The organism is Streptomyces sp. SA15, from assembly GCF_002291145.1.
Taxonomy (GTDB): Bacteria; Actinomycetota; Actinomycetes; order Streptomycetales; family Streptomycetaceae; genus Streptomyces.
In genome coordinates this window covers 57341-109550 of record NZ_NTGE01000094.1, presented here as the reverse complement: position 1 = coordinate 109550, position 52210 = coordinate 57341, and the positions used below count along the sequence as shown (strand labels likewise).

General features: G+C 70.1%; 50 protein-coding genes, 1 tRNA gene and 2 pseudogenes (1 of these 53 only partly in view). 26 read left to right on the top strand and 27 right to left on the bottom strand.

Going from position 1 to position 52210, the window contains the following annotated elements; genetic code table 11:
• From CLM62_RS18555 to rsmI, 4 genes and pseudogenes are all read right to left on the bottom strand, one after another.
• Positions 1-284 (bottom strand): annotated as a pseudogene (locus tag CLM62_RS18555) (hypothetical protein); the annotation flags it as partial.
• A gap of 161 nt (positions 285-445) precedes the next feature.
• A complete protein-coding gene (locus tag CLM62_RS18550) occupies positions 446-1375 on the bottom strand; it encodes a TatD family hydrolase (RefSeq protein WP_095750989.1) in 930 nt (309 codons plus the stop codon).
• Between the two features lie 47 nt (positions 1376-1422).
• Positions 1423-1794: a hypothetical protein gene (locus CLM62_RS18545; protein ID WP_095750988.1), complete on the bottom strand. Its 372-nt coding sequence runs from the start codon at positions 1792-1794 to the stop codon at positions 1423-1425.
• A 215-nt stretch (positions 1795-2009) separates the two neighbouring features.
• Positions 2010-2912 (bottom strand): 16S rRNA (cytidine(1402)-2'-O)-methyltransferase, encoded by a 903-nt coding sequence (gene rsmI / locus CLM62_RS18540; RefSeq protein WP_095750987.1) that lies wholly within the window; start codon positions 2910-2912, stop codon positions 2010-2012.
• 166 nt (positions 2913-3078) lie between these two features.
• Here rsmI and CLM62_RS18535 point away from each other — a divergent pair, with 166 nt between their 5' ends.
• The 3 genes from CLM62_RS18535 (at position 3079) to CLM62_RS18525 (ending at position 8324) form a co-directional block, all read left to right on the top strand.
• Positions 3079-4821, top strand: a complete 1743-nt coding sequence (locus tag CLM62_RS18535) for a phospholipid carrier-dependent glycosyltransferase (RefSeq protein WP_179382140.1) — start codon at positions 3079-3081, stop codon at positions 4819-4821.
• A gap of 65 nt (positions 4822-4886) precedes the next feature.
• Positions 4887-6527: a penicillin-binding transpeptidase domain-containing protein gene (locus tag CLM62_RS18530; RefSeq protein ID WP_095750985.1), complete on the top strand. Its 1641-nt coding sequence runs from the start codon at positions 4887-4889 to the stop codon at positions 6525-6527.
• 96 nt (positions 6528-6623) lie between these two features.
• Complete coding sequence (locus CLM62_RS18525) at positions 6624-8324, top strand: penicillin-binding transpeptidase domain-containing protein (RefSeq protein WP_095750984.1); 1701 nt, start codon at positions 6624-6626, stop codon at positions 8322-8324.
• A gap of 42 nt (positions 8325-8366) precedes the next feature.
• Here CLM62_RS18525 and CLM62_RS18520 read toward each other — a convergent pair whose 3' ends face one another.
• On the bottom strand, positions 8367-8720 hold the full coding sequence (locus CLM62_RS18520; RefSeq protein WP_095751004.1) for an SsgA family sporulation/cell division regulator: 354 nt from the start codon (positions 8718-8720) through the stop codon (positions 8367-8369).
• A gap of 191 nt (positions 8721-8911) precedes the next feature.
• On the opposite strand from CLM62_RS18520, the gene CLM62_RS18515 reads away from it, so the two are divergent.
• From CLM62_RS18515 to CLM62_RS18490, 6 genes are all read left to right on the top strand, one after another.
• Complete coding sequence (locus CLM62_RS18515; RefSeq protein ID WP_095750983.1) at positions 8912-9997, top strand: energy-coupling factor ABC transporter permease; 1086 nt, start codon at positions 8912-8914, stop codon at positions 9995-9997.
• A gap of 1 nt (position 9998) precedes the next feature.
• Positions 9999-10760: a cobalt ECF transporter T component CbiQ gene (gene cbiQ, locus CLM62_RS18510; RefSeq protein WP_095750982.1), complete on the top strand. Its 762-nt coding sequence runs from the start codon at positions 9999-10001 to the stop codon at positions 10758-10760.
• A complete protein-coding gene (locus CLM62_RS18505; RefSeq protein WP_095750981.1) occupies positions 10748-11515 on the top strand; it encodes an energy-coupling factor ABC transporter ATP-binding protein in 768 nt (255 codons plus the stop codon). Before cbiQ ends, CLM62_RS18505 begins: the two co-directional genes overlap by 13 nt.
• Before the next feature lie 10 nt (positions 11516-11525).
• A complete protein-coding gene (locus tag CLM62_RS18500) occupies positions 11526-11987 on the top strand; it encodes a MarR family winged helix-turn-helix transcriptional regulator (RefSeq protein WP_095750980.1) in 462 nt (153 codons plus the stop codon).
• 120 nt (positions 11988-12107) lie between these two features.
• A complete protein-coding gene (locus CLM62_RS18495) occupies positions 12108-12602 on the top strand; it encodes an organic hydroperoxide resistance protein (protein WP_257003908.1) in 495 nt (164 codons plus the stop codon).
• A gap of 51 nt (positions 12603-12653) precedes the next feature.
• Positions 12654-13829 (top strand): serine hydrolase domain-containing protein, encoded by a 1176-nt coding sequence (locus CLM62_RS18490; RefSeq protein ID WP_095750979.1) that lies wholly within the window; start codon positions 12654-12656, stop codon positions 13827-13829.
• Between the two features lie 18 nt (positions 13830-13847).
• Here the strand turns inward: CLM62_RS18490 and CLM62_RS18485 are convergent, their stop codons facing one another.
• Together CLM62_RS18485 and CLM62_RS50085 are read right to left on the bottom strand one after the other, a co-directional pair.
• Positions 13848-14123 carry a DUF1876 domain-containing protein gene (locus CLM62_RS18485; RefSeq protein ID WP_095751002.1) on the bottom strand — a complete coding sequence of 92 codons (276 nt, stop codon included), beginning with the start codon at positions 14121-14123 and terminating at the stop codon, positions 13848-13850.
• A 220-nt stretch (positions 14124-14343) separates the two neighbouring features.
• Positions 14344-14514: a hypothetical protein gene (locus CLM62_RS50085; RefSeq protein WP_179382139.1), complete on the bottom strand. Its 171-nt coding sequence runs from the start codon at positions 14512-14514 to the stop codon at positions 14344-14346.
• A gap of 222 nt (positions 14515-14736) precedes the next feature.
• Between CLM62_RS50085 and CLM62_RS50080 the strand changes: the two genes are divergently transcribed.
• On the top strand, positions 14737-14910 hold the full coding sequence (locus tag CLM62_RS50080; protein ID WP_179382132.1) for a hypothetical protein: 174 nt from the start codon (positions 14737-14739) through the stop codon (positions 14908-14910).
• A 63-nt stretch (positions 14911-14973) separates the two neighbouring features.
• On the top strand, positions 14974-15660 hold the full coding sequence (locus tag CLM62_RS18480) for a maleylpyruvate isomerase family mycothiol-dependent enzyme (protein ID WP_095750978.1): 687 nt from the start codon (positions 14974-14976) through the stop codon (positions 15658-15660).
• A gap of 251 nt (positions 15661-15911) precedes the next feature.
• On the opposite strand, the gene CLM62_RS18475 is transcribed toward CLM62_RS18480, so the two are convergent.
• From CLM62_RS18475 to CLM62_RS18455, 5 genes and pseudogenes are all read right to left on the bottom strand, one after another.
• Positions 15912-18755, bottom strand: a complete 2844-nt coding sequence (locus CLM62_RS18475; RefSeq protein WP_095750977.1) for a PKD domain-containing protein — start codon at positions 18753-18755, stop codon at positions 15912-15914.
• Positions 18756-18945: 190 nt separating this feature from the next.
• Positions 18946-19161: pseudogene (locus CLM62_RS18470) on the bottom strand (EamA family transporter); the annotation flags it as partial.
• Entirely contained in the window at positions 19158-19664 is a 507-nt protein-coding gene (locus CLM62_RS18465; RefSeq protein WP_095750976.1) for a YbaK/EbsC family protein, read from the bottom strand. The gene CLM62_RS18465 and the pseudogene CLM62_RS18470, both read right to left, overlap by 4 nt.
• Before the next feature lie 45 nt (positions 19665-19709).
• Positions 19710-19898 carry a DUF397 domain-containing protein gene (locus CLM62_RS18460; RefSeq protein WP_095750975.1) on the bottom strand — a complete coding sequence of 63 codons (189 nt, stop codon included), beginning with the start codon at positions 19896-19898 and terminating at the stop codon, positions 19710-19712.
• The gene (locus CLM62_RS18455) at positions 19895-20740 is read right to left on the bottom strand and encodes a helix-turn-helix transcriptional regulator (RefSeq protein ID WP_095751001.1); all 846 of its coding nucleotides are present in this window, start codon (positions 20738-20740) and stop codon (positions 19895-19897) included. The genes CLM62_RS18460 and CLM62_RS18455 overlap by 4 nt, the downstream gene beginning before the upstream one ends.
• 136 nt (positions 20741-20876) lie before the next feature.
• On the opposite strand from CLM62_RS18455, the gene CLM62_RS18450 reads away from it, so the two are divergent.
• Together CLM62_RS18450 and CLM62_RS18445 are read left to right on the top strand one after the other, a co-directional pair.
• Positions 20877-21290, top strand: coding sequence for an ATP-binding protein (locus CLM62_RS18450; RefSeq protein WP_095750974.1), 414 nt, complete (start codon positions 20877-20879; stop codon positions 21288-21290).
• 42 nt (positions 21291-21332) lie between these two features.
• Positions 21333-22013 carry an N-acetyltransferase gene (locus CLM62_RS18445; RefSeq protein WP_095750973.1) on the top strand — a complete coding sequence of 227 codons (681 nt, stop codon included), beginning with the start codon at positions 21333-21335 and terminating at the stop codon, positions 22011-22013.
• Positions 22014-22067: 54 nt separating this feature from the next.
• On the opposite strand, the gene CLM62_RS18440 is transcribed toward CLM62_RS18445, so the two are convergent.
• Entirely contained in the window at positions 22068-24356 is a 2289-nt protein-coding gene (locus CLM62_RS18440; RefSeq protein WP_095750972.1) for an MMPL family transporter, read from the bottom strand.
• Positions 24357-24475: 119 nt separating this feature from the next.
• Positions 24476-25075 (bottom strand): TetR/AcrR family transcriptional regulator, encoded by a 600-nt coding sequence (locus CLM62_RS18435; protein WP_095750971.1) that lies wholly within the window; start codon positions 25073-25075, stop codon positions 24476-24478.
• A 201-nt stretch (positions 25076-25276) separates the two neighbouring features.
• Here CLM62_RS18435 and CLM62_RS18430 point away from each other — a divergent pair, with 201 nt between their 5' ends.
• Positions 25277-28504 (top strand): S41 family peptidase, encoded by a 3228-nt coding sequence (locus tag CLM62_RS18430; RefSeq protein ID WP_095751000.1) that lies wholly within the window; start codon positions 25277-25279, stop codon positions 28502-28504.
• A gap of 64 nt (positions 28505-28568) precedes the next feature.
• Here the strand turns inward: CLM62_RS18430 and CLM62_RS18425 are convergent, their stop codons facing one another.
• The 3 genes from CLM62_RS18425 to CLM62_RS18415 all read right to left on the bottom strand — a co-directional run bounded on the left by CLM62_RS18425 (position 28569) and on the right by CLM62_RS18415 (position 31254).
• The gene (locus tag CLM62_RS18425) at positions 28569-28781 is read right to left on the bottom strand and encodes a hypothetical protein (protein WP_095750970.1); all 213 of its coding nucleotides are present in this window, start codon (positions 28779-28781) and stop codon (positions 28569-28571) included.
• An 89-nt stretch (positions 28782-28870) separates the two neighbouring features.
• On the bottom strand, positions 28871-29755 hold the full coding sequence (locus tag CLM62_RS18420; RefSeq protein ID WP_095750969.1) for an SDR family oxidoreductase: 885 nt from the start codon (positions 29753-29755) through the stop codon (positions 28871-28873).
• Positions 29752-31254 (bottom strand): NAD(P)/FAD-dependent oxidoreductase, encoded by a 1503-nt coding sequence (locus CLM62_RS18415; protein WP_095750968.1) that lies wholly within the window; start codon positions 31252-31254, stop codon positions 29752-29754. Before CLM62_RS18415 ends, CLM62_RS18420 begins: the two co-directional genes overlap by 4 nt.
• Positions 31255-31395: 141 nt before the next feature.
• Here CLM62_RS18415 and CLM62_RS18410 point away from each other — a divergent pair, with 141 nt between their 5' ends.
• On the top strand, positions 31396-32049 hold the full coding sequence (locus CLM62_RS18410) for a MerR family transcriptional regulator (RefSeq protein ID WP_095750967.1): 654 nt from the start codon (positions 31396-31398) through the stop codon (positions 32047-32049).
• On the opposite strand, the gene CLM62_RS18405 is transcribed toward CLM62_RS18410, so the two are convergent.
• Complete coding sequence (locus CLM62_RS18405) at positions 32037-32840, bottom strand: exodeoxyribonuclease III (RefSeq protein ID WP_179382137.1); 804 nt, start codon at positions 32838-32840, stop codon at positions 32037-32039. The genes CLM62_RS18410 and CLM62_RS18405 overlap by 13 nt on opposite strands.
• Positions 32841-32907: 67 nt before the next feature.
• Here CLM62_RS18405 and CLM62_RS18400 point away from each other — a divergent pair, with 67 nt between their 5' ends.
• Positions 32908-33384, top strand: a complete 477-nt coding sequence (locus CLM62_RS18400; protein WP_095750965.1) for a GNAT family N-acetyltransferase — start codon at positions 32908-32910, stop codon at positions 33382-33384.
• Between the two features lie 97 nt (positions 33385-33481).
• Positions 33482-34624, top strand: a complete 1143-nt coding sequence (locus CLM62_RS18395; RefSeq protein ID WP_095750964.1) for a hypothetical protein — start codon at positions 33482-33484, stop codon at positions 34622-34624.
• A 91-nt stretch (positions 34625-34715) separates the two neighbouring features.
• Here CLM62_RS18395 and CLM62_RS18390 read toward each other — a convergent pair.
• From CLM62_RS18390 to galU, 7 genes are all read right to left on the bottom strand, one after another.
• Positions 34716-34789: transfer RNA gene (locus tag CLM62_RS18390), tRNA-Ala, on the bottom strand.
• A gap of 91 nt (positions 34790-34880) precedes the next feature.
• Positions 34881-36173, bottom strand: a complete 1293-nt coding sequence (glpR, locus tag CLM62_RS18385; protein ID WP_095750963.1) for a gephyrin-like molybdotransferase receptor GlpR — start codon at positions 36171-36173, stop codon at positions 34881-34883.
• Between the two features lie 173 nt (positions 36174-36346).
• On the bottom strand, positions 36347-37015 hold the full coding sequence (locus tag CLM62_RS18380; protein ID WP_095750962.1) for a GNAT family N-acetyltransferase: 669 nt from the start codon (positions 37013-37015) through the stop codon (positions 36347-36349).
• On the bottom strand, positions 37012-37518 hold the full coding sequence (locus tag CLM62_RS18375; RefSeq protein ID WP_095750961.1) for a molybdenum cofactor biosynthesis protein B: 507 nt from the start codon (positions 37516-37518) through the stop codon (positions 37012-37014). Before CLM62_RS18375 ends, CLM62_RS18380 begins: the two co-directional genes overlap by 4 nt.
• Positions 37515-37994, bottom strand: a complete 480-nt coding sequence (gene moaC, locus CLM62_RS18370; protein ID WP_095750960.1) for a cyclic pyranopterin monophosphate synthase MoaC — start codon at positions 37992-37994, stop codon at positions 37515-37517. Before moaC ends, CLM62_RS18375 begins: the two co-directional genes overlap by 4 nt.
• Before the next feature lie 61 nt (positions 37995-38055).
• Positions 38056-39378, bottom strand: coding sequence for a gephyrin-like molybdotransferase Glp (gene glp, locus CLM62_RS18365; RefSeq protein ID WP_095750959.1), 1323 nt, complete (start codon positions 39376-39378; stop codon positions 38056-38058).
• A 4-nt stretch (positions 39379-39382) separates the two neighbouring features.
• Positions 39383-40285, bottom strand: coding sequence for a UTP--glucose-1-phosphate uridylyltransferase GalU (gene galU / locus CLM62_RS18360; RefSeq protein ID WP_095750958.1), 903 nt, complete (start codon positions 40283-40285; stop codon positions 39383-39385).
• A 92-nt stretch (positions 40286-40377) separates the two neighbouring features.
• Between galU and CLM62_RS18355 the strand changes: the two genes are divergently transcribed.
• Positions 40378-40998: a 5-formyltetrahydrofolate cyclo-ligase gene (locus CLM62_RS18355; protein WP_095750957.1), complete on the top strand. Its 621-nt coding sequence runs from the start codon at positions 40378-40380 to the stop codon at positions 40996-40998.
• A gap of 16 nt (positions 40999-41014) precedes the next feature.
• On the opposite strand, the gene CLM62_RS18350 is transcribed toward CLM62_RS18355, so the two are convergent.
• Positions 41015-43852: a penicillin acylase family protein gene (locus tag CLM62_RS18350; RefSeq protein WP_095750956.1), complete on the bottom strand. Its 2838-nt coding sequence runs from the start codon at positions 43850-43852 to the stop codon at positions 41015-41017.
• Between the two features lie 241 nt (positions 43853-44093).
• Between CLM62_RS18350 and CLM62_RS18345 the strand changes: the two genes are divergently transcribed.
• From CLM62_RS18345 to mscL, 6 genes are all read left to right on the top strand, one after another.
• Positions 44094-45629, top strand: a complete 1536-nt coding sequence (locus CLM62_RS18345; protein WP_095750999.1) for a potassium/proton antiporter — start codon at positions 44094-44096, stop codon at positions 45627-45629.
• 271 nt (positions 45630-45900) lie between these two features.
• A complete protein-coding gene (locus CLM62_RS18340; protein WP_095750955.1) occupies positions 45901-47169 on the top strand; it encodes an MFS transporter in 1269 nt (422 codons plus the stop codon).
• 68 nt (positions 47170-47237) lie between these two features.
• Positions 47238-47582 carry an FmdB family zinc ribbon protein gene (locus CLM62_RS18335; RefSeq protein WP_095750954.1) on the top strand — a complete coding sequence of 115 codons (345 nt, stop codon included), beginning with the start codon at positions 47238-47240 and terminating at the stop codon, positions 47580-47582.
• A gap of 75 nt (positions 47583-47657) precedes the next feature.
• On the top strand, positions 47658-48491 hold the full coding sequence (locus CLM62_RS18330) for an S-methyl-5'-thioadenosine phosphorylase (RefSeq protein WP_095750998.1): 834 nt from the start codon (positions 47658-47660) through the stop codon (positions 48489-48491).
• A 132-nt stretch (positions 48492-48623) separates the two neighbouring features.
• A complete protein-coding gene (locus CLM62_RS18325; protein ID WP_095750997.1) occupies positions 48624-49208 on the top strand; it encodes a hypothetical protein in 585 nt (194 codons plus the stop codon).
• Between the two features lie 90 nt (positions 49209-49298).
• Positions 49299-49769, top strand: a complete 471-nt coding sequence (gene mscL / locus CLM62_RS18320; protein ID WP_095750953.1) for a large conductance mechanosensitive channel protein MscL — start codon at positions 49299-49301, stop codon at positions 49767-49769.
• A 19-nt stretch (positions 49770-49788) separates the two neighbouring features.
• On the opposite strand, the gene CLM62_RS18315 is transcribed toward mscL, so the two are convergent.
• A complete protein-coding gene (locus CLM62_RS18315; RefSeq protein ID WP_095750952.1) occupies positions 49789-49992 on the bottom strand; it encodes a hypothetical protein in 204 nt (67 codons plus the stop codon).
• Positions 49993-50028: 36 nt separating this feature from the next.
• On the opposite strand from CLM62_RS18315, the gene CLM62_RS18310 reads away from it, so the two are divergent.
• Both CLM62_RS18310 and CLM62_RS18305 read left to right on the top strand, forming a co-directional pair.
• On the top strand, positions 50029-51057 hold the full coding sequence (locus tag CLM62_RS18310) for a P1 family peptidase (RefSeq protein ID WP_095750951.1): 1029 nt from the start codon (positions 50029-50031) through the stop codon (positions 51055-51057).
• Positions 51058-51315: 258 nt separating this feature from the next.
• Positions 51316-52210, top strand: partial view of an Ig-like domain-containing protein gene (locus tag CLM62_RS18305; RefSeq protein WP_095750950.1) — the 5' portion only. The gene runs 323 nt beyond the window's last position; 895 of the gene's 1218 nt are visible here — the first part of the coding sequence; it begins with the start codon at positions 51316-51318; its stop codon lies off the right edge, out of view.

Below are 52210 nucleotides of genomic sequence, written 5' to 3'. Positions count from 1 at the left end.
ACGACGGGCGCGTCGGGCACGTGGGGCGCGTCGGGTGTGCTCTGCCGCGGCAGCTCGGACCCGGGCGACTCCGGCGCCTCGTAGGCGGGCCGGTAGGTGTCCTCGTAGGGCGCCGGCGCCGTGTACGTGCCGTAGGCCGGCGTCTGTGCGCTGTGCGCATCGGAGTGCACATCGGAGTGCGGGTCGGTGGGCGGGTCGTACACCGGCGGCTCGTGGGCGGGATCCGCGCCGTACGGATCGCTCGGGCCGTACGTCTCGAACGTCTGGTACTGCGAGTTGCTCACGCCGACACGCTCCAGGGGCCGGAGGGGGTCCAGAGGGGTCCGGATCGGGCCCCCAGAACCTAGCGGAGCGATCGTCACTCTCCAAAGCGACGCGACTACCCAGCGTTGCGTTCGAGCGGATCAGCGAAGGGTCGATAACGGGCTAATGGGGCGATAACGGGTCAGTATCCGAACGCGCGTGCCGTGTTCGCCGCGAGTGCCGACGCCAGCGCGTCCTCGTCGATGCCGCGTACGGCGGCCATGGCCCGCACCGTGACCGGAACGAGATACGGGGCGTTGGGCCGTCCGCGGTACGGCACCGGTGTCAGGAAGGGCGCGTCCGTCTCCACCAGGATCAGCTCCAGCGGGGCCACGGCGAGGGCGTCGCGCAGGTTCTGGGCGTTCTTGAAGGTGACGTTGCCGGCGAAGGACATGAAGTATCCGGCGCGGGCGCAGATCTCGGCCATGTCCGCGTCGCCGGAGTAGCAGTGGAACACCGTCCGCTCGGGGGCGCCCTCCTCCTTGAGGACGCGCAGGACGTCCGCGTGGGCGTCACGGTCGTGGATGACCAGGGCCTTGCCGTGCCGCTTGGCGATCTCGATGTGGGCGCGGAAGGACCTCTCCTGGGCCGCCTTGCCCTCGGGGCCGGTGCGGAAGTGGTCGAGGCCCGTCTCGCCGACGCCCTTGACCTGCCCCAGCGCGGCCAGCCGGTCGATCTCGGCGAGCGCCTCGTCGAGCCCGGCGTCCCCGCCCGGCTCGCGCGCACCCTGCCGGGACCAGCCATCCGGATCGCCGTGGACGATGCGGGGGGCTTCGTTGGGATGCAGGGCGACGGTCGCGTGGACGGCGTCGTACGCCGCGGCGGTCTCGGCGGCCCACTGCGAGCCGCGCACATCACACCCCACCTGCACGACCGTCGTCACGCCGACCGACGCGGCCTTCGCCAGCCCCTCCTCCACCGTGCCGGACTGCATGTCCAGGTGGGTGTGGGAGTCGGCGACCGGCACCCGGAGGGGCTCCGGGAGCGGCGGCGCGGCGTTCTTGTCGGACGACGGGGCGTTCTCGTCGGACGACGGGGCGTTCTTGTCGGACGACGGGGCGTTCGAAGGCATGCCCCGATCCTACGAAAGGGGCATGCCGTCTCCGATCCCGGAGGGCGTCAGCTCGCCTTGCGCTGAAAGGCGTGCAGGAGATCGGACAGGTGCCAGTGGTGGTGCTCCTTCTGGCCCTCCGCCCCGGCCGTCGGTGCCTCGACCGGCCCGGCGGGCGGCGTGTGGTGCTGCCGGTGCGCCGCGTCCCGGGCCGACGCGACCCGGCCCGGCCGCATGATCCGTACGACGTGGTTGTCGCAGTTCTGGCACGTGGGCCTGCTGAGCGGGGACGGCACGACCTGGCCGTCCACCACGTACTGCACGAACTCCCGGCCATCGGCGTCCACGTGATGCTCTATCTCGTACGACTGCTCCCACCCGTGCCCGCAGCGCATGCAGGCGAAGGAATACGACTCGTGGACGACGGCGATCTCACTCATGCCAGCTCCTGGTGTCCGCTGGACGACAAGGACGGGTACGTCCTCTTCGACTCAGTGGACTCCTCCGCGAGCCCGGAGGCAGCACACCTGCCGAGTGTTGGCGGTGATTTGGGTCTTCCTTGCCATACCGCCCGGTTGACCCCGCCCGGGCTTTGCCTTCCACGAGGACTCTTTACGCAGCCATGGGGCGCGCGCTCAGCGGAGATACGCCCTGCTCAGGCGCCGTGTGCGCCCCCTTGTGCGCCCCTCTTGGACGACGTTCCGGACGCGGCGTTCTTCGACGCCACCACCGCGTCGAACACCTCCCGCTTCGGCACCCCCGCCTCCACGGCCACCGCGGCGATCGCCTCCTTGCGCCGCTCCCCCGCCTCCTCGCGCACCCGCACCCGCCGCACGAGCTCCTCGGCGTCGAGTTCCTCGGGCCCCTTCTCCGGCGCGCCCTCCACGACGACCGTGATCTCCCCGCGGACGCCTTCCGCCGCCCACGCGGCCAGCTCGCCCAGCCCGCCGCGCCTGACCTCCTCGTACGTCTTGGTCAGCTCCCGGCAGACGGCGGCCCGCCGGTCGGCGCCGAACACCTCGGCCATGGCGGCGAGGGTGTCGTCGAGCCGGTGCGGGGCCTCGAAGTAGACGAGCGTGCGCCGCTCGTCCGCGACCTCCCGCAGCCGGGACAGCCGTTCCCCGGCCTTCCTCGGCAGGAACCCCTCGAAGCAGAACCGGTCCACGGGCAGCCCGGACAGCGCGAGCGCGGTGAGTACCGCGGACGGTCCCGGTACGGCGGTGACGCGGATGTCCTTCTCGACGGCCGCCGCGACCAACCGATACCCCGGGTCGGAGACGGACGGCATCCCGGCGTCCGTGACGAGCAGCACACGCGCGCCGTTCAGGAGCTCCTCGACGAGCTCGGGCGTACGGGCGGACTCGTTGCCCTCGAAGTACGACACGACCCGCCCCTTGGGCGTCACGCCCAGCGCCTGCGTGAGCCGCCGCAGCCGCCGGGTGTCCTCGGCGGCGACGACGTCGGCGCCGGCCAGCTCCTCGGCGAGCCGGGGCGGGGCGTCGGCGATGGCGCCGATGGGAGTGCCTGCGAGGACGAGGGTTCCGGGCGTAACTGTCACGTCCCCATCCTCCCAGGGGCCCGGGGATGCGGACGCCTCCCCTCCAGGGCCGTCGGATCCGGACGCATCCGGACGTCTCCCCTCCATGGCCGTCGGATCCGGACGCATCCTGACCTCTACCGCCCATGCGCGGGACTCACACAGCACCGTTCCCTACGATGGCGCGGTGACCAGTACCGCGTCCTCCACGGACACCCGGCAGGAGCAGGCCCATCAGGACCAGCGGCCGTCGTGGCAACAGCGGCTGCGCCGTTTCGGATACACGGCGGGGCCCAGAGCCGATGTCCGCGACCGGCTCGTGCCGCCGTACGTCCAGCCGAGCCCCCGGCTGTGGCAGGTCCTCGGCGTGTCCAGGACGCTCGCCGAGCGGATCACCCGCTGGTCCGGCTGGGGCGGTCCGCTCCTGGTGACGCTGTTCGCGGGTGTGCTGCGGTTCTGGAACCTGGGCAGCCCGAGGGCGGTGATATTCGACGAGACGTACTACGCCAAGGACGCGTGGGCGCTGGTCCACCGCGGGTTCGAGGTCAACTGGGACAAGAACGTCAACGACGTCATCCTGTCCAACAACGGGAACGTCCCGATCCCGACGGACGCGGCGTACGTCGTGCACCCGCCGGTCGGCAAGTACGTCATCGGGCTCGGCGAGCTGATCTTCGGGTTCAACCCGTTCGGCTGGCGGTTCATGACCGCCCTGCTCGGCACCCTGGCGATCCTGATGCTGTGCCGGATCGGCCGCCGTATCTTCCGCTCCACCTTCCTCGGCTGCCTGGCCGGCGCGCTGATGGCGGTGGACGGCCTGGCGTTCGTGATGGCGCGCACCTCGCTGCTCGACGGCGTGCTGATGTTCTTCGTCCTTGCCGCGTTCGGCTGCCTGGTGATCGACCGCGACCGGGCCCGCGAGAAACTCGCCGCCGCGCTGCCGGTGGACGCCGACGGCCGGGTCCGCCCCGACGCACACGTCGCCGAGACCCTCCGCCTCGGCCCGCGCCCGTGGCGCTGGCTGGCGGGCCTGATGATGGGCCTGGCCATCGGCACCAAGTGGAACGGCCTCTACGTCCTCGTCTTCTTCTGCGTGCTGGCCGTGCTGTGGGACGTCGGCTCCCGCAAGGTCGCGGGCGCGGGCCGCCCGTACGTGGCGGTGCTCAAGCACGACCTGGGACTGGCCTTCGTCGCCACCGTCCCGGTCGCGATCGCGACATACATCGCCTCGTGGACGGGCTGGATCCTCTCCCCCGCGGACGGCACCGGCGGCTACTACCGCAACTGGGCGACCACGGACGGCAAGGGCAGCAGCTGGTCGTGGCTCTTCCCGGACTGGTGGCGCAGCCTGTGGCACTACGAGCACGAGGTCTACGAGTTCAACGTCAACCTCTCCTCGCCGCACACCTACCAGTCCAACCCATGGAGCTGGCTCGTCACGGGCCGCCCGGTCTCGTACTTCTACGAGTCCCCCACCCCCGGCAAGCAGGGCTGTCCCGCCGACGCGGGCGAGAAGTGCGCCCGCGAGGTGCTGGCACTCGGCACACCGCTGCTGTGGTGGGTGGCCTGCCTGGCGATCCTGTACGTCCTGTGGCGCTGGTTCTTCCGCCGCGACTGGCGGGCGGGCGCGATCGCCTGCGGCATCGCCGCCGGATACCTCCCCTGGTTCCTCTACCAGGACCGCACGATCTTCTTCTTCTACACGATCGTCTTCGTCCCGTTCCTGTGCCTGGCGGTCGCCATGCTCCTCGGCGCGATCATCGGCCGCCCCGGCTCCACCGACACGCGCCGCGTGGTGGGCGCGACGGGGGCGGGCGTCCTGGTCCTGCTGATCGCGTGGAACTTCATCTACTTCTGGCCGCTGTACACCGGCACGGCGATCCCCATAGACGAGTGGCGGTCACGTATGTGGCTGGATACCTGGGTCTGACCCCAGGTGTCACACCTGCCCCGTACAGTTCGAAACACGAACGGGGTAACGGGAGGGGACACCCAATGGCCAGGGGGGTAAAGGCTGCCGTCGTCGGCAGTGTGTTCGCCGTGATGGTCGGTGGGGCCGGGTACGGCGCCTACAACATCATGTCCGCGCTGAACGGCGACGGGGGGAGCGGGCCCGGTGCGGCCGGGCCCGCGCCGGTGAAGAGCGGGCCGCCGAGTGCGGACGAGGTCAAGGACACGACGGCGAAGTTCTTCGCGGCCTGGGAGAAGGGGGACGCGGCGACCGCGGCGTCGTACACGAACAACGACACGGCGGCCGAGCCGCTGCTGACGGCGTACGGCCAGGGCGCCCACATCGGCGACGTGAAGATCACGCCGGGTACGGCGTCCGGTGCCACCGTGCCGTACACGGTGAAGGCGAAGGTGGCGTACGAGGGCAGGTCCAAGCCGCTGACGTACAAGAGCGAGCTGACCGTCGTGCGCGGGGTGTCCACCGGGCGGGCGCTGGTCGACTGGCAGCCCTCCGTGATCCATCCGGAGTTGCAGCGGGACGACACCCTGGTCACCGGAGAGTCGGCGAACGCGCCGATCGAGGCCGTGGACCGGAACGGGACCGTGCTGACGGAGGAGAAGTACCCCTCCCTCGGTCCGGTCCTGGACGCCCTGCGCGGCAAGTACGGCGACAAGGCCGGCGGCACGCCCGGTATCGAACTGGTGATCAGGCACGCCGACGAGGCCGCCGCCGACACCCCGCTGCTGACCCTCGCCGAGGGCAAGCCGGGCAGGCTGGAGACCACGATCAGCGCGAGCGCGCAGGCGGCGGCCGAGAAGGCGGTGAAGCAGTACGACCAGTCGTCCGTGGTGGCCGTCAAGCCCAGCACGGGTGAGGTGCTGGCCGTCGCGAACCACCGCGAGGACGCCTTCAACGCGGCCTTCGAGGGGCGGGTCGCCCCCGGCTCCACGATGAAGATCATCACGGCGGCGATGCTCATCGACAACGGCGTGACCTCGATGAACGGCCCGGCGCCCTGTGAGGACACCGCCGTCTGGCAGAGCCAGACCTTCAAGAACATCACCGGCATGAAGGCCAACCCGAACGCCACGCTCGCCAACAGCTTCATGCTGTCCTGCAACACCGCCTTCATCAAGCTGATCGACGAGAAGCCGCTCACCGACGAGTCGCTGACCACCGAGGCCCAGACCCGGTTCGGGCTCGGCCGGGACGACTGGAAGACCGGCATCGTCTCCTTCGACGGCAGTGTCCCGGCGGTGAGCGGCCCGGACCGCGCCGCCAACGCCATCGGCCAGGGCCAGGTCCAGATGAGCCCGCTGAACATGGCCTCGGTGACGGCCACCGCGATCACCGGCGAGTTCCGCCAGCCCTACCTGGTCTCGCCGGAGCTCGACGGCCGCCAGATAGCCACCGCGAAGGGGCTGCCGGCCGGCACGGCCGCCCAGCTGAAGCAGATGATGCGGCTGACCGCGACCCAGGGCACCGCCGCCGAGGCGATGGCCGGGCTCGGCGGGGACATCGGCGCGAAGACCGGTTCCGCCGAGGTCGACGGGAACGCCAAGTCCAACAGCTGGTTCACCGGATTCCGGGGCGATATCGCCGCTGCGGCCATGACCGAGGAGGGCGGCCACGGCGGCGACGCGGCCGGTCCGATTGTCGCAGCCGTGCTACGAGCGGGCGGCTGATCTCGGCCCGCGGAGGACGGGACTCTAGGGTGGTTGCCGTCGTTGGGAGTTAAGAGGGCAACGGGGACCCTGGGATTCCGGAGGAGATCGAAGGCTGTGGGACAGAGAAAGCGCGTCGCCGAGCGACGGAACACGAAGCCCGCCGTGATCGGCGGGATGATCGCCGTGGTCGTCGCCGGCGCCGGCTTCGGCGTCTACGCGCTGTACGACGGCGGAGCGGCCGCCGACGACGGCACGCGGACGACGTCCACCGGCGCGGAGCAGAAGGCGAAGGACGTCCCGTCCGGCCCGCTCTCCGCGACCGAGGTCACCACCACGGCCCAGGCGTTCCTCACGGCCTGGCAGCAGGGCAAGGTCACCGCCGCGGCCGCCGCCACGGACGACTCCGCGGCGGCCACCGCCCTGCTGACCGGCTACACCAAGGACGCCCACATCAAGGACGTCACGCTCACACCGGGCACCCGCACCGGCGACAAGGTCCCCTTCACGGTGAAGGGGACGGTGACGTACAAGGAGACCAGCAAGCCGCTGACGTACGACAGCGCGCTCACCGTCGTACGCCGCGAGGCCGATGGAAAGCCGCTGGTCGACTGGCACTCCTCGGTCGTCCACCCCGACCTCCAGGACGGCGACACCCTGGTCACCGGCGAGTCCGGGACCCCGCCGATCAAGGCGGTCGACCGGGACGGCGGCGAGCTGACCGAGGACAAGTACCCGTCGATGGGCCCGGTCCTCGACGGGCTGCGTGAGAAGTACGGCAAGACGGCCGGCGGCAAGGCCGGCGTCGAGCTGCGCGTGATCCGCGGCAAGTCGGCGAAGTCCGCCGAGTCCGCCGAGTCCGCCGAGTCCGCCGACAAGACCCTGCTGGAGCTCAGCAAGGGCACGCCGGGCACGGTGAAGACGACCCTGAATCCGGCGCTCCAGGCGGCGGCGGAGCAGCAGGTGGCCAAGAAGGCACGGTCGTCGGTCGTCGTACTGCGTCCGTCGACCGGCGAGATCCTGGCGGTCGCGAACGCCTCCAAGAACTTCAACACGGCCTTCCAGGGCTCCCTCGCCCCCGGCTCCACGATGAAGGTCATCACCTCCTCGCTGCTGATCGAGAAGGGCCTGGCGTCGGCGGACAAGACGCATCCGTGCCCGAAGTACTTCACGTACGGCGGCTGGAAGTTCCAGAACGACGACAAGTTCGAGATCAAGAACGGCACCTTCAAGGCCAGCTTCGCCCGCTCCTGCAACACCGCCTTCATCAGCCAGGCGCCCAAGCTGAAGAACGACGACCTGACCAAGCAGGCCCAGCAGGTCTTCGGTCTGGGCCTGAACAACTGGGCCATCGGCGTGCCGTCCTTCGACGGCGCGGTGCCGGTGCAGTCGCAGGCCCAGATGGCGGCCTCGCTGATCGGTCAGGGCGCGGTCCGGATGAACCCGCTGAACATGGCGTCGGTGTCGGCGACGGTCCAGGCGGGCACCTTCCACCAGCCCTACCTGGTGTCCCCGTCGGTCGACGACCGCAAGCTGGCGACCGCCTCCCGCACGATGTCCGCCACGGCCCTGTCCCAGCTGCGGGAGCTGATGGCGTACACGGCGGCCTACGGTACGGCGGCGGAGGCGATGTCCGGGGTCACGGGCAACGTCGGCGCGAAGACGGGCTCGGCGGAGGTCGACGGCCAGAAGAAGCCGAACGGCTGGTTCACGGCGTACCGGGGCGACCTCGCGGCCGCGGGCGTGGTCCAGCAGGGCGGCCACGGCGGCGAGACGGCGGGACCGATCGTGGCGGCGCTGCTGAAGGCGGGCGGCTGAAGGGCAACTGGAGGCGGGCGGCTGGAGGCGGGCAGCTGAGCCTCAGCTAGTGACGGGTGACGCCGTCGCCATGTACGTCCGCCGCAGGAACCTGAGCAGCGCCTTCGTATCGAACTGCACCACCGAGACGCCCTGCGGGGTGTGGAACTCGACCACGGCCTGCACGCGCCCGCACGGCCACACGCGGACCTCTCCGCTGCCGACCGGTGCGCGCAGGCCCTGCTCGAGGAGCGAGCGCGAGAAGGTCCACTCGTCGTGGGTCCCGGGCAGGCCGACCCGTACCGAGCGCGGGTCGGTGTCGGGGTCGTAGCGCAGGACCACCGGGACGGCCTCGTCCTCCGAGATGTCCACGTCCGAGACGATGTGGGCTCGTGCGTACTGCTCGACTACAGACATCGTGACGGCCCTCTCACGCTGCGTAATCTGTGTGGAATCTGTGTGGGAGCTGTGTATCCACTCCCTTTCCAATGTCGCACATTTCCTGGATTCCGCTTCCTGGACCGGACGGTTGCCCGCCCGCCTGTCTGTAGCTGTTCGCTGCGCATCTCTCTTGCAAGCTGTTCGCAACAAGCCACTATCATCGAACGGTGCATGTGCCTGATGGATTCATCGACGCCCCCACCTCCGTAGCGACCGGGGCGGTCGCCGCGGCCGCCGTCGCCGTGAGCCTGCGCGGCGCGCGCCGCGAGCTGGACGAGCGCACCGCGCCGTTGGCCGGCCTCGTGGCCGCCTTCATCTTCGCCGTGCAGATGCTCAACTTCCCCGTCGCGGCGGGAACAAGCGGCCATCTGCTCGGCGGCGCGCTCGCCGCGATACTCGTCGGCCCCTACACAGGGGTCCTGTGCGTCTCCGTCGTCCTGCTGATGCAGGGCATCCTCTTCGCGGACGGCGGTCTGACCGCGCTCGGCGTGAACATCACGTGCATGGCGATCGTCACGACGGTCGTCGCGTACGCCGTCTTCCGCGGGCTGGTGAAGGTCCTGCCGCGCGCCCGCCGTTCGGTGACCGTCGCCTCCTTCGTCGCCGCCCTGCTCTCGGTCCCGGCCGCGGCACTGGCCTTCACGCTCCTGTACACCGTCGGCGGCACGACGGACGTCGCGATCGGCAAGGTCGCCACCGCCATGATCGGCGTGCACGTCCTGATCGGCATCGGTGAGGCGGCCATCACGGCCCTCACCGTCGGCGCGGTCATCGCCGTGCGCCCCGACCTCGTGTACGGCGCGCGCGGCCTGACGCAGAAGCTGAAGCTGCGGGTGAACGGCGAACTCGTCGACGTCCCCGCGGCGGAACCGGCCGCCCCGGTGGCCGCCCGCTCCCACCGCAAGGTGTGGGCGATCGGCCTGGTCACCTCCCTCGTCCTGGCCGGATTCGTCAGCTTCTACGCCTCCGCCGACCCCGACGGCCTGGAGAAGGTCGCCGCCGACAAGGGCATCGACAAGAAGACCGAGGAGCACGCCACCGCGGACTCCCCGCTCGCCGACTACGGCGTCAAGGACGTCGAGGACGCCCGGCTGTCCGGCGGCCTGGCGGGCGTGATCGGCGTCGGCGTCACCGTCGTCGCGGGCAGCGCGGTGTTCTGGGCGGTCCGCAGGCGCCGTACGGACGACGCCTCCCCCACGGCCGTGGAGAACACGGCAGTGGAGAACGCCGTAGACAGCGCTGAGAGCGTCTGACATGGGCGCCGGGCACGCGCACAGGCTCTACCGGCACGGGCACTCGCCCGTGCACGCCCTGCCGCCGCACACCAAGCTGGCGGCGGTCTTCGCCTTCGTCGTGGTCGTCGTCTCGACACCACGGGAGGCGATGTGGACGTTCGGCCTGTACGCCGTGCTGCTGGGCGTCGTCGCGTACGTCGCCCGCGTGCCCGCCGGCTTCCTGCTCAAGCGGCTGCTGATCGAGGTGCCGTTCGTGGCCTTCGCGGTGCTCCTGCCGTTCGTGGCGGAGGGCGAGCAGGTCGAGGTCCTCGGGATGTCGCTGAGCGTCAGCGGACTGTGGGGCGCCTGGAACGTGCTCGCCAAGGGCACCCTCGGCGTCGCCGCCTCCGTCCTCCTCGCCTCCACCACCGAACTGCGCGAACTCCTGCTGGGACTGCAGCGGCTGAAACTCCCGCCACTGCTCGTGCAGATCGCCTCATTCATGATCCGTTACGGCGACGTCATCGCGGACGAGATGCGGCGGATGCGGATCGCGCGGGAGTCGCGGGGCTTCGAGGCGAGCGGCGTCAAGCACTGGGGCGTGCTGGCCAAGTCCGCGGGGGCGCTCTTCATCCGCTCCTACGAGCGCGGCGAGCGCGTGCACCTGGCCATGGTCAGCCGGGGGTACGCCGGTTCGATGCCGGTGATCGACGAGGTGACCGCGTCCCGGGCGCAGTGGTCGTACGCCCTCGCCCTCCCCGTCGCCGCCCTCGTCGTCTGCGTGTTGGGATGGTCTCTGTGACAGCTTCACTGGAAGTGGCCGGACTGGCCTTCGCTTATCCCGACGGGCACCAGGCCCTGTTCGGCGTCGACTTCACGATCGCGCGCGGCGAGCGGGTCGCGCTGCTCGGTCCCAACGGCGCCGGCAAGACGACCCTCGTCCTCCACCTCAACGGCATCCTGACCGGCGGCACCGGCACGGTGAAGGTCGCCGGGCTGCCCGTCGGTAGGCAGCACATGGCCGAGATCCGGCGCAAGGTCGGCATCGTCTTCCAGGACCCGGACGACCAGCTGTTCATGCCGACCGTGCGGGAGGACGTGGCGTTCGGGCCGGCGGCGGCCGGGGTGAAGGGGCCCGAACTGGAGGCGCGGGTACGTACGGCCCTGGAGCGGGTCGGCATGCGGGACTTCGCCGACCGGCCCCCGCACCACCTCTCCTTCGGCCAGCGGCGCCGGGTGGCGGTCGCGACCGTGCTCGCCATGGAGCCGGAGATCCTGGTCCTCGACGAGCCGTCCTCCAACCTCGACCCGGCCTCCCGTCGCGAACTGGCCGACATCCTGCGGTCGTTGGACGTGACGGTGCTGATGGTCACGCACGACCTGCCGTACGCGCTGGAGCTGTGCCCGCGCTCCCTGATCCTGAGCGAGGGCACGATCGCGGCCGACGGCAAGACGGCGGAGCTGCTCTCCGACGACGAGCTGATGCGGGCCCACCGGCTGGAGCTGCCGTTCGGTTTCGACCCGCGTTCGGTGCCTGCCGCGCCGGGCCGTCCGTGACAATGGGCGCGTGACGAACCAAGAGGACGCCGGGTCCCTGCTGCTGGACGACCAGCTGTGCTTCGCGCTGTACGCCGCCCAGCGCGCGGTGACGGCCGCGTACCGCCCGCTCCTCGACGAGCTCGGCCTCACCTACCCGCAGTACCTCGTGCTGCTGGTGCTGTGGGAGCGCGGCGAGACGACGGTCAAGGAACTGGCCGGCGCGCTGCGGCTCGACTACGGCACGGTGTCGCCGCTGCTGAAGCGGCTGGAGTCGGCGGGGCTCGTGCGCCGGGAGCGCGCGGCGCGCGATGAGCGCTCGGTGCTGGTCGCCTGCACGGGGCGCGCGGAGGAGCTGCGGGAGCGCGCGGCGCGCGTGCCGGGCGCGCTGCTCGCGGCGACCGAGCTCGACGGTGCGGGGGTCGCGCGGTTGCGGGAGGAGTTGTGGCGGCTGGCGGAGAGGGCGGGGGCGGCTGCGGAGCGTACTCGCTGACCCGTATGCGCTGATCTCGGGTTACCCGGGGTTGCTACCCCCTGGTAGTAAACGGACTACTACCGACGGGTACCTTGTGCACGATGCATTTGCGCGCACCTGTTCCGGGGGGAGCCGGCCATGACTGAGGACACTGCCGTCGGCACAGCGGTCGACGCCGCTGTCGACGCCGCTGTCGACGCCGCTGTCGACACCCGTCCGTCGAAGATCGTGTACGTCGCCGAGGCCACCGCGCACGGCGGCCGGGACGGCTTTGTCACCAGCCAGGACGGCCAGATCGAGCTGAAGGTCGCGATGCCGCCCGAGCTGGGCGGCGACGGCAACGGCACCAACCCGGAGCAGCTGTTCGCGGCCGGCTACAGCTCCTGCTTCCACAACGCGCTGGTCCTGGTCGGCCGCCGGGCGGGCTACGACCTGACCGGCTCCACGGTCGCCGCGAAGGTCGGCATCGGCCCCAACAAGCAGCGCGGCTACGGCCTCGCGGTCGCCCTCAGCGTCTCCCTCCCCGTCCTGGACGCGGACATCGCGGCGAAGCTGGTGGACGCCGCCCACGAGGTCTGCCCGTACTCGAACGCGACCCGCGGGAACATCGACGTGACGATTCTGCTTGGCTGAGTAAGACGCGGGCGACGGCCCGACTTCAGCGGGACGAGGAGGAGTACGGACGTGGACGTGAACGGCACAGTGGCCGAGGGCTTCGAGCCGGTCAGGGACGCGTTCGTACGGAACTTCGAGGCGCTCGGGGACCGGGGCGCGGCCGTCGCCGTGTACCAGGACGGCCGCAAGGTCGTCGACCTGTGGGCCGGCACGCGCGATGTCGACGGCACCGAGCCGTGGGAGCGGGGCACGGCACAGATCATGCGCTCCGCGACCAAGGGCGTCGCCGCCGCCGTACCGCTGCTGCTGCGTCAGCGCGGGGAGCTGGACCTGGACGCGCCGGTCGGCGAGTACTGGCCGGAGTTCAAGGCGCGCGGCAAGGAGCGGGTGCTGGTGCGGCACGTGCTGAACCATCGGGCCGGGCTCCCGGTGCTCGACCGGCCGCTCACGCCGGAGCAGGCCCTGGAGCCTTCGCAGGGCCCCGAGGCCGTAGCCGCCCAAGCGCCCACCTGGGCACCCGGCACGGATCACGGCTATCACGCGCTGACGTACGGCTGGATGCTCGACGAGTTGGTGCGGCGCGTGACCGGCATGGGGACCGGCGAGTGGATCGCTGCGGAGATGGCCGGGCCGCTGGGCCTGGACCTGTGGCTGGGGCTGCCGGCGGACGAGGAGGCGGCGGGCCGGACGGGTCGCGTCGGCCGGATCGAGGCGCCGGAGCCCGCCACGGGGGCGAGTCTGCGCGTGCGCCCGAAGCGTTCGGTCACCCAGGCCTACGACGACCCGGCCTCCCTCACCCGCCGGGCCTTCGCCGCGATCACCCCCTTCCCCGACCAGAACGACCCGGCGTACCGCGCGGCGGCCCTGCCCGCGACCAACGGCATCGCGACGGCCGACGGACTGGCCCGCTTCTACGCGGCGTTGATCACCGAGGTCGACGGCGTACGGCTGTTCGACCCGGCCACGGTGGAACTCGCCCGGGCAGAGGAGTCGGCGGGAGCGGACCGCGTCCTCGTGGTCAACACCCGCTTCGGCCTCGGCTACATGCTGCACGGCAGCGCATCACCGCTCCTCGGCCCGGGTTCCTTCGGCCACCCGGGCCGTGGCGGCGCCCTCGGCTTCGCCGACCCGGAGACCGGCATCGCCTTCGGTTATGTGACCAACGGTTTCCGCAAGACCGTGACGGCGGACCCGCGGGCGCAGGCACTGGTCCGGGCGGTGCGGGCCGCCGCCGTACCGGCGTAAGGGCGTTGGCCCGACGGCTCAGACGTGGATCGGGTGGGAGGTCCGCCCGGACGCCTCGTCGATCTCGTCGTGCGCCTTGGTCAGCAGCCGCATCGCGAGTTCGTTGAGGGCCCGTGCGCCGGCGATCTCCTCGCCCACCCTCGGCTGATTCGCGTCCGTGCGGTGCCGGGTCGCGTGTCCGTGGGCCCGCACCTCGCTGCCATCGGGCAGACGCACGAGCGCGGCCGCCTTCGTGTGCTGATCGTCCTCCTGGAATTCGAGCTCGACGTGCCATCCCACAGCGGTGTGCATCACGACGATCACCTCCGGAATATCTGCTTCCAGGGTGCTCCTTCGGGCCTGCTGTCGACTAGTGGGCTCCGGGTGTTCCTCGGTGGCTGAGCAGCCAGGGGTCCCTCCCATACACCGAAGATGGGTGTCCCGCGCAGCATCAGCCTGATCCCGATCACAGATCATCGACGGCTGCCTGGCCGGAACGAGCTTGGCACTGGCCATCTCCGCTCGATCCCGCCAGCTACTCCCGCATGGATTCCGCCAGGTCGCTGACCTGCTGGAGCTGACCCGCGGCGAGACGTCGCACGTCCCAGATGAGCTCGGCCACACCAGCGGCGGTCGGCCCCGGTGACGAGCCGGGCGGCTCGACGCCCGTCATCGCCGCTAGGTCGCCGGAGGCCACGCCGAGCACGGCTCACCCAGTGATTGGCAGATCTGTTCCACCGGCACGGCCACCTCACCTGGGGTTTTCCTTCGCGGGCGTGGAACAGATCTGCCAATCACCCCCGATCCCGGTCGTCGGCCTCGTGCCGGCCATCCGGAGTTCGCCACCGGAATGATCTTTACACCTGATATGCGCCTTTAGGCTCGCGAGTGTCGGGCACAACGCACCGAATCCACCTGGGAGTTGAGAGTGACGCACGACGTTGCCGCACTGGCGGCGGAACTCACGGACATGGCCGTAGCCGATCACCAGTCCTCGGTTTACGCCAACAGCGATGACCCCGCCGAGCAGCTGGCCTGGCGGCGGCTGACCGCCCGGCTCCTTGAAGAACACGGCTCCGATCGCCGCCCCCACGATGATTGACGTGTCCAACTGAGCGCGTTCGAGACCTGCCGCTGCACCAGAGCGGCCCGATAGCTTGATCGCATGGACCAGGGGCGGGTAGTTGAAGCGTTTCGTCTTGAGGCTGGGCAGCTCGCACAGGCGATGACCGGGGTCTCGGCGGCTGAGTGGCTTCTGCCGACGCGGTGCGCACCGTGGACAGTGAGCGAGTTGCTGTCGCATGTCCGAGTGGTGATTGCCTGGCTGCCGGGCATGCTGGCCGCGCCGGCACCGACCCGCGCGGAGGTCTCGGCAGTGGAGTACTACCGGCCCGACGACCGCTTCGCCCCGGACACCAACGCGGCTCGGATCGCTCTGGCCCAGGATCATGCGGCCGAGCAACTCAACGGTGCTGCGCTTACTGAGGACTTCAATACGACCTGGCGGCGGGTGGCCCGACTGTGCCAAGCCCAGCCGGAAGGGCGTGTGGTCCGTACCCGGCACGGCGATCCGATGCTCCTGTCGGAGTTTTTGCTGACGCGGGTGGTTGAGGTCGCCGTGCACGGCCTGGACCTGGCCGACGCCTTGGGGCGCGAACCATGGCTGACTTCCCAGGCCGCAGATGTGGTGCAGGATCTTCTGCTCCGTGGCTCGGATGGGGCGGCGGCGCTGGAGAAGCTGGGCTGGGAACAGCTTCGCTTTCTACGTAAGGCGACGGGGCGCGAGCCGATCACCAAGGAGGAAGCGTTGGAGGTCAGCCGCCTGGATGTCCGATGGCTGACACTGGGGTAAGCACATCCTGAGTTCCGCGCCCATCTTCGGTTCCCGGATGCGTCGCACGCAGTGCGCGCGCCCAACGCGCGTGACCGGCCAACCGGCGCGCATGCCTACGAGTGACCAATCCCGACGTGCGCCAGACGCAGTTTCGACCGTGCTGAGGATCTCTGACTCAGGCCGCCGAGGCCAGGTGTAAGGCATGGCCTCAGCCAACCCCCTGAGCAGCGGCATCCTGCCGGCGCGGTCCGCCTGCGCGTCGGGCCGGATCAGCCGATGTAGTAACCCTCGATATCAGCGACCACGTTGACGCTGCCGCTGTTGTTGTAGATGTCGATCGACCCGTCGGAACCGACCGGCACCAGGGCCAGATTGGCACGGGTGGCGCCAGCGGCGAGGTTCAAGGTGGAGCTGCCGGGCAGGGCGGATCCGTCGGCGTAGGCCGAGAGCCAGGTGCTGGTGGTGGGCTTGACACCGGTCAGGTTCACCAGCACCGCCTTTACGCCGGCCGGGACGCCGCCGGACCCCGCCACCTTGACGCTGAGCTTCGACTTGGCGCCAAGTGTTCCCTGGGCCGTGCCGGTGCCGTTGCGGGTGTCCAGCACCCGGGTCGGCGAGATCGGGAAGTAGGGCGAACCCGGGGCACCCGGGGACGTCGTCAGGTCGGAGACGACATAGCCTTCGACGTCGGCGATCAGGTCGATGCTTCCGTTGCGATTGTAGAACTGGACCTGCCCGTTGCTGACTGGCGCGACGACCAGGTTGGCGCTGGTCTGTCCGGCCGTGAAGTCCAGTACGGAGCTGCTGGGGACACCGCCGGCGCTCGGCTCCAGGCCGACCCAGCTTGAGGTGGTGGCATCGGCCTCGGTGACGTTCAGCACAACCGCGGAGGCGTTGGCGTAGCTGCTGCCGCTCGGCAGCGTGAGCGTGAGCAGCCCGCCCGGCCCGACCTTGCCCTTGACAGTGCCGGTCCCATTGCGGGTGTCCAGCACCCGGGTCGGGCCGCTCACCTGGGCGAAGCCCGTCCCGCCCGAGGTGACCGCGGCGGTGGTGCTGTAGTAGCCCTCGACGTCACCCACCAGATCGACGCTGCCCGAGTGGTTGTACAAGTCGATGTAGCCGCCGGGGGAGACCGGAACGGTGACCAGGTTCGGCGTGACCTGGCCGGGGACCAGGTTCAGGTTGGAGGCGGTCGGCCGGGTGGTGCCGTCGGGGTAGGCGGTGATCACGGTGCTGGTGGATGCGTTGACGCCGGTCAGGTTGAGGGTGACCGCGGTGACCCCGGTGGTGGGAACGCCCTTGACGCCCGCGACCTTGAGCCGCAGCACTGCGCCCGGGCCGACCTTCGCCTTGGCGGCGCCGGTGCCGTTGCGGGTGTCCAGGATCCGGGTCGGCCCGAAGGGTACGAGTGCGCTGCCGACGGTGACCTGTTGGGTGGTCGTGGCGGTGTTCCCGCCGTCGTCCTTGACCGTCAGGGTGGCGGTGTAGGTGCCGGGCTTGGCATAGGTGTGGCCACCGAAGCCGCTGGTGCCGAGGTCCGCGGCCGGGGTGCCGTCGCCGTAGTCGACGCTGTAGTCGGCGATGCTCCAGTCGTCGGTGGTTTTGGCGGCGTCCGCCTGGACGGTGAGGCTGCTGTGCGGAGAGGCCTGGCTGAGCGACAGGGCAGGCACCAGCGGAGCATCGGCCGCGACCGTGACGTAAGCCTTTGCGCTGCCGGCAATGGAGGCCCCGGCCGCCGTCGTTGCGGTGACCGTGACGGTGTAAGGGCCGATCGCGGAGTAAGTGTGGGTGACGCTGGGGGTGGCGGACACCGCCGGGTCGCTGCCGTCTCCGAAGTCGAAGGTGTAGCGGGTGATCTGGGTCTTCCAGGGGTTGGTCTCGTCCGCCGTGATCGTCTCGGACAGCGGGGCCGGACCCTTGCTGACGGAGACGGCGGGCGCCAACCGGTAGGGGTCCTGGTATTCGACGGCGCCGCGGTCGTAGTAGCCGGGGCCAGTGCCGGTGTCGGCCACGAGCGGGTCGTCCACGCGGGGCTTGCCGCCGAAGTCTGTGCTGAGCTCATCCGGTGTGTCGGCGTCGGCGGAGTCGATGAGCGGGTTGATGTTAAGGCTGGTCGCGCCCGCGGCCACCGCGACGTACAGTTCGTGCTTCCCCTGGCCGGTCGCGGCCTGCAGATCGGCGGTGGTCGCATAGGTCTGGCCGCCCCAGTTGTAGAGCGCGCCATCGGACTCGGACTCGAAGACGTTGTAGTCATAGGTGGTGCCGCTGGTCGAGCCGGAGGACACCACCACCGGCGTGCTGGTGCCGTACGTCGCACAGCCGCCTGGGGCTCCGAGGAAGAAAGCATTGTTCTCGATCGTCGAACCTGCCGAGGCACCGGTGAGCGAGATCGCGGTATTGCAACCGCCGTCGTCGGTGAAGGTGTTGCCCACCACGACCGTTCCGGGCGCCCCTGCTGCGTTCACGGGCGTGTTCTTCCCGTAGGAGAACTTGCTGCCGGTGATCACAGTCCCGCTGGCCCCCGACGCGATGTCCACGCCGTCCTCGCCTGGGTGGGCCTCCATACTGTCCCGGCTCAGCGTGACCGCGCTGCTCTGCCCGTCGATGCCCACCAGGGCACCCGAAGAGGCCCCTTCTACGGTGTTCCCGTCCAGCGTGACGTCGCTGGATTCGTCGACCGCCACGACCGGGGCCTGGACGTTCGTCCCGATGAAGAAACCGTGCACCACCACGTCGTGTACGTGGTCGAAAGTGAGCCCCGGGCCGGAGCCCGACTGGGGGGTGACGATCTGAGTGAGTACCTTGCTCGTGCCGGTGGTGATGGTGATGGGAGCATTCGCGGTACCCGAGGTCTTCACATCGAGCGATCCGAAGATCCCCCCGACCACCATGACTGTGTCACCTGGCTGCGCGGCGTCGACGGCAGTCTGCAGCGAACAGTAGGGCTGAGCCTGCGAGCCCGCGTCGGCTGCGCTGTCCGAGCAGTTCGACGTCGAGAGGTTGTTCACGTACAGGGTGCTGCCATCCGCGCGGGCGGCGGACGGAGTCAGCGCCAGGCCCGCGCCGAAAAGGCCAACTAGGCCCGCGAAGGCCGCGATCGAACGTGGCAGCACTGTCGCCCCCAGCTTTCACATGGTATTGCTGGCAATCCTGACTGGTCGCCGAGGGGTTGACCAGGTTCCAAGGGTATGGAGATCACCAAGACGTCGGTCCGCGCGCCGAGTTCCGACGCCCACTGGTCCTGGCCGAGCATCAGAGGCATGTGGCCTCGTCAACTCCTGACCAGCGGAATCATCACTGCATATACGCGACGTGGATGACGGCCGAACCGATCAGATACGGCCATGCCCCCGCCGCCGGGAACGGCACGAACGGCACCATGGCCAGCCCGATGACCGTGCCGCCGCCCGCGATCAGCGTGAATCCGACCAGCTTGTCGGTGATCCGGTGGGCGATCGCGTTCCAGCTGGCGTGGGTGACGGCGGCCAGCAGCACGGCCGCGGTGACCAGCGGGGTCACGAAGTGCGCTCGCGCACGTCCACCACGGTGGCGCCGGCGTGAGCGACAAGGTCCTTGGGCTCCATGGGGAAGACGGCGTGCGGGTTGCCGGCGGCGGCCCACACGACGTCGTGCTCGAGCAGCGACCGGTCCGCGAGGACGCGGGTCCGGTTCCGGTGCCCGAAGGGCGGCACGCCGCCGATGGCGTACCCGGTCGTCTCCCGTACGACATCGGCCTTGGCCCGCGTGACCTTGTCGGCGCCGAGCTCCTGGCGGACGAGCTCGACGTCGACGCGGGACGCCCCGTCCATGAGAACCAGCACGGGTACCCCGTCCGCCGCGAAGATCAACGACTTGCAGATCTGGCTCAACTCGCACCCGATCGCCGCCGCGGCCTCGGCGGCGGTACGGGTGGCGTCCGGGAAGCGGCGGATCTCCAGGCCCTCAAGCCCCAGCTCACGCAAGGCTTCGGCGAAACGGGGGTGGGCTCCGGAGTCTTCGGTGTCACTGGCGGTCGTCGTCATGGACGGCACGCTAGCGGTGTGTGTATGGGGCAGGCGACCGCGTTTTCAGGGCTTTGAAACGTACGCGACGAAGTCCGTCCAGACAGCCGGAGCGGCTGTGAGGTGGGGAGTGTCGGGGGTCTTGGAGTCACGGATGTGGACAGTGGCGGGGGTGGTGGCGACCTCGACGCAGTCGCCGGCCTCGCCACTGTCGCTGTAGCTGCTCTTGAACCAGTGGAGTTCAGCGGTGCTCATAGTCTCCCCAGCGCTTGTTCGATGAAGGCCTGCGACTCCCTCGGTGTGAGAGCCTGCGCCCGGATCATGCCATAGCGCAGTTCAAGGATTCGAAGATCCCTGGGGTTCGATACCGGGCGTCCGTTGAACGCGCCGCTGGAACGTCCGATCGCCGTGCCGTCGGCGAACTTCAGCACCTGAATCCGGCCCGCCGTTCCGGCGTGCTCCTCGCGATCGGTCGGCATGACCTGAAGCATGACGTTCCGCAACTGCGTTACCTCCAAGAGGTGTTCGAGCTGTCGGCGCAGCACCATCTTCCCACCGTAAGGGCGTTCGAGAGTCACCTGTTCCTGGACAAAGCTGAGCGTCGGCGCCGGATCCCGCTCGAAGACGGCCCTACGCGCCATTCGTGCGGCGGTTTCCCGCTCCACCACGTCCGGTGAGTATGCGGGCTGCGTCATCTCGAACAACGTCCGCGCGTACTCCGGCGTCTGCAACAGGCCGTGGATGTTGTGGCTGCTGTACAGCAGCATCTCCACCGCCCGCTCCTCCAACTGCGCCAGCTCCCGCACCTTCTTCGGATACCGGGCCTTCCGCATGTCCTCCATGAAGGCCCTGAGATGCCCCTGCGCCTTGAGCACCTGGTCCGCCCGGTCCAGGAATTCCGGCCGGGGAATCCGCTGCCCCCGCTCCATCTTGCGGATCATGTCCTCGCCGTAGCCCATGACCTCCCCGAAGTCGGCCGCCCGCATCCCCGCCGCCTCCCGGCACACCTTGAGCAGCCGCCCCACCGCCTGAACCAACGGCTCGATCTCGTCCCCGGGCTCGACATCCCAACCCGCCTCGTCCGCACCCTCGTTCATGTCCACCTCCAACGCGCACCCGTACCCGTACGTCACCTGAGACAGCCGAGACAGCGCAGGACAAAGCCAGGACAGTCGCCGTACGCACAGGCGTCGTCACTCATCAACGTGAGCAGAATCCGCCACTCTGAGTGACATGAATCAAGAAGTCGCCGCCCCTGTCCGCAACTTCACGGTGCTCCTGTCCCCCACACCCCGCGGCGCCCGCCTCGCCCGCCTCCTCGCTACGGAGCAACTCCGCGCCTGGGACCTCCCGTTGGACACCGCACCCCAGATCGTCGCCGAGCTCGCCACCAACGCGGCCACCCACGGCCGGGTCCCCGGAAGAGACTTCCGCCTGACGCTCTACGTCGTCGGCGGCACCCTCCGTATCGAGGTCACGGACACCCGGGGCGACCGCCATCCCCACCTCGCCCCGACGGATCCGGACGCGGAGTCCGGCCGCGGCCTCCTCCTCGTGGACGCCCTCGCCGACCGCTGGGGCGTCACCCCCGGCCCGCACCCCCGCAAAACGGTCTGGGCGGAGCTGAACCGTTGCCGGCCAGAGTGAAGTGGGTTGCGAGAGCGCTCCCAAACCAAGCACCGTACGACGATGACTTCGCCACCCGCATCCGAACCCGCACCCGCGATACGCCCCTACGCCCCCACCGACCGCCCCGCCCTCGACGACATCTGCATCCGCACCGCTCACGTCGGCCAGGACAGCCGCCCTCACTACGCCGACCCGAGCATCTTCCCGGCGATCTTCGCGGCGCCGTACGTCCACCTGGAGCCGGACCTGGCCTTCGTCCTGGACGACGGTCACGGACAAGCCGTCGGCTACATCCTCGGCACCGCGGACACGCCCCGTTTCGTCGAGGACTACCGGGCGAAGTGGCTGCCGCTGGTCGCCGAGCGGTACCCCGAGCCGGGCACCCCGCCCCGCACCCCCGACGACGAGATCGTCACGCTCCTCCACCACCCCGAACGCATGCTCGTGCCGGAGGTCGCCGCCTACCCCGCCCATCTCCACATCGACCTGCTCCCCGACTGGCAGGGGCGAGGGTACGGGCGGGCCCTGATGGAGACCTTCCTCGACGCCCTGCACAGGAAGAAGGGCGTACCGGCCGTGCACCTGTCCATGCTCACCGCCAACACCCCCGCCCGGTCCTTCTACGACCGTCTCGGCTTCCATGAGATCGAGGTGCCGGACGCCGACTCGACGGGGGTCACCTACCTCGGGCGCTCGACAAGCCCTGACTCTCCATGGGTGGCGGCAAAAGAAAGCCGGTGAGGGCGCCCCGTCCCCACGGAGCCCTCACCGGCTGGTTCTACCGGAGCTGTCGCGTCAGGCGCGGACCAGTTCCTTCTTCTCGTCCGGATCCGCGTCCGCGTCGCCGGTCTTCTCCGGGTCGTCCAGGGATCGCAGACCCTCGCCCTCGACGTCGACGTTCGGCAGGGCGCGGTCCAGCCACTTCGGCAGCCACCAGGCCTTCTTGCCGAGCAGGGCGAGCACCGCCGGGACGATCGCCATGCGGACGACGAACGCGTCGAAGAAGACGGCGATCGCGAGGCCGAAGCCGATCATCTTGATCATCGACTCGCTGGAGCTGATGAAGCCGCCGAAGACGGCCATCATGATGACCGCGGCGGCGGCCACGACCCGGGCACTGTGCCGGAAGCCGGTCACGATGGCCTGGCTCGGCGACTCGCCGTGGACGTACGCCTCCCGTATACGGGTCACGAGGAACACCTCGTAGTCCATCGCCAGACCGAAGACCACGCCCACCATGAAGATCGGCATCATCGACATGATCGGACCGGTCTCCTCGACACCGATCAGGCCGGCGAGCCAGCCCCACTGGAAGACCGCGACCACGGCACCCAGCGCGGCGAGCACGCTGAGCAGGAAGCCGAGGGCCGCCTTCAGGGGGACCAGGATCGAGCGGAAGACCACGATGAGGAGGAGGAAGGCAAGGCCGACCACCAGGGCCAGGTACGGGACCAGCGCGTCGGTGAGCTTCTGCGAGAAGTCGATGTTCATCGCGGTGGTGCCGGTGACCAGGACCTTCGCGCCCGTGGCGGCGTTGACGTCGGCGCCCTTGTCACGGATGGCGTGCACCAGGTCCTCGGTCTGCGTCGAGGACGGCTTGGAGTCCGGGATCACGGTGATCGTCGCGGTGTCGCCGGCCTTGTTGAAGGCAGCCGGAGTGACCGTCACGACGTCCTTGAGACCCTTGATCCCGTCGGTCACCGTGGTGGCGGCCGCCTTCGGGTCGTCGCTGCTCTTGGCGTCGACGACGATCATCAGGGGGCCGTTGAAGCCGGGGCCGAAGCCCTCCGACAGCAGGTCGTACGCCCGACGCTGCGTCGTGGACGTCGGCTGCGAGCCGTCGTCGGGCAGGCCCAGCTCCAGCTGGGTGGCCGGGACGGCGATCGCGCCCAGACCGACCACGCCGAGCAGCAGTACGGCGGCCGGACGGCGGATGACGAAGCTCGCCCAACGGGTGCCCATGCCGGGCTTGGACTGTGTCTTGGACGGCTCGGACTTCTCGAACTTCTCGGACTTCTCGGACTGCTCGGACTGCTCGGCCTTGTCGCCGCCGCGCGCCTTGCGCTTCTCGCCCGTCGGCCGGACCTTCTTGCCCGCGTACCCGAGCAGCGCCGGGATCATGGTCAGCGCGATGAGGACGGCGACCACGACCGTGCCCGCCGCAGCGAGGCCCATCTTGGTCAGCATCGGGACACCGACGACCGAGAGGCCCGCGAGTGCGATCACGACGGTGAGACCCGCGAAGACCACGGCCGAGCCGGCGGTGCCGGTGGCGCGGCCTGCCGCCTCCTCGCGGTCACGGCCCTCGGCCAGCTCGCCCCGGTAGCGCGAGACGATGAACAGCGCGTAGTCGATGCCGACCGCGAGGCCGATCATCAACGCGAGCGTGGAGGTGGTGTCGCCGAGGTCGAGCGCGTTCGCGAGGGCGGTGATGGTGGAGACGCCGATACCGACACCGATGATCGCGGTCAGCAGTGGCAGTCCGGCCGCGACCAGCGAGCCCAGGGTGAGGACGAGGATGACCGCGGCGATGGCGAGGCCGATGACCTCACCGATGGCCCCCGCCTCGGCCGCGGCCTGCAGGGCGTCACCTCCGACATCGACGGTCAGCCCGGTGGCTCGGGCCTCGTCCGCGGCCGCCTCGAGGGCGTCCCGGGTCGAGTCCTTCAGCTCCATGCCGGGGGCGTCGTACTTCACCGAGGTGTAGGCGACCGTGCCGTCCTTGCTCACGGCGTTCGTCGTGAACGGGTCGGTGACGGAGACGACCTCGGAGCCGTCGCCCAGTTCGTTGACGGTCTTCACGACGGTCGCCTTGTTCTCGGCGTCCGTCATCTTCTCGCCGTCGGGTGCCTTGAAGACGATGCGCCCGGTCGCTCCGTCGGCGCTGGCGCCGGGGAAACGCTGTTCCAGCAGGTCGAAGGCCTTCTGCGCCTCGGTTCCGGGAATGGAGAAGGAGGTGGTGCCGGGGGCGGGCGCGGAGGCCGCGCCGACGCCCGCGAGCGTCAGCAGGGCCACCCATATCAGGGCGACGAAATGCCGTCGCCGGAAGGCGAGCCGGCCGAGTCTGTAGAGGAACGTGGCCACGGAGGCGTACTCCCGGTCAGGTCGTGGGTCTTCAGGGCAGGGAGGATCAGCCCGACGACGTGAGCGGTCGCGTCAGGTGCTGCTGGGTGCTTCAGGTGCTGCTGAGTACCGGGGAGGACTCAGGCGGTGGGAGCGCCGAGGGCGGGGAGGACCACGGCGTCGATGTACGAGATGATGAAGGCCTGGGTGGGCGGCTGCTCCTCGAGCAGCGTGCGGGCGGCGAACGCCCCGATCAGCATGGGGAGCAGGTACTCCAGTGCCGGGCAGTCCGCACGGATCTCGCCCCGGTCGACCGCGCGCTGAAGGACACGTCGGAACGCGTCCATCTCCGGTTCGATCAGCTGGGCCCGGAACGCCTCACGCAGATCCGGGTGGTTGTGCATCGCCATGCCCACACCCCGCATCAGCGCGGAGTTCTGCTCCATCGTGCAGTCGTCCTCGCGCAACGCGAGGGCGTGCATGTCACCCTGGAGCGAGCCGGTGTCGACCTCGTCGGCCGAACCCGGCTTACTGTGCCGGAGCGCCTTCACCACCAGATCGGCCTTGCCGCCCCACTGGCGGTAGAGCGTGGCCTTGCTGGATCGCGTGCGGGCGGCCACGGCGTCCATGGTGAGGGCGTCGTAGCCGACCTCCCGGAGCAGGTCGAGCACGGCCTGGTACAACTCGGCCTCGCGCTCGGGGGTGATCCGGCTGCGACGCGCCGTTGCGACCTCAGTCATTCCGCTCACCTTCCCACTCCGGACGACACGGTTTCGTACGTGAAGCTACGTGAAGAATGTAGCGCACCCTCAAGCGAAACGAAACTGTTTCGTTCGTGTCCCGCGTCACGGCGGTTTCCGGCCGCAGTTTCCGGCCGCCGGCCGGTGCGCCGATTTTTCACCAGTTGACCAGGTCCGTCCCCCCGGCGAAGCATGGGGGAGGTGAGCTATCTGTGTCTGCCGCATCTGAACGGCGAACTGCTGTGCTTCGTGGCCGAGGACGACCTCTGGCTGGCCCCCCTCGACGGCCCGGGCCGCGCCTGGCGGCTCACCGTCGACCGCACCAAGACCGGCCACCCCCGCTTCTCGCCCGACGGCCGCCACCTCGCGTACACGAGCTGGCGCAGCCTGGCCCCGGAGATCCACCTGGTACCGGTCGACGGCGGGCCGGGGAGACAGCTCACGCACTGGGGGTCCCCGGACACCCAGGTGTGCGGCTGGACCCCGGACGGGCAGATCCTCGCCGTCGCCTCGCACGGCGAGCCCTTCTCGTACTTCACCTGGGCCTACAAGGTCCACCTCGACGGCGACCCCGGCCGCAAGCTGCCCTGGGGGCCGGTCTCCGACATCCAGGTCGCCGACGTCGACGGGCAGCACAAGACCCTGCTCCTGACCGGCACCCCGCCGCACGAACCGGCCGCCTGGAAGCGCTACCGGGGCGGCGCCATGGGCCGCCTGTGGCTGCACGGGGAGCGGCTGCTCGCCGACCTCCCGGGGCACTTGCACTCCCCCATGTTCGTCGGTGGCCGCATCGCCTTCCTCTCCGACCACGAGGGCGTCGGCAACCTCTACTCCTGCGCCTACGACGGCTCCGACCTGCGCCGCCACACCGACCACGACGCCTTCTACGCCCGGCACGCCTCCAGTGACGGCACACGGGTGGTGTACCAGTGCGCGGGCGACCTGTGGATCGTCGACGACCTCGCCGCGGACTCGGTCCCGCGCCGGCTCGACGTCCGGATCGGCGGGCCGCGCGCGGGCCGCCGTACGTACCAGGTGCCGGCGACCCAGCACGTCGACGGCCTCTCGGTCGACGAGACGGGCCGCGCGAGCGCCGTCGTCGTACGCGGCAGCCTGTACTGGCTGACCCACCGCGACGGCCCCGCCCGCACCCTCATCGACACCCCCGGCGTACGGGTCCGGCTCCCGGAGATGCTCGGCTCGGGCGGCCAGGTCGCCTACGTCACGGACGCGGAGGGCGAGGACGCGATCGAGATCGCCTATCTGCCGCGGGCGACGGGCGACCGTGCGCCTCGGCGGCTTGCGTCGGGCGAGCTGGGGCGGGTCCTGGAGCTGGTCTCCGATCCGGAGGGGGAACGGCTCGCCATCGCCTCGCACGACGGACGGCTGCTGCTGATCGACGCTACGGAGGACGCGGGCGGCGAGGTGACCGAGCTGATCCGGTCGATCAACGGGCCCGTGCGCGACCTGGCCTTCTCGCCGGACGGGGCCTGGCTGACGTGGTCGCATCCGGGGATCGGGAGGTCGCTCAGGCAGATCAAGATGGCCCGGATGAAGGACCGGTCGATCGTCGACGTGACGAACGGCCGCTTCGAGGACGAGAACCCGGTGTTCACGCGGGACGGCCGCTATCTGGCGTTCCTGTCGTGGCGCGGCTTCGACCCGGTGTACGACGTACACACGGGGGACCTGTCCTTCCCGCTCGGCTGCCGGCCGTACCTGGTGCCGTTGTCGTCGGCCACCCCCTCCCCCTTCGCGCTGAACCCGGAGGGCCGCCCGGCCGCCGGGGGCCTGGACCCGGTGGAGGAGGACGAGGGCGGCGACGGCACGGTGACCGTCGAAGTGGAGGGCCTGGCCAGCCGGGTGACGCCCTTCCCGGTCGCCGCCTCCAAGTACTCGGCGCTGTTCCCGGTCGCGGGCGGCGGACTGGTCTGGCTGCGCTGGCCGATCTCCGGCGCGCTCGGCGAGACGTTCGTGAACCCGGACGACACCAGCGGCCGGCCGACCCTCGAACACTTCAACATCAGCAAGGCGAAGAAGGCCGAACTCGTCGAGCACCTGGACTGGTTCGCGGTCAGCGGCGACGGTACGCGGCTGGTGGTCGTGGACGAGGGCGACCTGCGCGCGGTGCCGTCCAACGAACTGGGCGACCCCGACACGACGGTCTGGATCGACCTGCGCCGCCTCCTGCACCGGGTCGACCCGGCCGCCGAGTGGCGCCAGGCGTACGAGGAGGCCGGGCGGCTCATCCGGGCGTACTTCTGGGAGCCGGGGATGTGCGGGATCGACTGGGACGCGGTGCTCGCCCAGTACCGCCCGCTGGTCGAACGGGTCGCGTCCCCGGACGAGTTCGCGGACCTGCTGCGCGAGGTGCTCGGCGAGCTGGGCACCTCGCACGCGTACGTCGCCGCCGCCCGCCGCAACGAGGGCCCGCCGCACTACCAGCGCCGGCAGGGCCTGCTCGGCGCCAACTTCGTCCGCCGCGAGGAGGGTTGGGTCGTCAAGCGGATCCTGCCCGGCGAGTCCTCCGACTCCAAGGCCCGCTCCCCGCTGGCCGGCACGGGCATCCGGGAGGGGGCGGTGCTCACCCATGTCGACGGCCGGCCGGTGGATCCGGTGGCGGGCCCGTATCCGCTGCTGGCGGGGGCGGGCGGTACGACGGTGGAGCTGACGTTCACACCGGCGGAGGGGGAGGGCGGGGCGCGCCGCGTGGCTGTCGTCCCGTTGGTCGACGAGCGCCCTCTGCGCTACCAGGACTGGGTGGCCAAACGCCGGGCCGTGGTACGGGAGTTGAGCGGCGGCCGGTGCGGCTATCTGCACATCCCCGACATGGGGGGCTCGGGCTGGGCGCAGTTCAACCGGGACCTGCGCATGGAGGTGTCCCGGCCCGCGCTGATCGTGGACGTGCGGGGCAACGCGGGCGGCCACATCAGCGAGTTGGTGGTGGAGAAGCTGACCCGCACGATCCTGGGCTGGGACCTGACCCGCGACGCGCAGCCGGTGTCGTACGCCTCGAACGCGCCGCGCGGCCCGGTGGTCGCGCTGGCCGACGAGGCGACGTCCTCGGACGGCGACATGATCACCGCCGCCTTCAAGCTGCTGAAACTCGGCCCGGTGGTCGGTCAGCGGACCTGGGGCGGAGTGGTCGGCATGACCGGCCGCCACCAACTGGGCGACGGCACGGTGATCACGGTGCCGATGAACGCGGCCTGGTTCGACGCGTACGGCTGGTCCGTGGAGAACCACGGCGTCCTCCCCGACCTGGAGGTCCTGCGCACCCCCCTGGACTGGGCGGAGGGGCGGCACGCGCAGTTGGCCGACGCGGTACAGCTGGCGTTGGACCTCCTGGAGACCAATCCCCCGGCGACGCCTCCGGATTACCGACACGTACCGGACCGTTCAAGGCCGAAGTTGCCGCCGCGCACATGAGATCCCGGTACGTGAGAAAGGGTGCCCCCGGTGGAGGGGCACCCTTTCTGCTCAGGCCGGAGCGTCAGGCGTCATAGTCCTGGCTGAAACGGTCCTCTTCCTCCCGCCGAAGCCGCTCCGTCTCCTCGTCACGGTCCCGCATGCGCTCGCCCTGCTTGCCGCGCTCCTGGCCCGGCTTGCCGCGCTGCTGAGCCTGCTCGCGGGCCTGCTGCGCCTTCTCCTTGGCCTGCTGCTGCCACTGTTCGGACTTGTCCTGGAACTGGTCCTTCATACCCATGTGGGTTCACTCCCGTAGTGGGTCGGGGATCGGCCCCTCCAGTGGGGCCTCGACCAGATTCACACGGCCGGACACAGTGCGCATTTCGATCAACTACGGTGCGTAGCACGGGCCTCCTCATCCGCCGCCCCACCTGCACCGACGAGTCCCGTCCGCATGCCCTCCAACCGGGACGCGAACCGCCGCATCTCGCGCTGCCCCACCGTCCCGATGAGACCCGGCAGATACCCGCGCACCCCCTGCATCCCGCGCAGCCACCACTGCCCGTACACATGGCTCGACCGCCGCTCGATCCCGGCCACGATCCGGTCCACCGCCGGCCCCAGCGGATAGGTCTTGTTGGACGGCCACGGCAGCCGCTGCCGCAGCTCCCGCATCACCTCGTCCTGATCGGCCCCGCGCACCATGTCCGTGTCGGTCCACGACAGATACCCGACCCCGACCCGCACGCCCTTGTACCCGACCTCGGCCCGCAGACTGTGCGCGTACGCCTCCACGCCCGACTTGGACGCGCAGTACGCGGTCATCATCGGCGCCGGAGTGATGGCGGCGAGGGACGCGATCTGGAGCAAGTACCCCCGGCTCTCCATCAGCACCGGCAGAAACGCCCGGGCCGTCACCGCCGACCCGATCAGATTGACCTCGATCACCCGCCGCCAGGCCTCCGGATCGGAGTCCACGAACGGCCCGCCGGTGGCCACGCCCGCGTTGGCGACGACGATGTCGACCTTCCCGAACCGCTCCTTGACCTCCCGCGCGACCCGGGCCATCGCCTCGTGGTCGGTGACGTCGGCATACCAGTGGTCGCTGTCGCCGTGCAGCCGCTCACAGACCCGCTTGAGCGCGTCCGGCTCCAGCCCGACCAACGCCACCGCCGCCCCGCGCGCCGACATCTTGCGGGCCAGCAACTCCCCCACGCCCCGCGCCGCTCCGGTGACGACGGCGACCTGCCCTTCGAGACTCGCCCTGCTCACGCGCTCACCTCCGCGGCCTTCTGCGGCACGGGGACCCGCAGGACGTCGTACTCCCCCAGGTCCACCCGCCGCGTCGCCCGCCGGAACTCGGTCGTCGTCCCCGGCCAGATGGTGGTGTTGCGGCCGTTCGCGTCCAGGTACCAGCTCGTGCAGCCGCCGGTGTTCCACACCGTGCGCCGCATGCGCTCCTGCACCCGTCGGTTCCAGGCGCGCAAGGCGCCCGGGCGGGCGTCGAGCGCGACCCGGCCGCCGAGGACGCCGAGTTGCCGTACGAAGTCGGCCATGTAGTTCAGCTGGGACTCGATGATGAGGATCATCGAGGAGTTCCCGAGGCCGGTGTTGGGCCCGATGATGGTCAGCCAGTTGGGGAATCCGGGCATCGAGGCTCCCCGCAGCGCCTCCATCCCGCCGCCCCGCGCCCAGGACTCGGCGAGCGTCCGCCCCTCCGCGCCCACCACCCGATCGGCGATCGGCATGTCCGTGACGTGGAAGCCCGTACCGAACACGATCGCGTCGACCTCGGCCGCACTCCCGTCGGCGGCGACCACCGTCGAACCGCGGACCTCGCTCAGCCCGCTCGCGACCACGTCGACATTCGGCCGGGCGAGCGCCGGGTAGTAGTCGCTGGACAGCAGGATCCGCTTGCAGCCGATGCGGTAGTCGGGGGTGAGTTCGGCGCGCAGGGCCGGGTCCTTGATGGAGCGGGCCATGTGACGCTTGGCCAACTGCTCGACCAGACCGAGCTCGCCCGGGCGCTTGGTGAACGCCTGCACCTGCAACTCCCGGATGCCCCACAGCAGTCCCCGGCGGAGCTGGGCGGTGAAGGGCAGGGCCCGGTGCAGGGCGCGCTCGGCGCCGCTGATGGGGCGGTCGACGCGGGGCATCACCCACGGCGGGGTGCGCTGGAAGAGGGTGAGTCGGTCCACGAGGGGCTGGATGGCGGGCACGATCTGGATCGCGGACGCGCCCGTGCCGACCATCGCGACCCGCTTGCCGCGCAGGTCGTAGTCGTGGTCCCAGCGGGCGGAGTGGAACACCTTGCCCGGGAAGGAGTCCAGCCCCGGGATGTCCGGGATCTTCGGGTCGGACAGCGGCCCGGTGGCGGAGACGACGACGTCCGCGGAGAGCGAGCCCCTGGTCGTCTCGATGTCCCAGCACAGCCTCTCGCCGTCCCAAGTCATCGTCTTCACTTCGGAGTCGAAGCGAATGTGGGGCCGGAGCCGGAACACGTCCGCCACGTGCTCCAGGTACGCGCGGATGTGCCGCTGCCCGGAGAAGGTGCGCGGCCACTCCGCATGGGGCGCGAAGGAGAACGAGTACAGATGGGACGGCACGTCACAGGCGCACCCCGGATAACTGTTGTCCCGCCAGGTCCCGCCGACACTGTCCGCCCGCTCCAGGACGACGAAGTCGGTGACACCCTCGCGTCGCAGCCGTACGGCGGCCCCCAGCCCGCCGAACCCGGACCCGATCACCGCCACCCGCACATGCTCGGTCATCCCGTGGCCTCCTTGCCCCGACGACTCCGCCAGTGAACACTGGCGCAATGGGAGGTTAGAGCAGCTCCGTACCGATGGGTAGGGGACGTGCGAGGAAAACGGGCGAGGAAAGTTACCGAGGGTACGACATAGGGTGCGGGCGTGGCAGACAAGCGTGAATACCGCATGGAGGAGCTGGCCAGGGAGGCCGGGATCACGGTCCGCACCCTGCGCTTCTACCGCGAGCGCAAGCTGATCCGGCCGCCGCGCCGAGAGGGCCGTATCGCCTGGTACGACGACAGCCACCTGGCCCGCCTGCGCACCATCTCCGCGCTGCTGGAACGCGGCCACACCCTGAGCGGCATCGCCGAACTGGCGGAAGCCTTCGAGCACGGCCGCAACGTCGGTGAACTCCTCGGCGTCGGCACCCCCACCGAGGAGGAACCGGTCCGCCTCACCCCCGAGGAACTCGCCGCCCGCTTCGAGGGCGAGGTCACCCCCGAGAACTTCTCCGCCGCCCTGGACCTCGGCTACCTCGCCACCGACGGCGATGAGATCGTCCACATCAGCCGCCGCCTCCTCGACGTCTCCTCGGCCCTGGTCCGCGAGGGCATCCCGCTGGCGGAGGTCCTGGCGGCGGGCAAACACGTCCGCGCACACGCCGACGCGCTCGCCGACCTCTTCGCCGACCTGATCCTGCGCCACGGCCCCGAGGAGGACCTCCAGCGGCTACGACCGCTGGCTCAGAGCGTGGTGGAGGCGGAACTGTCGCTGGCGCTGGACCGGCGGTCGCGCAAGCAGGGTCAGCGGTTGTAGACGACGGTCACCGGGGCGTGGTCGGACCACCGCTCGGCGTGCGTCGCCGCCCGCTCCACGTAGCCCTTGACGGCCTTGGCCGCCAGACCTGGCGTCGAGACGTGGTAGTCGATGCGCCATCCGGTGTCTCGGTCAAAGGCCTGCCCCCTGTAAGACCACCAGGTGTACGGCCCCTCCACCTCCGGATGCAGCCCCCGCACGACATCGACGTAACCGCCCTCCGCCGCGTCGAACACCCGCCCCATCCACTCTCGTTCCTCCGGCAGGAAGCCGGAGTTCTTCTGGTTGCCGCGCCAGTTCTTCAGGTCGGCCTGCTGGTGGGCGATGTTCCAGTCGCCGCAGACGAGGACCTCACGGCCGTCGGCGGCGGAGCGTTCGCGCAGTTCCTTGAGGTGCGCGAGGAACTCGGCCATGAAGCGGACCTTCTCGTCCTGCCGCTCGGTGCCGACCTCGCCGGAGGGCAGGTAGAGGGAGGCGACCGTGACGCCGGGCAGGTCGGCCTCGACGTAGCGGCCGCTGGTGTCGAACTCCGACGAGCCGAAGCCGACTTGGACGCGGTCGGGTTCGCGGCGGGTGTAGAGGGAGACGCCGGCGCGGCCCTTGGCGGCGGCCGGAGCGTGCACGACGTGCCAGCCGTCGGGTGTGCGGACGTGCTCGGGCAGTTGCTGCGGCTCGGCGCGCACCTCCTGGAGGCAGAGCACATCGGCGGAGGTGTCGGCGAGCCACTCCACGAAGCCCTTCTTCGCGGCGGCGCGCAACCCGTTTACGTTGACGGAGGTCACAGTGAGCACCCGGGCACGATACCGGCACACTGGACGGAGCCCCGCTCCGGATGGGAATTCATATACGGTGTCCAGTATGAATATACGACGGGTCTCTTTCGACCACCCCGACGCCGTCAAGCTCAACGACCAGGTCCAGGCCGAGTACCACGTCCGCTACGGCGACGGCGGCGATGCCACACCCTTGGACCCGTCGGACTTCGACCCGCCGAACGGCGTGTATCTCATCGCGTACGACGACAACGACACTCCCGTCGCCACCGGCGGCTGGCGCTCCCAGGACTCCAACGGCGAGGGCAACCTGGACGGGGACGCCGAGCTGAAGCGGATGTACGTCGTCGACGCGATGCGCGGCCGCGGCATGGCCCGCCGCATGCTGGCCGAGCTGGAGGAGGACGCCCGCGCGGCCGGCCGCAGACGCATGGTGCTGGAGACCGGCACCGAGCAGCCGGAGGCCATCGCCCTGTACACCTCCAGCGGCTACGAGCCGTGCGTCAAATTCGGCTACTACCGGTTCCACGAGGCGAGCCGGTGCTACGCCAAGGCGTTGTGAGGATCGGTCCCGCCGCTCGGAATCCGCGATCCAACACCCCAGCCATCAGGCGTCGTTAAGCTGCTGGCACATCGGAGCACGCCGCAGGAAGGTTGGTATGGGGGAAAGGCTGCGACTCGCCGACGTCGAGCACATTCCGACGGACGAGCTCGAACTGCTGATCACCGACAGCTTCGACAATCTCGTCACCGTTGCCGTCGCGGAGGCCACCAACGGCTTCATCCCGCAACGCACCCGCCGCCTACTACGGAAGGCGGAGTGGCGGCTGGACTGGCAGGACGCGCTGCTGTGCGCCGCCGGAGAACTCCAGGTCGCCGCCGAACGGATGCGCTACACCGGCGATCCCCGTTTGGACGCCACCGAGCACCGTCTGCACCGCGTCCGCGTACGCAGGAACGAGGCCAGTGTGCTGGCCAAGAAGTTGCGCCGCAACGACTTCCACAACAGCACCGAACGCAAGAGCGAGACGAACTCCCACCGCACCGCCCTGGGTTGGCTGCGGAACGCGTTCCCGGACGAGTACGCCGAACTTCTCGAGCAGGAGCAGTCCTGCCGGGGCCTGGGCGACGCACCCGAGAAACCCTCGTTCCGCGACGTGCACGAGCAGATCGAGCATGCCTGTGCCAACGGCCTGATCACCGCGCCGCGCTCCCCCGACGTCGAGGCACTGCTCGCGGCCCACGACGACACCGTACGGCTCGCCGCGGCAGAGGACGCCAAGAACCAGGAAGACCGCACCATGGCCCTGCGCCATCCGCTCCTCCTGCGCCGCTGGGAGAACGCTCTGCGAGAGCTGGGGAACATGACCGTGGAAAGGGCTCGCGCGCAAACCCCACACGCGTTGGGAGCACTACCGGACGACTTCTACACACTTCCGCGGGAGGAAGCGATCGGCGTGCTCAACGCGCGGCGCTTCCTGGCGGCGATCCAGCAGCGGCGCTTGGAGTACAAGCGGTGCGTCCGCCAGATCACGCAGTTGCTGCGTACGCGGGAGCGCGAAAGCCCGCACGCGATCGCCCACGCCGAAGCCAAGGCGGCAGCCGTCCGGCGCCTTGAGGAAAGGCACCAGTCCGAGTACGCCTTCATTCGCGCCGAACTGCGCCCGTACGAAGAGCACGACGGCTTTCTGCCCAGGGCGCTCGTCAGCAGTCCGCAGCGCGCCGAGATCAAGCGCCGCGTCCTGGCGTCCCTGGCAGACGGCACGTGGACACGGTCGGCGCCGTCGGCGCTCGCGCCCTGATCGCGTTGGGCGGCAAAAAAGATCCCGCCCGATCAACCGATCGGGCGGGATCTCGTCAACTGCCCAGGGTTTCCCCGGGGAGTTGTTGCGGTGGACCTGTGGGGATTTGAACCCCAGACCCCCTCGATGCGAACGAGGTGCGCTACCAGACTGCGCCACAGGCCCTTGCAACGAGTGAAACTCTAGCATCCCCGTCCGGGTGCTTGGAAATCCGTTCCCGGCTGGTCAGGGGCGGGGGTCACTGGGGTGCCTGGGGTCACTCGTTGGCGGCCCGTGGCCGGTCCCCGTCCTCGTACTGGTCGAAGAGGGGTGTGCGACCGCGTTCACGGGCGCGGCGGGCGGAGGCGGCGCGGCGGGCGTCGCTGCGTCCGTCCGCCGCCGGTTTGTCCTCCGTGCCGTCCATGCCGGCCGACGGCTCCTCCGCGCCCCCGTCCCGGGCGGTGTGGTGCGCCTCCTGCTCGGGCGCTACGGCACTGGAGCGCGCCGAGCTCCACGCGTCCGGCGCCCCCAGATCCACGTCGGCGGTGGCGCGGGGGGCGACCGGCGCGGTCACGTACGTCGGCAGCGGCACCGGTACCGGGTCCCAGCTGTCGCCGTGGCCCGGTCGTTGCTGCCGCTCGCGCTGCTGGTCGACCCACTCCGCGTGGTCGGTCTGCTCGACGAGGGCGCGGCGGTCCGCGGCGAGCGCCGACAGGCCTGGGTCCGTCTCCGGCTCGGGTCCCTCGTCCGGTTCGTCGGTGTCCGCGCCCGCGTCGAGGGAGCCGCGCCGGCGCGGCTGGCGGGCGCGTTCGCGCAGTCGCTGGGCGGCGGCCTCGGCGCGGCGCCGGTCCATCTGGTAGGCGAAGCGCCGGCGTTCCTGGGAGCGCAGGTAGGCGATGTACGCGCTGAGCAGCACGGCGGGCACTCCGGGCGCCCACAGGAACGCGAGCCCGCCGACCGCGGCGACGACCGCGCCGAGGGTGAAGGCGAAGAAGAGCATGATCGTGGTACGCCGACGGCGCGCGAGCGCCTTCGTACGCCGGGCGCGCGCCGCGGCCGCCTCCGCCGCTGCCGTGCGCCGGGCGGGCGACATCCGCTTCTGCGCCGGTGCGGAACCGGACTCGCCCGGGGTGCCCGCGTCGAGGGGGCGTGCGGCCGCCTCTTCCCGCTCACGGACGGATTCCCGTGACTCACGTGACTCACGAGATTCCCGTACCGGCTCACGGACCGGTTCGCGCACCTGTTCCGACCGCCCGGAAGCCTGCGGTTGCGCCGCCGCCCGTGTCTGAGGACGCGCCGGAGGCATGGCGAAAGCCCGGACGTCCACCGAATCGGTGACCGCGCCCGGGTCGTCGGCGCTGGGCTCCTCCTCGTCGGTGGAGCGCGCGCGCAGGTCCTTGGCGTATCGGCGCTCCATCCCCGCCCTTCCGGACAGCAGCCGGATGGCGGTGCTGAAGCGTTCCGTCGGACGGGCCTCGTTCAGCTCGTCCTGCCTACGGAGCCACATCGGCACCAAGTAGGCGGCCCAGGCCCCGACAATGACTGCGTAGATGAGGCCGCTGCTGCTCACGCCTCACACGGTAGAGGGGTTTGCGTGAGGCCATCCGCCAATTGAGCCGGTGTGTCGCACGATCTGGCTGATATTTCGAGCTTTTTTTGTGACCGATGCGATCAGCAGGGCGACCGATGTCGCGAATTCAATGTCCCGAGATGGTCATCGGGCGATCAATTTCGAACGTTTATTCAATTCCTCGGTGGAGTGTTACCGGGCGCCGAGGGCGCGCCCGGGGACGAGGTGTTCTGCGAACGTGACCGGTGCCAACGCCTCAGCAACCCGTCCGGGACCTCTTCCGCGGTGAGCGCGAAGACCAGGTGGTCGCGCCACGCTCCGTCGATGTGGAGATAGCGCGGCCTGAGCCCCTCCTGGCGGAATCCGAGTTTCTCCACGACCCGGCGGCTGGGCATGTTCTCGGGGCGAATGCAGACCTCGATGCGGTGCAGACCCACGGTCCGGAAGCAGTGGTCCACCGCGAGTGCCACGGCCGTCGGCATCACGCCCCGTCCGGCCACCGCCTCGTCCACCCAGTAACCGACGTGGCCCGAGCACATCGAGCCCCAGGTGATTCCGGCGACCGTCAGCTGCCCCACCAGCCGCCCCTGGTACTCGATGACGAACGGCAGCATCCGGCCCGCGTTCGCCTCGGACCGCAGATGCCTCACCATCTGGCGGTAGGTCGGCCGGTGCGCGATGGGCCCGCTGGGCGTGGGCGGCGGAATGGTCGCCTCCCAGGGCCGCAGCCAGTCCCGGTTGCGCCGGTTGACCTCGCGCCAGGCCCGCTGGTCGCGCATCTTTATCGGCCGGAGGACGACATCGCCGTCCGCCAGTACGACGGGCCAGGATGGGGTGTTCAGCTCGCACCCCCACTACTGCCGTCGGGTCTGGGGTGGTCACCGCCGCGGAGCTGGTCCACGGCGTGCGCCAACAGGGGCTCAAGGACGGCCAGTCCGTCCTTCACCCCGCCGCTTGAGCCCGGCAGATTGACGATCAGCGTCCGCCCCGCCACTCCGGCCAGGCCCCGGGAGAGCGCCGCGGTCGGCACCTTCTGGCGTCCGAACGCCCGGATGGCCTCGGCGATGCCCGGCACCTCGTGGTCGATCACCCGGCGGGTCGCCTCGGGCGTGCGGTCGGTGGGCGAGATGCCGGTGCCGCCGGTGGTGACGACGACGTCGTATCCCGCGTCGACGGCGGCGCGCAGGGCGGCCTCCACGGGATCTCCGTCGGGGACGACCTGCGGTCCTTCGACGGTGAACCCCATGCTGGTGAGGCCCTTGGCTATCAGCGGGCCGCCCTTGTCCTCGTACACGCCGGCGGCGGCCCGGTTGGAGGCCGTGACCACAAGAGCGCGATACGTCATGCCCGGCTCCAGTCGCCCGACTTGCCGCCCGTCTTCTCCTCGACCCGAACGTCCGTGATGACCGCTCCCTTGTCGACCGCCTTGACCATGTCGATCACGGTGAGCGCGGCGACGGAGACCGCGGTGAGGGCCTCCATCTCGACGCCCGTGCGGTCCGTCGTCTTCACCGTGGCCAGGATCTCCACGGCGTCGTCGGCGACCCGCAGGTCCAGTTTCACACCCGACACCGACAACGGATGGCACAGCGGGATCAGGTCCGGCGTGCGCTTGGCGCCCATGATGCCCGCGATCCGTGCGGTGGCGAGGGCGTCACCCTTGGGAACCCCTTCGCCGCGCAGCAGCTCGATCACGCGGGGTGAGACCAGGACGCGGCCGCTGGCGCGGGCGGTGCGCGCGGTCACATCCTTGCCGGATACGTCGACCATGCGGGCGGCGCCCGCGTCGTCGATGTGGGTCAGTCGGTCCTGCGTACTCATGGTGGTGGTGCTCCCGGTCCCGGCCTGTTGTGCGCGACACGGTACCGCCAACCAGGAGTACTCAGCCGAGCAGGACCACCTCGACCTCGGCGCCGGGCTCGACGGCTTCGACGTCCTCGGGGACGACGATCAGCGCGTCGGCGTGCGCGAGGGCGGCGACCAGGTGGGAGCCGGCGCCGCCGACCGGGGTGACCGAGCCGTCGGCGTACGTCGCGCGCAGGAACTGTCTGCGGCCCTTCGGCGAGGTCAGCGCCTTGTCGGCGGTCAGGGTCGCGGTCGTCCGCGGGCGATGGACGTCCTGAAGGCCCATGAGGGTGCGGATCGCCGGCCGTACGAACAGCTCGAAGGAGACGTACGACGACACGGGGTTGCCCGGCAGGGCGAGCAGCGGTGTGTGGTCCGGGCCGATGGAGCCGAAGCCCTGGGGCTTGCCGGGCTGCATGGCCAGCTTGCGGAACTCGATACCGCTGCCGGCCTCGTCCTCGTCGCCGACGTAGGACAGCGCCTCCTTGACGACGTCGTAGGCGCCGACGCTCACGCCGCCCGTGGTGACCATGAGGTCGGCGCGGACGAGCTGGTCCTCGATGGTGGACCTCAGGGTCTCGGCGTCGTCGGCGACGGCGCCCACCCGGTAGGCGATGGCGCCGGCGTCGCGGGCGGCCGCGGTGAGGGCGAAGCTGTTGGAGTCGTAGATCTGGCCGCTGCCGAGGTCCTCGCCGGGCTGGACGAGTTCGCTGCCGGTGGACATGACCACCACGCGAGGGCGCGGGCGCACGCGTACCGTGCCGCGGCCGATCGCGGCGAGCAGGGCGATCTGCGGCGGGCCGAGGACCGTACCGGCCTCGAGGGCGCGGTCGCCGGACTTGACGTCGCTGCCCTTCGCGCGCACGTGCGCGCGTGCCTCGGCCGGCCGGTACACGTGCACATGGCCCTCGGCGCCCTCGGGGGCGAGCGCGCGGGCGCGCATCCCGGACACGGGGCCCTCGCCGAGGCCGCCGTCGGTCCACTCGACGGGGACGACGGTCTCGGCGCCGGGCGGCAGCGGGGCGCCGGTCATGATGCGGGCGGCCTGGCCGGGGCCCACGTGGAGCAGGTCGGCCTGGCCTGCGGCGACGTCCCCGACGACGTCCAGGACGGCCGGGAACTCCTCGCTCGCGCCCGCGACATCCGCGACCCGCACCGCGTAACCGTCCATGGAGCTGTTGTCGAACGGCGGCAGGGACACCGGCACCGTGACGTCCTCGACCAGGACGCAGCCCTGGGCGTCGAGCAGGTGCAGCTCGATGGGTTCCAGGGGGCGGACGGTCGCGAGGATGTCCTCCAGGTGCTCGTCCACCGTCCACAGCTGGTCCTGGCCTGTGGTGCGGGGCGCGGCGCTGCTCAAGTCGTTACATCTCCTCGGCTACGTAACTGCGAAGCCAGGTCCGGAAGTCCGGGCCCAGGTCTTCACGTTCGCACGCGAGTCTGACAATGGCACGCAGGTAGTCGCCGCGGTCGCCGGTGTCATAGCGGCGGCCCTTGAAGACGACGCCGTGCACCGGGCCGCCGATCTTTTCGTTCGTGGCGAGCTGCTGGAGGGCGTCGGTGAGCTGGATCTCGCCGCCGCGGCCGGGCTCGGTCTTGCGCAGTATGTCGAAGATGTGCGGGTCGAGGACGTAGCGGCCGATGATCGCGTAGTTCGACGGGGCGTCCGCCGCGGAGGGCTTCTCGACCAGGCCGCTCACCCTGACGACGTCGCTGTCCTCGGTCTCCTCGACGACGGCACAGCCGTAGAGGTGGATCTGCTCGGGAGCGACCTCCATGAGCGCGATGACGCTGCCCCCGTGCTGCTCCTGGACCTCGATCATCCGCTGGAGCAGGGGGTCGCGGGCGTCGATCAGGTCGTCGCCGAGGAGGACGGCGAAGGGCTCGTGGCCGACGTGCGGGGCGGCGCACAGCACGGCGTGGCCGAGGCCCTTGGGGTCGCCCTGGCGGACGTAGTGCATGGTCGCGAGGTCGCTGGACTCCTGCACCTTCGCGAGCCGGCTGGCGTCGCCCTTCTTCTGCAGGGCGGATTCCAGCTCGTAGTTGCGGTCGAAGTGGTCCTCCAGGGGGCGCTTGTTGCGGCCCGTGATCATGAGGACGTCGTCGAGACCGGCGGACACGGCCTCCTCGACCACGTACTGGATCGCCGGCTTGTCGACGACCGGCAGCATCTCCTTGGGAGTGGCCTTGGTGGCCGGCAGGAACCGGGTGCCGAGACCTGCTGCGGGAATGACAGCCTTGCTGATCCGAGGGTGCGACTGAGTCATGCCCGCAACCTTATCCGGTGCGTTTGCAAGGAATCTGTCGCTCCGGTTAATTGGCTCTCATATGAGTGCATTGGAAGGGTACGGGACAACCTTTGAGTCACTTCGGACGTCTGGCCGAGCCTGACAAGCGCACGTTGCGGCGAGAGCTCCTCGCGGTGAGGAACAGGTTGACGGCCGATGACGTGCGGGAAGCCGCGACCGCACTGGCCGAGCGTGCGCTGGAGCTGCCCGAGGTGGCAGAGGCGCGCACGGTGGCGGCGTACGTCTCGGTGGGCACCGAACCGGGCACGCTCACGCTGCTGGACGCGCTGCGCGAGCGGGGCGCGCGTGTCCTGCTCCCGGCGCTCCTGCCGGACAACGACCTGGACTGGGCCGCCTACACCGGCGAGGGCTCCCTCGCGCGCGTGCAACACCGCGGAAAGATGGCCCTCTTCGAGCCCGTCGGCGAGCGCCTCGGCCGGGACGCCGTGACCACGGTCGACGTCGTGCTGCTGCCCGGCCTGGCGGTCGACGCGCGCGGCATCCGACTGGGGCGCGGCGGGGGGTCGTACGACCGCGTGCTCACCCGTTTGGAGCAATCGCACGCGCACCCCGCGCTGGTGATGCTGCTGTACGACTCCGAGGTCGTCGAGCGCCTGCCGGCCGAGGCGCACGACCGGACGGTGCACGCGGTGGTGACACCGTCGGCCGTACGCCGTTTCCGCCACTCCTGAACCGTGCCGCGGTGCCTTACGGCTTCAGCACCAGCGTGTCGCTCGTGCTGTCCTCGACCGCCTGGTCGGAGAAGGACCAGTCCAGCAGCTCGCCCTTGGCCCATTTGCTCGTCTGGTCGACGTAGTGGGCGCTGTAGGCGTGCCCGGAGGCACCGGTGAGGTTGATCCACTTCGACTTGTCGAGGTCGCCGAGGTTGACCACCATCCGCATCGACGGCACCCAGACGACGTCGTAGCCGCCGGCGGCGTTCCAGCCGGTGGCGTTGACCGTCGCCTCGCCGCCGCTGAGCTTCCACGGGCCGCGGTTGAGCGCGTACTGCAGGAAGCCGGGGCCGTCGGTGCCCATGGTCTGGTTCTTCAGGAACAGGCGGTGCAGCCGGCCCCAGCTCCAGGTGTCGATGTCCTTGCCCAGCTTGGCGGTCAGCTCCCAGCGGGCGTCGACCATGGCGCGCTCGAACAGCTTGTCGCGGTTGTGGTCGGCGCCGATGCGATTGCGCAGGTCGGGCGTCGTCCACCAGTCGCTGTTCTCGTCGTCGACCAGGTTGCGGACCACCTCGAACCAGCGGTCGCCGCCGTCGGGCTGTGCCTGGTCGGGGTCGCGCTGGCCGCACTCGAGCACCTTGCCGGCCTCGTCCACGGGCCCGGTGGTGTTGACCGGGTCGACCCACAGGCACTGGTCCTTGACCCGCAGCTCCTTGGGCAGCTTGTTGCCGAAGGCCAGCTTGAGGATGTTGCGCCAGACCGCGTTGAAGTAGGCGGCCGCCGCCGAGTCGGCGTCCTGGGTGTAGTCCCAGCCCTCGAGGAGCTCCTGCGCCGCACGGACGTCGGGGTCGGCGAGGTCGATCTTCAGCAGCTTGGGCACGAGCAGCTTGGCGATCTCGCTGCTGTTGTCCGTCTGCATCTGGCGCATGTCGTCGGTGGAGATCTTGCCGCCGTCCTTGATCTTCTGCTCGATCAGGTCGGTGATCCGCTGGCTGCGCGTGCCGTAGCCCCAGTCCGTGGTGAGCGTGTAGTCGGGGTTGTCCTTGTCGGGGTGGTACTTGTCGGGGGCGATCACGGCCTGGTTGGCGGTGACGATGTAGCCGCGCTTCGGGTTGTACTCGTAGGGCAGCGCGTCCTGCGGGACGTACCCGGTCCACTCGTACTTGGAGTCCCAGCCCGGGGCCGGGACGGAGCCGTCGTCGCCCTTCGCGCGCGTGGGGATCTTTCCGGGCAGCGTGTAGCCGATGTTGTCCTTGGTGTCGGCGTAGACCAGGTTCTGCGAGGGCACGTCGAACAGGGTCGCGGCCTCGCGGAAGTCGTTCCAGTCGGCCGCCTTGTTCATCGCGAAGACGGCGTCCATGGAGGTGCCCGCGTCCAGCGCGGTCCAGCGCAGCGCGATGCCGTAGCCGTCGCCGCGGTCGGGGGCCGCTGCGTCGACGGTGGCCTTCCTGCCGACCTTCACGAGTTCGTCGTCGCGGTCGGACAGCAGGGGCATCCCGTCCTCGGTCTCCCGGACGACGATCTTCTTGGACGCGCCGCCGGCGACCTTGATGGTCTCCTCGCGCCGGTTGAAGGCCTTGACCTTGCCGTCGTACAGGTAGCCGTCGCCGGAGAGCTTCTCCAGGTAGAGGTCGGTGACGTCGACGCCGGAGTTGGTCATGCCCCAGGCGATGTTCTGGTTGTGGCCGATGACCACGCCGGGCATGCCCGCGAAGGTGTAGCCGCTGACGTCGTACTGGCACTTGCTGGAGACGGTGCGGCAGTGCAGGCCCATCTGGTACCAGACGGACGGCAGCGAGGGCGACAGGTGCGGGTCGTTGGCCAGCAGCGGCTCGCCGGTGATCGTGTACTTCCCGCGCACGACCCAGGCGTTCGAGCCGATGCCGTTGCCGTTCACGCCGACGGCCGTGGGGAGTTTGTCCAGGACGCCCTGGAGGCCCGTCAGCTGGCTCTGGAGGGCCGATCCGGCCGGCGTCGAGGACGATTGCGTACCCGTGCCCGTCCCGCTCGTGGAGGAGCCGCCGGTGGACGAGCCGCTCGTGGAGGAGCCGCTCGTGGAGGAGCCGCTCGTGGACGAGCCGCCGCTTCCCTCGAACGTCCCGGTGAGCTCGTCGTACTGGCCCTGCTGGACGATCGTCTGGTTCCGGCTGTAGGGGTACTCCGGGTACAGGTCGGCGATCTGCTTGGGGCCGAGGCGGCTGGTCATCAGGGCGCGGTCGATCTCGTCCTGCATGTTGCCGCGCAGGTCCCAGGCCATCGCCTTCAGCCACGAGATCGAGTCGACCGGGGTCCACTTCTCGGGCTTGTAGTCGTTGCTGAAGCCCAGGGCCGCGTACTCCAGGGAGATCTCCTCGCCGTCCTTGCCCTGGAGGTAGGCGTTGACCCCCTTGGCGTAGGCCTGGAGGTACTTCTTCGTGGAGGCCGACAGCTTGGTGTCGTACTCCTCCTTCGCGACCCGGTCCCAGCCCAGGGTGCGCAGGAACTCGTCGTTGTCGACCTGGCTCTTGCCGAACATCTCCGACAGGCGCCCGGAGGTCATGTGGCGGCGCACGTCCATCTCGTAGAACCGGTCCTGCGCCTGGACGTAGCCCTGCGCCATGAACAGGTCCTGGTCGGAGGAGGCGTAGATCTGCGGGATGCCGTGGCCGTCGCGCTTGACGTCGACGGGGCCCGACAGGCCCTCCAGCGTGAGCGAACCCTTGGTCTGCGGGAAGGAGGCCCGGACGGTGCTGACGGACCAGTACCCCCCGTAGGCGACGCCTCCGACGAGGGCCAGCACCAGGACCAGGAGGAGCAAACGGGCTTTGCGCCCCTTCTTCCTGCCGGACTTGCCGGGCTTCTGACCCGAAGAGGCGGTGGTGTTGGGGGGCATCGCTGTCCTTGCTGTCCTAACGCGAGCGGCAGGCGGGGCTGTGCTTTTGACTGAGCGCTGGAGCAACCATAGGCGCAGGGCCTGTGCCCACTTGACGCGGAGTGGGGAACCAGCGCGGACGGACGTTCGATCATGCCCTGGCAAGCGTCAAGAAATCGTCAAGAGTTAGGTAAGGTAACGAAGTACTTGGGTGCGGAGCATCACGACTTCGTGTCCTATGTACGTGAGCCACGCGCGCGTGATGCGCGTCGGCCAGGGAAGGGAACGGCCGCTGACTGTCCACGACCTCAACCAGCTCCTGCTCGTCTGCTCGATCGTCCTGCTCGTCGCCGTGGCAGCGGTCCGGATCTCCTCGCGCAGCGGGCTCCCCAGCCTGCTCGTCTACCTGGGGATCGGCGTCGCCATGGGCCAGGACGGCATCGGCGACATCCACTTCGACAACGCCGAACTGACCCAGGTCATCGGATACGCGGCCCTGGTCGTGATCCTGACCGAGGGCGGTCTGGGCACGAAGTGGAAGGAGATCAAACCCGCCCTGCCGGCCGCCACGGCGCTGGCGCTGGCCGGGGTCGCGGTGAGCGTCGGGGTGACGGCGACGGCCGCGCACTACCTGATCGGGCTGGAGTGGCGTCAGGCGCTCATCATCGGGGCGGTGGTCTCCTCCACGGACGCGGCAGCGGTCTTTTCCGTCCTGCGCAAGATCCCCCTCCCTGGGCGCGTGACGGGCACCCTGGAGGCCGAGTCCGGCTTCAACGACGCCCCCGTGGTCATCCTGGTGGTCTCCTTCTCCACGGCCGGCCCGATCGAGCACTGGTACGTGCTGCTCGGCGAGATAGCCCTGGAGCTGGCCATAGGTGCCGCCATCGGCCTCGCGGTGGGCTGGCTGGGCTCCTGGGGGCTCAGGCACGTCGCGCTGCCCGCCTCCGGCCTCTACCCGATCGCCGTCATGGCCATCGCCGTCACCGCCTACGCGGCGGGCGCGCTGGCGCACGGCAGCGGCTTCCTCGCCGTCTACCTCGCCTCCATGGTGATGGGCAACGCCAAGCTGCCGCACTGGCCCGCCACCCGCGGATTCGCCGACGGAGTCGGCTGGATCGCCCAGATCGGCATGTTCGTGCTGCTCGGCCTGCTGGTCACCCCCAGCGAGCTGGGCGACGACATCGTGCCCGCGCTCGTCATCGGGCTGGTGCTGACGATGGTGGCGCGCCCGCTGAGCGTCGTGCTGTGCCTGACGCCGTTCCGGGTGCCGTGGCAGGAGCAGACACTGATGTCCTGGGCGGGGCTGCGCGGCGCCGTGCCCATCATCCTGGCGACCATCCCGATGGTGGAGGGCGTCGAGGCCAGCCGCCGGATCTTCAACATCGTCTTCGTGCTGGTCGTCGTCTACACCCTGGTCCAGGGGCCGACCCTGCCGTGGCTCGGCCGAAAGCTGCGCCTGGGCGACGGTACGGAGGCCGCCGACCTCGGCATCGAGTCGGCGCCCCTGGAACGGCTGGGCGGGCACCTGCTGTCCGTCGCGATCCCTGAGGGGTCGAAGATGCACGGCGTCGAGATCAACGAACTGCGGCTGCCGGCCGGGGCCGCCGTCACCCTGGTCGTACGCGAGGGCGAGTCGTTCGTTCCGCTGCCGACGACAGTGCTGCGACGCGGGGACGAACTGCTCGTGGTCGCCACGGATCCCGTACGGGACGCGGCGGAGCGGCGGCTGCGCGCCGTGGGGCACGGCGGCAAGCTGGCCGGATGGCTGGGGACGAACGGCGACGACGCAGGTCGTTAAGGGCACGTTTCGTACGGTTCACACGCCCCGCAATCGCAGGTGGGTGGACCTGTGGTGCTCCCTTTCACAGGCACATCAGGCGGTGACCCCTGTATGGTGAATGCGCATTCCGATCGAACCAACTCTGCCTGACGCAGTGCTGGCGCGACCGTATGGCGGCCGGGACACCCCCTAGTGGGCGCCGGTATCTACCGCAGTCCGCGCAAGAGGACAGCTCTCGGCGCCCGAGCCCCCAAGGGACGCGCTACCAGGCGGCAGAAAGGCACGGGCCGTGGCATCCACGGTCACCTCCCGCCCCGGATACGGGCAGCTGCTGCGCACCCGCGGCGCCTGGACGTTCCTGCTCCCCGGCTTCGCGGCACGTCAGCCGTTCGCGATGCTCACCGTCTCCATCGTGCTGCTCCTGCAGCACACCACCGGCTCGTACGGCGCGGCGGGCGCCGTCGCGGCCGTCACCGGCGTCTCCATGGCGCTGTTCGCTCCCTACAGCGGGCGGCTCGCCGACCGTCACGGGCAGCGGACCGTGCTGATTCCGGGCGTGCTCGTGCACACGCTGTCCGTTCTGACGCTGACGGCGCTCGCACTGGCGGACGCACCCCTGTGGGCCCTGCTCGCGGCGGCCGTCCCCACAGGGGCCTCGATACCGCAGATCGGACCCATGGTGCGCGCCCGTTGGGCCGCGAAGCTCCAGGACTCGCCCCTGCTGCCCACAGCGGCGGCCTTCGAGTCCGTCACGGACGAGCTGACCTTCGTGGTCGGCCCGCTGCTGGCCACCGCCCTGTGCACGGCGGTGGACCCGGCCGCGGGACTGGTCACGGAGGCGTCGCTGACGCTGCTGGGCGGTCTGCTGTTCGCCGCGCAGAAGAATACCCAGCCCTCGGTCACCGGCGGGACGGGCGAGCACGCGCGCGTGGAGCGCGCTTCCGCTCTTCGCGTCCCTGGGGTGCGGGTCCTGATCGTGGCCTTCCTCGGCATCGGTTCCGTCTTCGGCGGCATGCAGGTCTCGCTGGCCGCGTTCACCGAGTCGATCGGCGAGCCCGGCCTGAACGGCGTCCTGTACGGCACCTTCGCCGCGGGCAACATGCTCTCCGGTCTGGTCTGCGGAGCCATCGCCTGGAAGGCGGCCCCGCAGCAGCGCCTGGTCGTCGGTTACACCGCCCTCGCGCTCACCGCCTCCGGCCTCCTGGCCGCCCACTCGGTGCTCCTCCTGGCCGGCCTCGGCCTGCTCGTCGGCATGTGCATCGCGCCCACCCTGATCACCGGCTACACCCTGGTCGAGAGCCTGGTACCGGCCGGCGCCCGCACCGAGGCCTTCACCTGGCTGACCGGCGCGGTAGCGCTGGGCCAGGCGGCCGCCGTCACCGTCGCCGGGCAGCTGGAGGACCGCTTCCGGGACGGCGCCGGATTCCTGGTCCCGATGGGCGGCACGCTGCTCGCCCTGGCGACACTGCTGGCACTGCGCTCGCGGCTCGCGGCACCGCCCCGCGCCCGCACCGTCGCACGTGGCGTCGGTCACCGCGTGCCGGTGACAGTGGACTGATCCTCAGGAATACGTCACACTGGACCGTCGTTTAGCACTCATTGAGTGAGAGTGCCAGGAGGAAGACAGTGCCCACCTACCAGTACCAGTGCACCGCATGCGGCGAGGGCCTCGAGGCGGTGCAGAAGTTCACCGACGACGCCCTCACGGAGTGCCCCAGCTGCTCCGGCCGCCTGAAGAAGGTGTTCTCCGCGGTCGGCATTGTCTTCAAGGGCTCCGGCTTCTACCGCAACGACAGCCGCGGCTCCTCGTCGAGCAGCTCGCCGTCGTCGACCGGGAAGTCGTCGACGTCCTCGTCGTCTTCGTCCTCTGAGTCTTCTTCGTCCTCTGAGTCTTCTTCGTCCTCCTCGTCGTCGTCGGACTCGAAGTCGTCGAGCACGGGTTCCTCCTCCAGCAGCAGCTCCGCCGCGTAGGCGGCATCGCACCGCTCCACTGGGTTTTCCGGGCCCGGCGGCCAGGTGAAGACGGCTCCGGTTACTGTGCTGGGCATGGTGAACGCAGAGATCGGCGTAATCGGCGGCTCCGGCTTCTACTCGTTCCTCGAGGACGTGACCGAGACCCAGGTGGAGACCCCCTACGGGCCTCCCAGCGACTCCCTCTTCCTCGGCGAGGTCGCCGGCCGACGGGTCGCCTTCCTGCCCCGGCACGGACGCGGCCACCATCTGCCGCCGCACCGGATCAACTACCGGGCCAATCTGTGGGCGCTGCGCTCGGTCGGCGTGCGCCAGGTTCTCGGCCCGTGCGCGGTGGGCGGTCTGCGCCCCGAGTACGGTCCGGGCACGCTGCTCGTGCCGGACCAGCTGGTCGACCGTACGAAGTCCAGGGCGGGGACGTACTTCGACGGGCTGCCGCTGCCGGACGGCACGGTGCCGAACGTGGTGCACGTGTCCCTGGCCGACCCCTACTGCCCCACCGGACGGGCGGCCGCGCTGAAGGCGGCCCGCGGGCGGGACTGGGAGCCGGTGGACGGCGGCACGCTGGTCGTGGTCGAGGGGCCGCGCTTCTCCACCCGTGCCGAATCGTTGTGGCACCAGGCGCAGGGCTGGTCCGTGGTGGGCATGACCGGGCATCCCGAGGCGGCGCTGGCCCGGGAACTGGAGCTCTGCTACACCTCGATGACCCTGGTCACCGACCTCGACGCCGGTGCCGAGACCGGCGAGGGCGTCTCCCACGACGAGGTCCTGCGGGTGTTCGCGGCGAACGTGGACCGGCTGCGGGGCGTGCTGTTCGACGCGATGGCGGCACTGCCGTCGACCGAGGAGCGGGACTGCCTGTGCAGGAGCGCGCTTGGTGGGATGGATCCGGGGTTCGCACTGCCGTAGCTCGTGGAACTTCTCGTTCGGGTGAGGGAGTTGTCCACAACTCGCCAGTAGCCCACCGGCCCCAGCGGGAATCGGCGCGAAGCCTCATCGTGGCAATCGCAAGCCGATCCCTCGCCGCAGGTGGTGGTCCACGTGTCCTTCGCTCCCTCTCCGTCTCCGTCCTCGTATCCCCCTTCGTATCCCTCTCCCTGTCCCTCTTCTTCTCCCCTTCCTCCGCGCCCGCTCGGCACGGACGCTCCCCCGACCTGCGAGGTGCCGCACTTCGCTCCCGTGCGGGTACGCGGCGGGCGATATCAGCTGCAGCGGCTCGTACGGCATCGAAGGCGGGCCCTGGCGGCCGGTCTCGCCGTCGCCGCGGTCGCGCTCGTGGCGGCGGGGCCGCAGGAAGGGGAACGGACGCGCGGGCACCCCGTGGCCGACCCCGTACGGGAACGCCGTGCCGTCCAGCTCGTGACGGCGCCGGTGCGGATCGCCGACGGCGCCACGGTCCGGTTGCTGCGGCCCGGCGACCGGGTCGACGTCATCGCCGCCGAGGAGTCGGCGACGGGTGGTGACGCCCGCGTGGTCGCGCGCGGGGCGCGGGTGACGAAGGTGCCCGAGCCACTGCACGGCGCGACCGAGGGCGGGGCACTGGTCGTGCTCTCGGTGCCGCGCTCCACCGCCGCGCACCTCGCGGGCGCGAGTACGACGGCACGGCTGGCGGTGACGCTGTGCTGACCCCACCCCGTTGGGCGGGGACACCTCGGCCTGTCGTAGGTTGCGGAGCTGTTCGTTCCACACCCTGCGCGTGCGAGGAGAGTCCCCGAGGTGAGCGAGAAGAAGGAACCGAGCGTCTGGGAGGGCTTCAAGGCCTTCCTGATGCGCGGGAACGTCGTCGATCTGGCAGTGGCGGTGGTGATCGGCGCCGCCTTCACCAACATCGTCAACTCGGTGGTGAAGGGGATCATCAATCCGGTCATCGGAGCGATCGGCACCAAGAACCTCGACCATTACAGCTCGTGCATCAAGGAGCCCTGCACCGGTACGGGCGACAGCGCGACCGGCGTCCGGATCATGTGGGGCTCCGTCCTCGGCTCCACCCTCACGTTCGTGATCACGGCGGCCGTCGTCTACTTCCTGATGGTCCTGCCCATGTCGAAGTACCTGGCCCGGATGGAGGCCCGCAGGAAGGAGAAGGAGGGCGCGCGGGAGGTCGTGGAGGTGACCGAGCTGGAGGTGCTCAAGGAGATCCGGGACGCGCTGGTCGCGCAGCGGGGGTCGGGCCACAACGAGCGGTAGCGGCAGCGGCCCGCCGGACTCAGAGGTGGTGGGGCGGCTTCTCGTCGAGGAAGCGCTTCAGATCGGCCATGCTGTCGGCGCCTGCGCCGGGACGCTCGCCCCACCCGCGGTCCGTGTCGTCCGAGGACTGCTGGTCCAGGGGATCGTCGAAGATCAGCGCGGCCTTCGGCTCACGCGGCTCGTTCGGCTCAGGGCTGGGCGTGGGGTCGGGGGCGGTGGTCATGGGTCCAGGGTACGGGCGCCGTACCAGACTGGGCTCATGACAGTTGACGCTCTGACGGACGTGTCCGGTATGCGGGTGGGGCACGCGACGCGTAACGGCGACGGTTGGCTCACCGGTACCACGGTCGTGCTGGCCCCGGAGGGCGGTGCCGTCGCCGCCGTGGATGTGCGGGGCGGCGGTCCCGGGACCAAGGAGACCGACGCCCTCGATCCACGCAACCTGGTGCAGAAGGTCGAGGCGATCGTGCTGACCGGCGGCAGCGCGTACGGGCTCGACGCGGCGTCCGGGGTGATGGCCTGGCTGGAAGAACAGGGGCGCGGGGTGCGGGTGGGGGTGGATCCGGCGCACGTCGTGCCGGTGGTGCCGGCCGCCTGTGTCTTCGATCTGGGGCGGGGCGGCGACTTCCGGGCCCGACCGGACGCGGCAACCGGCCGGGCCGCGGTCGAGGCGGCCGCCGCGAGCGAACCCGGTGCACCGGTGCGGGAAGGGTGCGTCGGCGCGGGTACGGGCGCGGTGGTCGGGCAGTTGAAGGGCGGGGTCGGCAGCGCGAGCACCGTCCTCGACTCGGGGATCACGGTGGCCGCGCTGGTGGTGGCCAACGCGGCGGGAGCGGTACGGGATCCGGAAACGGGCGTCTTGTACGGGGAGTTGTTCCAGGGGCGCGTGGAGTACCCGGAGGCGCATGTCCATGACGCCGCACGCCGGCGCCTCGCCGAGGTCGCGGTGACGAACGGGCCTCCCCCGCTCAACACCACGCTCGCGGTGGTAGCCACCGACGCTGACCTGTCGAAGGCGCAGGCACAGAAGATGGCCGGCACCGCGCACGACGGCATCGCGCGTGCCGTACGGCCGGTGCATCTCCTCCACGACGGCGACACGGTGTTCGCGCTGGCGACAGGGACACGCCCGCTGGACGCCGGCAACCCACTCGCGCTGAACGAGATCCTCGCGGCCGGCGCGGACCTGGTGACACGCGCGATCGTACGGGCCGTGCACGCCGCCGAGTCGGTGGAGGGGCCGGGTGGGGTGTGGCCGTCGTACGGGGAGTTGTACGGGGGTCGTTGACGAGGGCGGGGAGTTGTACAGGGTCGTTGACGAGGGCGGGGAGAGGAGGGGCCCCTAACCCCTCACCCCCTCACCCCCTCACCCCCTAGAGCGGACGCCGTCTCTCGCACGGTGATTGTCCCGGTTCCGTCACGTGATGGCGTTCATGACGAACGGAGGGAACCCGGCCCACCGCCGATCCCCTCTTTCTCCACGCACTGGAGCGTTCCTCCATGCACCGGAGCGGATCGCGCACATCACACGAACTTGGAGCAGCCCGTGACAACGCCGGACACAACAGCGCGGCGCGTACTCGGGGCCTGTGCCGCCCTGATGGTCGGCGCCCTCACCCTCACCGCCTGTGGCGGAAGTGCCAACGCCAAGAGCGGGGGCGAGAACGGGAAGGCGTCCGTCAAGACGTCGGTCGCGAAGATCGCCATCTCGGCCGAGGACGGTTCGACCGACGCGTCGATCAACACCACCGGCGTGAAGGTCAGCGACGGCAGGCTGACCGACGTGAAGATGACGGTGGCGGGGACGGGGACGGCCGTACCGGGGTCGATGGCCGCGGATGGCGGCAGTTGGAAGCCGAAGGAGCAGTTGGAGCGCGGGACGAAGTACGAGATATCGGCGACCGCGAAGGACGCCAACGGCCGTACCGCGGCCGCCAACTCCATCTTCACCACGGTCTCTTCGGCGAACAGCTTCATCGGGACGTACACGCCGGACAACGGCACGACGGTCGGGGTCGGGATGCCGGTGTCGTTCAGCTTCGACAAGGTGATCAGCGACAAGAAGGCCGTGCAGTCGCACATCACGGTGACGTCGAGCAGCGGGCAGAAGGTGGTCGGGCACTGGTTCGGCTCGCAGCGGCTCGACTTCCGGCCCGAGGAGTACTGGAAGGCAGGCTCCAAGGTCACGATGAAGATCGATCTGGACGGGGTCGAGGGCGCGAACGGCGTCTACGGGGTGCAGAAGAAGACCGTCAGCTTCACGATCGGGCGCTCCCAGGTCTCCACGGTCGACGTGAACACGCAGACCATGACGGTCGTGCGGGACGGCAAGACGATCAAGACGGTGCCGATCTCGGCGGGCAGCGCCCAGAACCCGACCTACAACGGTCAGATGGTGATCTCCGAGAAGTTCACGCAGACACGGATGAACGGCACGACGG

Bases quoted from the DNA above. Each gene is read 5' to 3' on its own strand.
- CLM62_RS18550 (WP_095750989.1), bottom strand. From the start codon at position 1,375: ATGCCTTCGAACGCCCCGTCGTCCGACAAGAACGCCCCGTCGTCCGAC.
- CLM62_RS18435 (WP_095750971.1), bottom strand. From the start codon at position 25,075: ATGACTGAGGTCGCAACGGCGCGTCGCAGCCGGATCACCCCCGAGCGC.
- CLM62_RS18350 (WP_095750956.1), bottom strand. From the start codon at position 43,852: ATGCCCCCCAACACCACCGCCTCTTCGGGTCAGAAGCCCGGCAAGTCC.
- CLM62_RS18425 (WP_095750970.1), bottom strand. From the start codon at position 28,781: ATGGGTATGAAGGACCAGTTCCAGGACAAGTCCGAACAGTGGCAGCAG.
- CLM62_RS18415 (WP_095750968.1), bottom strand. From the start codon at position 31,254: ATGACCGAGCATGTGCGGGTGGCGGTGATCGGGTCCGGGTTCGGCGGG.
- CLM62_RS18465 (WP_095750976.1), bottom strand. From the start codon at position 19,664: ATGACGACGACCGCCAGTGACACCGAAGACTCCGGAGCCCACCCCCGT.
- CLM62_RS18395 (WP_095750964.1), top strand. From the start codon at position 33,482: ATGGGGGAAAGGCTGCGACTCGCCGACGTCGAGCACATTCCGACGGAC.
- CLM62_RS18445 (WP_095750973.1), top strand. From the start codon at position 21,333: ATGACTTCGCCACCCGCATCCGAACCCGCACCCGCGATACGCCCCTAC.
- CLM62_RS18310 (WP_095750951.1), top strand. From the start codon at position 50,029: ATGACAGTTGACGCTCTGACGGACGTGTCCGGTATGCGGGTGGGGCAC.
- CLM62_RS18450 (WP_095750974.1), top strand. From the start codon at position 20,877: ATGAATCAAGAAGTCGCCGCCCCTGTCCGCAACTTCACGGTGCTCCTG.
- CLM62_RS18375 (WP_095750961.1), bottom strand. From the start codon at position 37,518: ATGACGTATCGCGCTCTTGTGGTCACGGCCTCCAACCGGGCCGCCGCC.
- CLM62_RS18505 (WP_095750981.1), top strand. From the start codon at position 10,748: ATGGTCTCTGTGACAGCTTCACTGGAAGTGGCCGGACTGGCCTTCGCT.
- CLM62_RS18455 (WP_095751001.1), bottom strand. From the start codon at position 20,740: ATGAACGAGGGTGCGGACGAGGCGGGTTGGGATGTCGAGCCCGGGGAC.
- CLM62_RS18495 (WP_257003908.1), top strand. From the start codon at position 12,108: ATGACTGAGGACACTGCCGTCGGCACAGCGGTCGACGCCGCTGTCGAC.
- moaC (WP_095750960.1), bottom strand. From the start codon at position 37,994: ATGAGTACGCAGGACCGACTGACCCACATCGACGACGCGGGCGCCGCC.
- CLM62_RS18315 (WP_095750952.1), bottom strand. From the start codon at position 49,992: ATGACCACCGCCCCCGACCCCACGCCCAGCCCTGAGCCGAACGAGCCG.
- galU (WP_095750958.1), bottom strand. From the start codon at position 40,285: ATGACTCAGTCGCACCCTCGGATCAGCAAGGCTGTCATTCCCGCAGCA.
- CLM62_RS18520 (WP_095751004.1), bottom strand. From the start codon at position 8,720: ATGTCTGTAGTCGAGCAGTACGCACGAGCCCACATCGTCTCGGACGTG.
- CLM62_RS18345 (WP_095750999.1), top strand. From the start codon at position 44,094: ATGCGCGTCGGCCAGGGAAGGGAACGGCCGCTGACTGTCCACGACCTC.
- cbiQ (WP_095750982.1), top strand. From the start codon at position 9,999: ATGGGCGCCGGGCACGCGCACAGGCTCTACCGGCACGGGCACTCGCCC.
- CLM62_RS18545 (WP_095750988.1), bottom strand. From the start codon at position 1,794: ATGAGTGAGATCGCCGTCGTCCACGAGTCGTATTCCTTCGCCTGCATG.
- CLM62_RS18530 (WP_095750985.1), top strand. From the start codon at position 4,887: ATGGCCAGGGGGGTAAAGGCTGCCGTCGTCGGCAGTGTGTTCGCCGTG.
- CLM62_RS18400 (WP_095750965.1), top strand. From the start codon at position 32,908: ATGAATATACGACGGGTCTCTTTCGACCACCCCGACGCCGTCAAGCTC.
- CLM62_RS18480 (WP_095750978.1), top strand. From the start codon at position 14,974: ATGGACCAGGGGCGGGTAGTTGAAGCGTTTCGTCTTGAGGCTGGGCAG.
- CLM62_RS18330 (WP_095750998.1), top strand. From the start codon at position 47,658: ATGGTGAACGCAGAGATCGGCGTAATCGGCGGCTCCGGCTTCTACTCG.
- CLM62_RS18460 (WP_095750975.1), bottom strand. From the start codon at position 19,898: ATGAGCACCGCTGAACTCCACTGGTTCAAGAGCAGCTACAGCGACAGT.